General features: G+C 54.0%; 61 protein-coding genes and 1 riboswitch (2 of these 62 cut by a window edge). Of the genes, 44 read left to right on the top strand and 17 right to left on the bottom strand.

Annotated elements, in window-relative coordinates; genetic code table 11:
* The 11 genes from KXU80_RS06405 to rocF (KXU80_RS06355) all read left to right on the top strand — a co-directional run.
* Positions 1 to 687, top strand: partial view of an ABC transporter substrate-binding protein gene (locus tag KXU80_RS06405; protein WP_219837409.1) — the 3' portion only. 678 nt of this gene lie to the left of the window's left edge; the window shows 687 of its 1,365 coding nt (coding positions 679-1,365); its start codon lies beyond the left edge, outside the window; the stop codon is at positions 685 to 687.
* 81 nt (positions 688 to 768) lie between these two features.
* On the top strand, positions 769 to 1,659 hold the full coding sequence (locus tag KXU80_RS06400) for a carbohydrate ABC transporter permease (protein WP_219837408.1): 891 nt from the start codon (positions 769 to 771) through the stop codon (positions 1,657 to 1,659).
* A 14-nt stretch (positions 1,660 to 1,673) separates the two neighbouring features.
* Entirely contained in the window at positions 1,674 to 2,501 is an 828-nt protein-coding gene (locus tag KXU80_RS06395) for a carbohydrate ABC transporter permease (RefSeq protein WP_219837407.1), read from the top strand.
* Between the two features lie 69 nt (positions 2,502 to 2,570).
* Positions 2,571 to 3,491, top strand: coding sequence for an aldo/keto reductase (locus KXU80_RS06390; protein WP_219837406.1), 921 nt, complete (start codon positions 2,571 to 2,573; stop codon positions 3,489 to 3,491).
* Between the two features lie 370 nt (positions 3,492 to 3,861).
* On the top strand, positions 3,862 to 5,106 hold the full coding sequence (locus KXU80_RS06385; protein WP_258171292.1) for a D-alanyl-D-alanine carboxypeptidase family protein: 1,245 nt from the start codon (positions 3,862 to 3,864) through the stop codon (positions 5,104 to 5,106).
* A gap of 92 nt (positions 5,107 to 5,198) precedes the next feature.
* On the top strand, positions 5,199 to 5,486 hold the full coding sequence (locus KXU80_RS06380) for a HesB/YadR/YfhF family protein (protein ID WP_219837404.1): 288 nt from the start codon (positions 5,199 to 5,201) through the stop codon (positions 5,484 to 5,486).
* A gap of 18 nt (positions 5,487 to 5,504) precedes the next feature.
* Positions 5,505 to 6,020 carry a DUF6886 family protein gene (locus KXU80_RS06375; protein ID WP_258171291.1) on the top strand — a complete coding sequence of 172 codons (516 nt, stop codon included), beginning with the start codon at positions 5,505 to 5,507 and terminating at the stop codon, positions 6,018 to 6,020.
* Between the two features lie 77 nt (positions 6,021 to 6,097).
* Positions 6,098 to 6,973 (top strand): LysR family transcriptional regulator, encoded by an 876-nt coding sequence (locus KXU80_RS06370; protein ID WP_219837402.1) that lies wholly within the window; start codon positions 6,098 to 6,100, stop codon positions 6,971 to 6,973.
* A 233-nt stretch (positions 6,974 to 7,206) separates the two neighbouring features.
* Positions 7,207 to 8,118: an arginase gene (rocF, locus tag KXU80_RS06365; RefSeq protein ID WP_219837401.1), complete on the top strand. Its 912-nt coding sequence runs from the start codon at positions 7,207 to 7,209 to the stop codon at positions 8,116 to 8,118.
* 29 nt (positions 8,119 to 8,147) lie between these two features.
* A complete protein-coding gene (locus tag KXU80_RS06360; RefSeq protein ID WP_219837400.1) occupies positions 8,148 to 9,338 on the top strand; it encodes an ornithine--oxo-acid transaminase in 1,191 nt (396 codons plus the stop codon).
* Between the two features lie 27 nt (positions 9,339 to 9,365).
* Positions 9,366 to 10,271, top strand: coding sequence for an arginase (gene rocF / locus KXU80_RS06355; protein ID WP_258171290.1), 906 nt, complete (start codon positions 9,366 to 9,368; stop codon positions 10,269 to 10,271).
* A gap of 115 nt (positions 10,272 to 10,386) precedes the next feature.
* Here rocF (KXU80_RS06355) and KXU80_RS06350 read toward each other — a convergent pair whose 3' ends face one another.
* Positions 10,387 to 12,162: a sigma-54 interaction domain-containing protein gene (locus tag KXU80_RS06350; RefSeq protein ID WP_219837398.1), complete on the bottom strand. Its 1,776-nt coding sequence runs from the start codon at positions 12,160 to 12,162 to the stop codon at positions 10,387 to 10,389.
* A 212-nt stretch (positions 12,163 to 12,374) separates the two neighbouring features.
* On the opposite strand from KXU80_RS06350, the gene KXU80_RS06345 reads away from it, so the two are divergent.
* From KXU80_RS06345 to KXU80_RS06335, 3 genes are all read left to right on the top strand, one after another.
* On the top strand, positions 12,375 to 13,289 hold the full coding sequence (locus tag KXU80_RS06345) for a proline dehydrogenase family protein (RefSeq protein ID WP_308858202.1): 915 nt from the start codon (positions 12,375 to 12,377) through the stop codon (positions 13,287 to 13,289).
* Between the two features lie 31 nt (positions 13,290 to 13,320).
* Complete coding sequence (gene pruA / locus KXU80_RS06340) at positions 13,321 to 14,892, top strand: L-glutamate gamma-semialdehyde dehydrogenase (protein ID WP_219837397.1); 1,572 nt, start codon at positions 13,321 to 13,323, stop codon at positions 14,890 to 14,892.
* 157 nt (positions 14,893 to 15,049) lie between these two features.
* A complete protein-coding gene (locus KXU80_RS06335; protein WP_258171289.1) occupies positions 15,050 to 16,453 on the top strand; it encodes an NAD-dependent malic enzyme in 1,404 nt (467 codons plus the stop codon).
* Positions 16,454 to 16,624: 171 nt separating this feature from the next.
* Here the strand turns inward: KXU80_RS06335 and KXU80_RS06330 are convergent, their stop codons facing one another.
* Positions 16,625 to 16,771: a hypothetical protein gene (locus KXU80_RS06330; RefSeq protein ID WP_219837396.1), complete on the bottom strand. Its 147-nt coding sequence runs from the start codon at positions 16,769 to 16,771 to the stop codon at positions 16,625 to 16,627.
* A 236-nt stretch (positions 16,772 to 17,007) separates the two neighbouring features.
* Here KXU80_RS06330 and KXU80_RS06325 point away from each other — a divergent pair, with 236 nt between their 5' ends.
* The 9 genes from KXU80_RS06325 (at position 17,008) to KXU80_RS06285 (ending at position 26,961) form a co-directional block, all read left to right on the top strand.
* The gene (locus tag KXU80_RS06325) at positions 17,008 to 18,072 is read left to right on the top strand and encodes a Gfo/Idh/MocA family protein (protein WP_219837395.1); all 1,065 of its coding nucleotides are present in this window, start codon (positions 17,008 to 17,010) and stop codon (positions 18,070 to 18,072) included.
* Positions 18,073 to 18,104: 32 nt separating this feature from the next.
* A complete protein-coding gene (locus KXU80_RS06320) occupies positions 18,105 to 19,211 on the top strand; it encodes a Gfo/Idh/MocA family protein (protein WP_219837394.1) in 1,107 nt (368 codons plus the stop codon).
* A 91-nt stretch (positions 19,212 to 19,302) separates the two neighbouring features.
* Complete coding sequence (locus tag KXU80_RS06315; protein ID WP_219837393.1) at positions 19,303 to 20,106, top strand: sugar phosphate isomerase/epimerase family protein; 804 nt, start codon at positions 19,303 to 19,305, stop codon at positions 20,104 to 20,106.
* A 23-nt stretch (positions 20,107 to 20,129) separates the two neighbouring features.
* The gene (locus tag KXU80_RS06310; RefSeq protein WP_219837392.1) at positions 20,130 to 21,587 is read left to right on the top strand and encodes a sulfatase family protein; all 1,458 of its coding nucleotides are present in this window, start codon (positions 20,130 to 20,132) and stop codon (positions 21,585 to 21,587) included.
* On the top strand, positions 21,580 to 22,578 hold the full coding sequence (locus KXU80_RS06305; RefSeq protein WP_219837391.1) for a Gfo/Idh/MocA family protein: 999 nt from the start codon (positions 21,580 to 21,582) through the stop codon (positions 22,576 to 22,578). Before KXU80_RS06310 ends, KXU80_RS06305 begins: the two co-directional genes overlap by 8 nt.
* Before the next feature lie 32 nt (positions 22,579 to 22,610).
* Positions 22,611 to 23,171, top strand: a complete 561-nt coding sequence (cysC, locus tag KXU80_RS06300; RefSeq protein WP_219837390.1) for an adenylyl-sulfate kinase — start codon at positions 22,611 to 22,613, stop codon at positions 23,169 to 23,171.
* A 1-nt stretch (position 23,172) separates the two neighbouring features.
* Entirely contained in the window at positions 23,173 to 24,603 is a 1,431-nt protein-coding gene (locus KXU80_RS06295) for a sulfatase family protein (protein ID WP_219837389.1), read from the top strand.
* A gap of 47 nt (positions 24,604 to 24,650) precedes the next feature.
* Positions 24,651 to 25,535 carry an AraC family transcriptional regulator gene (locus KXU80_RS06290; protein ID WP_219837388.1) on the top strand — a complete coding sequence of 295 codons (885 nt, stop codon included), beginning with the start codon at positions 24,651 to 24,653 and terminating at the stop codon, positions 25,533 to 25,535.
* A 16-nt stretch (positions 25,536 to 25,551) separates the two neighbouring features.
* On the top strand, positions 25,552 to 26,961 hold the full coding sequence (locus tag KXU80_RS06285) for a sulfatase family protein (RefSeq protein WP_219837387.1): 1,410 nt from the start codon (positions 25,552 to 25,554) through the stop codon (positions 26,959 to 26,961).
* A gap of 225 nt (positions 26,962 to 27,186) precedes the next feature.
* Here the strand turns inward: KXU80_RS06285 and KXU80_RS06280 are convergent, their stop codons facing one another.
* Positions 27,187 to 28,218: an NADH:flavin oxidoreductase/NADH oxidase gene (locus KXU80_RS06280; protein WP_219837386.1), complete on the bottom strand. Its 1,032-nt coding sequence runs from the start codon at positions 28,216 to 28,218 to the stop codon at positions 27,187 to 27,189.
* A 227-nt stretch (positions 28,219 to 28,445) separates the two neighbouring features.
* Between KXU80_RS06280 and KXU80_RS06275 the strand changes: the two genes are divergently transcribed.
* The 3 genes from KXU80_RS06275 (at position 28,446) to KXU80_RS06265 (ending at position 29,294) form a co-directional block, all read left to right on the top strand.
* A complete protein-coding gene (locus tag KXU80_RS06275; protein WP_219837385.1) occupies positions 28,446 to 28,622 on the top strand; it encodes a hypothetical protein in 177 nt (58 codons plus the stop codon).
* A 68-nt stretch (positions 28,623 to 28,690) separates the two neighbouring features.
* Positions 28,691 to 28,966, top strand: a complete 276-nt coding sequence (locus KXU80_RS06270) for a YqkE family protein (protein WP_219837384.1) — start codon at positions 28,691 to 28,693, stop codon at positions 28,964 to 28,966.
* Positions 28,967 to 29,114: 148 nt separating this feature from the next.
* Positions 29,115 to 29,294, top strand: coding sequence for a hypothetical protein (locus KXU80_RS06265; protein ID WP_219837383.1), 180 nt, complete (start codon positions 29,115 to 29,117; stop codon positions 29,292 to 29,294).
* On the opposite strand, the gene KXU80_RS06260 is transcribed toward KXU80_RS06265, so the two are convergent.
* Positions 29,291 to 29,482, bottom strand: a complete 192-nt coding sequence (locus KXU80_RS06260) for a hypothetical protein (protein ID WP_219837382.1) — start codon at positions 29,480 to 29,482, stop codon at positions 29,291 to 29,293. The genes KXU80_RS06265 and KXU80_RS06260 overlap by 4 nt on opposite strands.
* A 535-nt stretch (positions 29,483 to 30,017) precedes the next feature.
* On the opposite strand from KXU80_RS06260, the gene abc-f reads away from it, so the two are divergent.
* The 4 genes from abc-f (at position 30,018) to KXU80_RS06240 (ending at position 34,225) form a co-directional block, all read left to right on the top strand.
* A complete protein-coding gene (abc-f, locus tag KXU80_RS06255) occupies positions 30,018 to 31,823 on the top strand; it encodes a ribosomal protection-like ABC-F family protein (protein WP_219837381.1) in 1,806 nt (601 codons plus the stop codon).
* Positions 31,824 to 32,078: 255 nt separating this feature from the next.
* A complete protein-coding gene (locus KXU80_RS06250) occupies positions 32,079 to 32,798 on the top strand; it encodes a hypothetical protein (protein ID WP_219837380.1) in 720 nt (239 codons plus the stop codon).
* Between the two features lie 43 nt (positions 32,799 to 32,841).
* Positions 32,842 to 34,029, top strand: a complete 1,188-nt coding sequence (locus KXU80_RS06245) for a chromate transporter (RefSeq protein ID WP_219837379.1) — start codon at positions 32,842 to 32,844, stop codon at positions 34,027 to 34,029.
* A 7-nt stretch (positions 34,030 to 34,036) separates the two neighbouring features.
* Positions 34,037 to 34,225, top strand: coding sequence for a GNAT family N-acetyltransferase (locus tag KXU80_RS06240; protein ID WP_219837378.1), 189 nt, complete (start codon positions 34,037 to 34,039; stop codon positions 34,223 to 34,225).
* Positions 34,226 to 34,315: 90 nt separating this feature from the next.
* On the opposite strand, the gene KXU80_RS06235 is transcribed toward KXU80_RS06240, so the two are convergent.
* Positions 34,316 to 35,149, bottom strand: a complete 834-nt coding sequence (locus KXU80_RS06235; protein ID WP_219837377.1) for a 3'-5' exonuclease — start codon at positions 35,147 to 35,149, stop codon at positions 34,316 to 34,318.
* Positions 35,150 to 35,362: 213 nt separating this feature from the next.
* On the opposite strand from KXU80_RS06235, the gene KXU80_RS06230 reads away from it, so the two are divergent.
* Complete coding sequence (locus KXU80_RS06230; RefSeq protein ID WP_258171418.1) at positions 35,363 to 36,238, top strand: permease; 876 nt, start codon at positions 35,363 to 35,365, stop codon at positions 36,236 to 36,238.
* On the top strand, positions 36,235 to 37,233 hold the full coding sequence (locus KXU80_RS06225; protein WP_219837375.1) for a TIGR03943 family putative permease subunit: 999 nt from the start codon (positions 36,235 to 36,237) through the stop codon (positions 37,231 to 37,233). The genes KXU80_RS06230 and KXU80_RS06225 overlap by 4 nt, the downstream gene beginning before the upstream one ends.
* Before the next feature lie 83 nt (positions 37,234 to 37,316).
* Here KXU80_RS06225 and KXU80_RS06220 read toward each other — a convergent pair whose 3' ends face one another.
* The 4 genes from KXU80_RS06220 to KXU80_RS06205 form a co-directional block, all read right to left on the bottom strand.
* A complete protein-coding gene (locus KXU80_RS06220; protein WP_219837374.1) occupies positions 37,317 to 37,643 on the bottom strand; it encodes a hypothetical protein in 327 nt (108 codons plus the stop codon).
* 101 nt (positions 37,644 to 37,744) lie between these two features.
* Entirely contained in the window at positions 37,745 to 38,245 is a 501-nt protein-coding gene (locus KXU80_RS06215; protein ID WP_219837373.1) for a C40 family peptidase, read from the bottom strand.
* 223 nt (positions 38,246 to 38,468) lie between these two features.
* A complete protein-coding gene (locus tag KXU80_RS06210; RefSeq protein ID WP_219838903.1) occupies positions 38,469 to 38,924 on the bottom strand; it encodes a cupin domain-containing protein in 456 nt (151 codons plus the stop codon).
* A gap of 164 nt (positions 38,925 to 39,088) precedes the next feature.
* Positions 39,089 to 39,646 carry a superoxide dismutase family protein gene (locus KXU80_RS06205; RefSeq protein ID WP_258171288.1) on the bottom strand — a complete coding sequence of 186 codons (558 nt, stop codon included), beginning with the start codon at positions 39,644 to 39,646 and terminating at the stop codon, positions 39,089 to 39,091.
* A 187-nt stretch (positions 39,647 to 39,833) separates the two neighbouring features.
* Here KXU80_RS06205 and KXU80_RS06200 point away from each other — a divergent pair, with 187 nt between their 5' ends.
* The 4 genes from KXU80_RS06200 to KXU80_RS06185 all read left to right on the top strand — a co-directional run bounded on the left by KXU80_RS06200 (position 39,834) and on the right by KXU80_RS06185 (position 43,398).
* Positions 39,834 to 40,241, top strand: coding sequence for a DUF2203 domain-containing protein (locus KXU80_RS06200; protein WP_258171417.1), 408 nt, complete (start codon positions 39,834 to 39,836; stop codon positions 40,239 to 40,241).
* Positions 40,242 to 40,432: 191 nt separating this feature from the next.
* The gene (locus tag KXU80_RS06195) at positions 40,433 to 41,572 is read left to right on the top strand and encodes a glucosaminidase domain-containing protein (protein ID WP_219837371.1); all 1,140 of its coding nucleotides are present in this window, start codon (positions 40,433 to 40,435) and stop codon (positions 41,570 to 41,572) included.
* Between the two features lie 70 nt (positions 41,573 to 41,642).
* A riboswitch (purine riboswitch) is annotated at positions 41,643 to 41,739 on the top strand.
* Positions 41,740 to 41,809: 70 nt separating this feature from the next.
* Positions 41,810 to 42,778, top strand: a complete 969-nt coding sequence (locus KXU80_RS06190; RefSeq protein WP_219837370.1) for an EamA family transporter — start codon at positions 41,810 to 41,812, stop codon at positions 42,776 to 42,778.
* A gap of 83 nt (positions 42,779 to 42,861) precedes the next feature.
* Positions 42,862 to 43,398, top strand: coding sequence for a DUF1697 domain-containing protein (locus tag KXU80_RS06185; RefSeq protein WP_219837369.1), 537 nt, complete (start codon positions 42,862 to 42,864; stop codon positions 43,396 to 43,398).
* 86 nt (positions 43,399 to 43,484) lie between these two features.
* On the opposite strand, the gene KXU80_RS06180 is transcribed toward KXU80_RS06185, so the two are convergent.
* Complete coding sequence (locus KXU80_RS06180; RefSeq protein WP_219837368.1) at positions 43,485 to 43,649, bottom strand: hypothetical protein; 165 nt, start codon at positions 43,647 to 43,649, stop codon at positions 43,485 to 43,487.
* Between the two features lie 158 nt (positions 43,650 to 43,807).
* On the opposite strand from KXU80_RS06180, the gene KXU80_RS06175 reads away from it, so the two are divergent.
* The gene (locus KXU80_RS06175; protein ID WP_219837367.1) at positions 43,808 to 44,050 is read left to right on the top strand and encodes a copper amine oxidase N-terminal domain-containing protein; all 243 of its coding nucleotides are present in this window, start codon (positions 43,808 to 43,810) and stop codon (positions 44,048 to 44,050) included.
* Positions 44,051 to 44,115: 65 nt separating this feature from the next.
* On the top strand, positions 44,116 to 45,210 hold the full coding sequence (locus KXU80_RS06170) for a carboxypeptidase-like regulatory domain-containing protein (protein WP_219837366.1): 1,095 nt from the start codon (positions 44,116 to 44,118) through the stop codon (positions 45,208 to 45,210).
* A 65-nt stretch (positions 45,211 to 45,275) separates the two neighbouring features.
* Here KXU80_RS06170 and KXU80_RS06165 read toward each other — a convergent pair whose 3' ends face one another.
* The 4 genes from KXU80_RS06165 to KXU80_RS06150 are packed head-to-tail and all read right to left on the bottom strand — an operon-like array spanning position 45,276 to position 47,773.
* The gene (locus KXU80_RS06165) at positions 45,276 to 45,680 is read right to left on the bottom strand and encodes a DUF350 domain-containing protein (protein WP_258171287.1); all 405 of its coding nucleotides are present in this window, start codon (positions 45,678 to 45,680) and stop codon (positions 45,276 to 45,278) included.
* Positions 45,681 to 45,683: 3 nt separating this feature from the next.
* Entirely contained in the window at positions 45,684 to 47,012 is a 1,329-nt protein-coding gene (locus KXU80_RS06160) for a glutathionylspermidine synthase family protein (RefSeq protein ID WP_258171286.1), read from the bottom strand.
* Positions 47,013 to 47,017: 5 nt separating this feature from the next.
* Positions 47,018 to 47,287: a hypothetical protein gene (locus KXU80_RS06155; RefSeq protein ID WP_219837365.1), complete on the bottom strand. Its 270-nt coding sequence runs from the start codon at positions 47,285 to 47,287 to the stop codon at positions 47,018 to 47,020.
* A gap of 6 nt (positions 47,288 to 47,293) precedes the next feature.
* Positions 47,294 to 47,773 (bottom strand): hypothetical protein, encoded by a 480-nt coding sequence (locus KXU80_RS06150; protein WP_219837364.1) that lies wholly within the window; start codon positions 47,771 to 47,773, stop codon positions 47,294 to 47,296.
* A 253-nt stretch (positions 47,774 to 48,026) separates the two neighbouring features.
* On the opposite strand from KXU80_RS06150, the gene KXU80_RS06145 reads away from it, so the two are divergent.
* Positions 48,027 to 48,728: an SDR family NAD(P)-dependent oxidoreductase gene (locus KXU80_RS06145; RefSeq protein ID WP_219837363.1), complete on the top strand. Its 702-nt coding sequence runs from the start codon at positions 48,027 to 48,029 to the stop codon at positions 48,726 to 48,728.
* 94 nt (positions 48,729 to 48,822) lie between these two features.
* Here the strand turns inward: KXU80_RS06145 and KXU80_RS06140 are convergent, their stop codons facing one another.
* The 3 genes from KXU80_RS06140 to KXU80_RS06130 all read right to left on the bottom strand — a co-directional run bounded on the left by KXU80_RS06140 (position 48,823) and on the right by KXU80_RS06130 (position 51,523).
* Entirely contained in the window at positions 48,823 to 50,289 is a 1,467-nt protein-coding gene (locus KXU80_RS06140) for a DHA2 family efflux MFS transporter permease subunit (RefSeq protein WP_219837362.1), read from the bottom strand.
* Positions 50,290 to 50,476: 187 nt separating this feature from the next.
* Entirely contained in the window at positions 50,477 to 51,109 is a 633-nt protein-coding gene (locus tag KXU80_RS06135) for a thymidine kinase (protein ID WP_219837361.1), read from the bottom strand.
* 132 nt (positions 51,110 to 51,241) lie between these two features.
* Complete coding sequence (locus tag KXU80_RS06130; RefSeq protein ID WP_219837360.1) at positions 51,242 to 51,523, bottom strand: hypothetical protein; 282 nt, start codon at positions 51,521 to 51,523, stop codon at positions 51,242 to 51,244.
* A gap of 165 nt (positions 51,524 to 51,688) precedes the next feature.
* Here KXU80_RS06130 and KXU80_RS06125 point away from each other — a divergent pair, with 165 nt between their 5' ends.
* The 5 genes from KXU80_RS06125 to KXU80_RS06105 all read left to right on the top strand — a co-directional run.
* Entirely contained in the window at positions 51,689 to 52,117 is a 429-nt protein-coding gene (locus tag KXU80_RS06125) for a PH domain-containing protein (RefSeq protein ID WP_219837359.1), read from the top strand.
* A gap of 25 nt (positions 52,118 to 52,142) precedes the next feature.
* Positions 52,143 to 53,246, top strand: a complete 1,104-nt coding sequence (locus KXU80_RS06120; protein WP_219837358.1) for a threonine aldolase family protein — start codon at positions 52,143 to 52,145, stop codon at positions 53,244 to 53,246.
* Positions 53,247 to 53,295: 49 nt separating this feature from the next.
* The gene (locus tag KXU80_RS06115; protein WP_374987756.1) at positions 53,296 to 53,430 is read left to right on the top strand and encodes a Ger(x)C family spore germination C-terminal domain-containing protein; all 135 of its coding nucleotides are present in this window, start codon (positions 53,296 to 53,298) and stop codon (positions 53,428 to 53,430) included.
* A gap of 182 nt (positions 53,431 to 53,612) precedes the next feature.
* The gene (locus KXU80_RS06110) at positions 53,613 to 55,169 is read left to right on the top strand and encodes an ABC-F family ATP-binding cassette domain-containing protein (RefSeq protein WP_219837357.1); all 1,557 of its coding nucleotides are present in this window, start codon (positions 53,613 to 53,615) and stop codon (positions 55,167 to 55,169) included.
* Positions 55,170 to 55,380: 211 nt separating this feature from the next.
* Positions 55,381 to 56,946, top strand: the 5' portion of a protein-coding gene (locus tag KXU80_RS06105; RefSeq protein ID WP_219837356.1) for a glycoside hydrolase family 95 protein. It continues 837 nt past the right edge of the window; 1,566 of the gene's 2,403 nt are visible here — the first part of the coding sequence; the start codon lies at positions 55,381 to 55,383; its stop codon lies off the right edge, out of view.

The raw sequence follows: 56,946 nt of genomic DNA, 5'->3' as shown, positions 1-56,946 counted from the left end.
AAGGAGAAATGGATCGGCAATTCCCTGCTGCAAGGCTTCATGACGCGCGAGGATCCGAAGGGCTATGGCGATCTTAACGGTGCTGCTGAAGCACCGGCTGCCCTGCAGCTGGCCGCGAAGCAGGTTTCCGAATTGCAAGCCGCGGGCTTGTTCGCGAAGAACGCGACGAATACGAACTACGATCAAGCTTCCTCCTTGTTCTACCAAGGCAAGGCTGCCATGTTCGTCAACGGTCAGTGGGAAATTTCAAGCTCCCAGAAGAATCTAGGCGATAACGTCGACTTCATGAATTTCCCGGCCAAAGACGAAGCGACGTACGAAAGCGCGAAGTTTGCGATGAACGGAGCTGGCAATCCCGGTGGATTCGCGGTTTCCGCTCGATCGGCAAACAAAGAAATAGCCGTTAAGGTCGCTGCATTCATGGCGCGCAAATACGCCGAGTACAAGTACACGCAAGTCGGTACGCCGATCGTTTCGATCAAGATCGATAAACCGATTACAGCCCAAGTACCAGCTATGCTTACGCGTCTTGGCCAAGAAATCATTCCTAATATCACGAGCTTCGCAACGGTGCTCAACAATACGAACGTGACCCTCGCAATCGACGATAATTCGCAGAATTTGCTCGTACCCGGCTTCTCGGCGGATCAGTTCGTCACCAATCTCAACAAGGCATTGAAAAAATAAAATGCACGTCCTTTTCAAACCTCGTGACTCACATCGACTTGTAAGTCGACGTGAGTCTTTTTTCAGAAAGGGAGCATGGAGATGAAACAATACTTAGGCAATAAATGGGCCATTCTATTATTTTTGGCGCCGGCTGTCGCTCTTTACAGCGTAATCGTGTTTTATCCGATCGTGCAGACGTTTTACCGCAGCTTCTTCGAGTGGGACGGACTAAGCGCCGCGACTTTCGTAGGGGTACAGAATTTTATCGATCTCGCGCAGGATTCGTTGTTGATGGTTTCGCTCCGCAACGGACTGTGGTTTGCCGTCGTGCTGGTCATCTTCCAGATCGGACTTGGTACGCTGCTGGCACTCGTATGCTCGGATGTGAAGGTAAGAGGCAGGAAAGTGCTTAAGACCGCTTATTTCATTCCTGTCGTCCTTTCGGTTACGGTTGTTTGTCAGCTCTGGCTTTCGATGTTCGACCCTGACAACGGACTGATCAATAAGCTGTTCGAGCTGATTGGCATGAATTACCGCCAGAACTGGCTGAATTCCCCAACTGTTTCGATTATTGCTATCGCCTTCGTTAATGCTTGGCAGTACATGGGGTTTCAGTTCGCGCTGCTCTACGCGGGCGTAAAGTCCGTTCCCGAGCATTATGTGGAAGCTGCCCGGATTGACGGCGCCGGCAAGTGGAAGTCGCATTGGTATATTACAATCCCGCTCATGAAGGAAACGTTCAAGTTTTGCTTCGTTATTGCCATAACCGCAGGAATCGGGGCTTATGCGCAAATGGCGATCATGACGAACGGCGGGCCGGGCACGACCAATTACACGCTGACGTTCATGATTATCCGCAGCGCCTTCTCGGCCAACGAATACGGCTATGCATGCGCGATCTCGGTCCTGCTGATCGCAATCAGCCTGCTAGTCACTTTGATCATCAACAAAGCGTTTAACAGCCGGGAAACCGGCTTGGAACAGGATTAAAGGAGAGTCATGGGATGAAAAAAACAATCGCAGTCGTCCTGCAGTCCTTTCTATGGATTTATTTCTTGATTTCCGTCTATCCGCTCTTGTGGATGGTCTTCTATTCGCTGAAGAACAATGACGAAATCTTCGTCACCAATCCCTTCGGCATTCCGACGCACTTCCGAATCGAGAATTACGTGAATGCCTGGAACAAGTTCAGCATGCCGATCTACATCGGGAACAGTGCGCTCCTAGCCACGCTGACGACGATCGGGGTTATCGTCATCTCCGTCATGTTCGCCTACGCGATCGCCCGGCTGCGGTGGAAATTCCGCGAAGCGGTGCGGATGTACATGATCGTCGGCATGTTCATTCCGATGCCCGTCATCATTATCCCGCTTGCCATCATCGTGAAGGATTTTCACCTGACGAACACATACGGCGCCTTGCTGCTTCCTTACGTGGCATTCGGCCTGCCATTTGCATCCATGGTGTTCTATGGCTTCCTTCGCGGCGTCCCGCAAGAAATGGAAGAATCGGCATGCATGGACGGCGCTTCGATTTACCGCGCGTTCTTCCGCATCATCGTGCCGATTCTGTCGCCGGCAATCGCGACGCTCGTCATTCTTCAGTTTCTGGGGACTTGGAATGAGTACTTCCTGGCATCGATTCTGATTACGGACGAACGCTTGATGACGCTGCCAATCGGGCTCATTTATTTTCAAGGCTTCCACGCGACCGACTGGGGCGGGATGGGTGCCGTGATGACCATCGCGAGCTTACCGATGGTCGTGCTGTATCTGATTTTCACGGATCAGGTGGAGCGCGCGCTGACAGTCAGCTCGGCCGTGAAGGCGTAGCCGCACATTGCAATGGCAGCGGAGGAAGATTATGATGGATGGGCAGGAAATCGAGAGGAGAGAGGTTCAATGAAATATCGCAGATTAGGTCGTACCGGACTCGAAGTTTCGGTCATTGGGATCGGCACATGGCAGTTCGGCGGCGAGTGGGGTCAGCAGTTCACACAGGATGAAGCGGATGCTATCTTAGATCGAGCGGCGGAGCTAGGCATCAATCTGATCGATACGGCGGAATGCTATGGCGATCACCTGTCAGAGTCGTTAATCGGCGATTATTTATCCCGCCGGAAGCGCGGGGATTGGATCGTGGCAACGAAATTCGGCCATCATTTTCATGAACGGTTTACGAGAACCGACGATTTCTCTCCGAACGACGTAGTGAAGCAGCTGGATGCATCGCTGCAGGCGCTGCGTACGGATTACATCGATCTCTATCAATTCCACTCCGGTCCAGATGCCGTGTTCGACAACGATGAGCTGTGGACGGTGCTGGACAAGCAGGTGCAGGCCGGCAAAATCAAGCATCTCGGCACTTCCATCGGAAGCAACAGCAACGTGCATCAAGTAGACGCGTCCACGAAAGTAGGCTCAAGCGTCATCCAAGTCGTATACAATCGATTGGATCAAGCGCCGGAGGACGGCGTATTTCCATCCTGCATCCGCCAGGATTTGGGCGTATTGGCGCGGGTTCCGCTCGCAAGCGGCTACTTAAGCGGCAAATACAAGCCGGATGCCGTGTTCGATGCAACGGATGTCCGCCATCGCCATGATCGCGAGAGCACCGTTCGTAAGCTTGAAGAGGTTCAGCGTATCGCGGCAGAGGAAGTACCGGCCAGCGTGGACATGGCTGCATGGGCACTAGCCTGGTGCTTAAAGCACGATGCCGTCACCGCGGTCATACCAGGCTGCAAGAGCCCTGAGCAAGTCAGCTCCAATGCCAGCGTCGTAGCGTTAATTGAAACAGCGCATCCACAGGACGTAAAGAAATAGAAGAATAACGTGATCGATTTAATGAATATCGTATATTGCAGCATGCACTCAACCGCCCTGTTACCGGGGCGGTTGTTTTGTCGTTGGATAAGGCGGAGAATCGTTCTTCTACCGTCCAACGCCAATCTCGATAACGAGCAGCTCTCATGTGCAATAATTAGGTAAAAATAGCCATAAATAGATTAAATGCTTAAAAATGCAAGGAGCAGACGGCGTAATTGGCATTCCCACAAAATAATAATTGAAGTCCAGGCATGCCGAGTGTTACGTTAATAGAAAGGGATCGTGAATCCTAGTTTACTATAAATATTTGTTTCTATGCTTGTTTCTATGTTTGTTTCTAATGCGCGCAGGAGGTCAACCCGGAGATATGGATGGAAATAAATGGCGTCATGTGCTAGTCTTGTTTCTTGCATTGATCGCGATCGGCTATGCGTTGCCCGTCTATGCAGAGACGGCTGAAGGAACGCAGCCTAACATAAATACGGAATCCGCCGTCTTGATTGACGCCCGCACGGGTACGGTGCTGTATGCCCGGAATGCGGAGAAAGAGCAGTTCCCGGCAAGTATTACGAAGATTGTAACGGGCATTGTCGCCCTCGAGACCGATAGCGAACTTAGCCGGCTCGTCACGGTCTCGAAAGAAGCTAGGAACGAAGATGGCACGCGCATCTACTTGGCGGAAGGCGAGCAGCAGACGATGGAGAATCTGCTCTACGGCATGCTGATGAATTCCGGCAATGACGCGGCAACGGCGATCGCGGAATCGATCGACGGCACCAAAGCGAAGTTCGCAGAACGGATGAATGCCTTTGTCCGCGACAAAGTCGGCGTGACGCATACGCATTTCGTGAATCCAAGCGGACTTCCAAGCCCCGATCAGGTGACGACGGCGCTCGATATGGCGCAAATCGCGCAATATGCAATGCGTAATGATACGTTCCGTACGATCGTGGGTACGAAGCGGAAACCATGGGTCGGCAAGGAATGGACCTCTACTCTGATTAACCATAACGAGATGCTCGGCAACTATGAGGGTACGACGGGGATCAAGAACGGATATACGGGGGATGCAGGCTTCACGCTTGTAACATCGGCCAAGCGAGACGGATTGGAATTAATCGGCGTGCTGCTGAAATCGCCGACGAAGGCTGTCCTCTATAAAGATATGACGAAGCTGCTGGATTTCGGCTTTCAGTATTTTGAGATGCAGCCGGTCATGGAGGCGAACCAATCCTATCCGTACGAGAACGGATCAACTGCGGCATTCACATCGACAGAGCCGCTATGGGCGGTGGTGCCCAAAGGCGAAACCCCTGTCGTTACCGTTTCGGACAACGGGGAATTCCATGTGCAGACATCGCTCGGTACCGAATTGGCCGGCACGCTTCAGCCGGTGATGCCGTCGATCACAGCTTTGTCGAAGCGCTATCCGGAGATCCACGCCGAGGCGATGGAGAGCGTCCAGCCACTGGCAAGAAACGGTACGTCCGTGCCTTCGAAGGACAAGAAGCTGGAAATTTTCTTCATTTGGATCGGACTGCTTGTCTATTTGTCCATCATCGCTTATCTGAGGCTAAAGCGCCAAAAGCTGGAGCGGGGCAGGAGTATGTAAAGGGTACGAAATTCATCGTACAAAGAGGTAATTCAGAGAGCACCGGCGTATATATATCATGTAACCGTATCCAAAACGAGGAGATGGAAGCGATGAAACTAACGGTAGAACAGACGGCTGCACGCTGGTATATCAGGGAAATGAATTTGTCGGATGGCGATCATTTACGCATTTTCGTAAGGTTAGGCGGCAGCGGCAGCGTTCAACCCGGCTTCTCGCTCGGCGTGATGAAGGATGTTCCGAGAAATCCGGGCCTTCAGGAGGTCGTCGAAGGCATCACGTTTTACATGGAAGCGGACAATCTGTGGTATCTGGAGGAGAAACAGCTTCTGATTCGTTTCAACGAGCTGGAGGACGACATTACCATGGATATCGAATGACGAAACGGAGCGATCTTGTTGAAACTGTTTCATTTTAGCGAGGATCCGAGCATTCGCGTATTTACGCCCAGGCAATTGCCTTATCGGCTGGATGAGCCTCCGATGGTATGGGCGATCGATGAACTTCATTCGTATCATTATTATTTCCCGAGGGACTGCCCTCGGGTTTGTTTTTGGTTCGATGAAGGCACGACGGATGCGGACAAAGCGTACTTCTTCGGTCAATCGCGGACTGCGCGGATCATTGCAATTGAGAGCGGCTGGCTAAGCCGGCTTCGCTCCGCCCGATTGTACCGTTATGTGTTCGATGCCGAGCAATTCAGGCTCTATAACGGCAATGCTGGTTATTACGTCTCCGAAAGCGAGGTTTCGCCAGAGGCTATTGAACCGGTCGAAGATTGCATGGGCCGTCTTGCCGAGGCGGGCATTGAGCTGCGAATAACGCCCTCGCTGATGCCCTTGAAGGAAGCGATTCCCGCATCCACCGTCCATTTTTCTATGATCCGCATGTCGAATGCCGCCAAGAACGGTTAAGCGGGCAGCCTGCTTGCCCGATTGCAGGTTCCCAACTATAATGAGTCCATGAAGCTTGGCAAGGAAGTGATGCACGTATGGATTTCAAGAAGTACAAGACGTTTCAAGTCGTTGCAGACACGCTCAACTTGACTCGCGCCGCGGATCAGCTCGGCTATACGCAGCCGACAATTACGCTTCAGCTGCAATCGCTTGAGAGTGAGCTTGGCGTGACCCTGCTTGGGCGAACCGGGAAGAAGACCTATTTGACGCCTGCCGGCAAGCTGGTGAAACAGTACGTGGACCAAACCTTCGCCTTGATGGAGGAGATGGAAGTCGAGCTGCGCAAGCTGGACAATCCGCACGGGCTGCTGACGGTGGCAGCGCCGGAATTTTATTGCACGCAGTACTTATCGTTAATCATTCATTCCTATATTTCGCAGAATCCGAACGTAAAGCTGCAGCTGTTCTCCTGCGACAGCAACGATGCGATGCGTAAGGTCGCCTCCAATGAAGCGGATTTGGCGATCATCGCCGGCCCCTGCGAATCGCCGCTCATGGAGACGATGCCGCTCGGCAGGGAAGATCTTGTTCTCGTCACCACGAAGGAGCTGCGAGAGAAGCACGATGTCCGTACGCTTCTCGAGACCTATCCGTTCATTACGTACAAATCAGGCTCCAACATACAGCGGCTGATGAACGAATGTCTGCATGAATACGGGATTCTGCCCGATAAATATATCGAATGCGTCTCGGATGAGACGATCAAACGGACGGTTCTCTACCACACCGGCATTGCGCTGCTTGGCTCCGCGCTTGTGGAAGACGAACTGCGCAAGGGGACGCTGGCCGAAATTCACCGCTTCCCCGGCAAGATTGAGACGAACATGGTTATCTTGAAGAAACGAATCGACGAGCAGAACATTCATTCCTTCGCGGAAATCGTCCAGCGCATTTGGAAGGAATGGAACTAGACATAGCCAGCAGCAAACAAAGCCTCCAGCAAACGCGGATCCCGCGTCACTGGAGGCTTTGTTTGCATATGCTGTAAGGGATAAGCCATATGGCCGCAGCATTCGGCATGGGCAGCTAAGGCCGTCCAGTACATTATTATTTTTAATCGTAATCATAGGATTTTTCAATTTTTTGATCAAAAAACGTCATGTTACAATGAATAGACCTGCATGGGTAGAGGGGAGTGCTTCAGATGAATGCGGTGAATAATAAGAACATCTCGATTATCGGCGTACCGCTGCATTATGGTGCCGATCGCGAGGGCGTGGACATGGGCCCCGGGGGGATTCGCGGCGCAAACCTTCATGAACGGCTGAGCGTGCTCGGCTATCAATTATCGGATTTAGGGGATCTATCGGTCAGCAGGTCGCTTCAGCCTGCCAAGCCGGGCGAGAAGCTGAAGTATCTGGACGAGATCGTGAAAGTCAATCGACAGCTCTGCGACACGGTCGCCGAAGAAATGAGCAAGGGACAATTCCCGCTGGTACTAGGCGGTGATCATAGCATTGCAATCGGAACAATCAAGGGTGTTCTTCAACATGTCAAGCGTCTAGGCGTTATCTGGTTCGATGCCCACACGGACGTGAACACGGAACAGACGACGGGCTCCGGCAATATCCACGGCATGTCGCTTGCCGCGCCGCTCGGCTTCGGACACCAAGACTTGACCTCGATCGGCGGCGCCGAAACGAAGCTTCTGCCGGAGAATGTCGTGATCATCGGCGCGCGTTCCATTGATCCAGGCGAGCGTGCTTTCCTGAAAGAGAAGGGCATCCGGGTGTTCACAATGCATGATATCGACCGGAACGGCATGAAGCAGGTCATGGAAGAGGCGATGGATATCGTCACGAACGGAACGGACGGCGTTCATCTCAGCCTCGATTTGGACGGCATGGACCCCGGCGATGCGCCAGGCGTAGGGACGCCGGTTTCGGGCGGGATGTCGTATCGGGAGTGCCATTTTGCCATGGAGCTGCTGTTCGAACGAGATATACTCGTATCCGCGGAAATCGTAGAATTGAATCCGGTGCTGGATCAGCATAACAAAACAGCCAACACGGCGGTGGAGCTTATCGGCTCCGTTTTCGGAGAACGAATACTATAGGCATATGCTATAGAGAGGAGCGTGTAAGCATGGACGGTACGACAAGCCGGATTATCGAGCAAACGGAGCGTTTCGGCGCGCATAATTATCATCCGCTGCCAATCGTCATCTCGAAAGCCGAAGGCGTATGGGTGGAAGATCCAGACCGCAACCGCTACATGGATATGCTCAGTGCGTATTCGGCGCTGAATCACGGCCATCGCCATCCCCGCATTATCGCCGCCTTGAAGGAACAGGCGGACAAGGTCACGCTAACCTCGCGAGCCTTTCATAATGATCAGCTGGGCATCTTCTACGAGAAGCTGTCGGCGGTGACCGGAAAAAGCATGATTCTGCCCATGAACACTGGTGCCGAGGCCGTGGAAACAGCACTTAAAGCCGTCCGCCGCTGGGCGTATAACGTGAAGAAGGTGCCAGTCGATCAAGCCGAAATCATCGTTTGCGAGGGCAACTTTCATGGCCGAACGATTACGGTGACTTCTTTCTCGTCATCAGAGGAATACAAAGCAGGATTCGGCCCGTTCACGCCAGGTTTCCGCATCATTCCATACGGCGATATCGATGCATTGCGGGCGGCGATCACACCGAACACGGCTGCTTTCCTAGTAGAGCCGATTCAAGGCGAAGCTGGGATCATCATCCCGCCGGAGGGCTTCCTGAAAGCGGCAAGCGAGCTGTGCAAGCAGGAAAACGTGCTGTTCGCGGCCGATGAGATTCAGACGGGCTTTGGCAGGACCGGCCGAATGTTCGCCTGCTATTGGGAAGGCGTAGTGCCGGATATGTATATCATGGGCAAAGCGCTGGGAGGCGGCGTGTTCCCAATCTCGGCGGTTGCCGCGAATGAATCGATTCTAGGCGTATTCGAGCCTGGTTCGCACGGCTCGACCTTCGGCGGAAATCCCCTCGGATGCGCGACGGCAATCGCGGCCCTTGACGTCTTGGCGGAGGAGGAGCTGGTCAGCCGTTCCAACGAGCTCGGGACCTATTTCCTGTCGCTTCTGCGCAGCTTGGACGATCCGGCCATTAAGGAAATTCGCGGCCGGGGGTTGTTCATCGGGCTGGAGCTTAACGGCAAGGCCCGTCCGTACTGCGAGAAGCTCAAGGAACTGGGCCTTCTGTGCAAGGAAACACATGAATCGACGATTCGTTTTGCACCGCCGCTTACGATAACGCGGGAACAGCTCGATTGGGCGTTCGCGCGGATCAAGCAGCTATTTTAAACCAAGAAGGAAGGATCGTGGATGCGCATGGCCAAATTAAGCCTGATTCAAGTCCCGTTCGGACTTGGCGCGAGCAGACCGGGGAACGAAGAGGGACCGGAGTCGATGATACAAGCCGGTCTTCTGCGTCAAATCCGCAAAACCGCATACGAGCTCACGCATGACGTCAAAGTGAAAGTCAAATTACAGCCCGGTCAGCCGGCATCCAAGGACGGTCATGTCAAGCATCTTCCTGAAGTGATGGAAATGTGCAAACAGGTGGCGGAGCATGTCTCACGCTCCGCTGCGGACGGAGAGATTCCGCTCGTGCTCGGCGGCGATCACAGCGTGACGATCGGCGCTCTGGCAGGAATGGCTTCGCAGAAACGCAGCATCGGCATTATTTATTTCGACGCACATGCCGGCATGAATACGGAAGCGAACAGCCCGACCGGCAGTCTCGGCGGCATGTCGCTCGCCGTTGCGCTCGGTCATGCAAAGCTGCGGCTGTCGGACCTCGCCCCAGCTGTTCAAGGCGGTGCCGTCAAGAAACAAAACGTCGTGCTGATCGGCGTTCGCGACGTGGAGCCGGATGAGCGAGAGCTGATTCTGGCGGAGGGTATCACGGTATTCACGATGCACGAAATCGACCGCATGGGAATCGAGCAGGTTGTCCGCAAGGCCGTCGAAATTGCAGGGGACGGCACGGACGGCATCCACGTCAGCTTCTCCGCGGATTGTCTGGACCCGCTCGAAGCGCCCGGCGTTGGCATGCAGGTGCCAGGCGGGCTTACATACCGCGAGGCGCATTTCGCCTGCGAATTGCTTGCGGAAGCAGGACGAATCATCTCCATTGACATGGTGGAAGTGAACGCCATGCTAGACGAGAGCAGAAGAACGGCCAGATTGGCGATCGGACTTATTGCATCGCTGCTCGGCAAACGCATTCTATAGACGGCAAACAGCCGCAGCGGAGTACGATCCTGACAGGATCGCGTCCGCTGCGGCTGTTTTATTTTGACCGGACCGAGCAAGAGCGTGAGTAAGGTTCATCGGAAATCGAGTACCGCTACGCCAGACCGTATTCTTTCATTTTGTTGTACAAGGTACCGCGGGATACACCGAGCAGCTTGGCTGCCGCACTCTTATTGCCAGCCGTCTTGGACAGTGCTTCATGGATAAGCGCTTGCTCCTCCGATTCGTTAACGCTAGCCTTCAGCGGTTTGTCCGCCGTAGCGCTGGCTGCTGGATTCCCCTCGGCGTCCCGGCCGTACGGCGCAAGGCTCTGCTGCTGCTCTTGGAGCACCGGGGGCAGCTGCTCCATCGTAATGAGATCGTCATCGCAAAGGATGACGCAGCGTTCCACCGTATTGCGCAGCTCGAGCAGGTTGCCCGGCCAGCCGTAATTGGTGAAGGCCAGCATAACCTCCGGCGCCAAGGACGGAAGCGGCTTCTGGTATTGCAGCGAGAACTGCTTCAAGTACATCTGAATCATCGCGGGAATATCCTCGCTTCGATCCCGCAGCGGCGGAAGCGCAATCGACACGACATTAAGCGCGTAGTACAAATCAGCCCGGAAGCTGCCTTCCTCGACCTTGGCGGCCAGATTCTCCGTCGAAGCGGCGATGATCCGCGTCTGCACCGCAATAGGCCTGCTGCCGCCTGTTCGCGTAATCGTCTGCTGCATCAAGTAATGGTACAGCTTGGCTTGAAGCTCCAGTGATAACCGGTCGATCTCGTTCAGGAAGAGCGTGCCGTCCTTAGCCTGCTCCAGCTTGCCCGCCTCTCCGCCATGACTGCCGGAGAAGGTGCCGCCTTGGAAGCCGAACAGCTCCGCTTCCAGCAGTCCCATCGGTACGATACCGCAATTCACGGAGAGGAACACTTCGTCCGATCGTGAACTCGCATGGTGAATGATTTGCGCGAGCTGCTCCTTGCCGGAGCCGCCTTCACCGACCAGAAGAACGGGCGTATCCGTCACGGCTACTTTCCTGGCCCATTGAATGACTTTGGCAATTGCCGGACCTTTGCCCTTGATGAGCGAGAACAACTCCTTATTCTCGGTTTTTGTCTGATGCGAGAAGGTATGCGCGGACGTAAGCTGCTCATTCAGGCGAACGAGCTGCGTAATATCCTGCTCCGCCGCTATGCCTCCGATGATGGCGCCATGCACATCGCGGATAGGCGAAGCATTAATAAGTACATGTGTATCTTCGCGCGGGCGATGGTAGGTGTTGCGAATCATACGACCTTCATCCAGAATCTTGAGCACCATAAGGGTCTCCGTTTCAAAATGCTCGCCGATCCGACGGCCCAATATATCGCGCTTCGGCAAATCGTAAATTTCCTCCGCTATTGGATTCCAGCAAATAACCTCGCCATCGCGGTCGACGACCGTCACCGCATCCGTAACCGTCTCCGACAATGTTGCAAAATAAGTCTGCCACCGCTGCCGCTCAGTTTCGGCATGCAGAAGCAGCTCCGACAGCTGAATAAAACCAATCATCAGGCCGTCTTCGTCTGCAAAGATTAGTGGACGATTGGTCGATAAGAGACGCGAGAACATCATATCTTCGAGAAGCTCGGCTTCTTGCTTCAAGATAAACGACACGAACGGGGAATCCCCTAACTGCGTCGCAGCGGATGCCGCCTTATGCGCGGCAAAGCAGCTTCGAATAAAGGCAGCCTCGCCCGGAAGAACCAGAATCGCTTGGTTTCCCGGCTGGCCGGTTGTTATCATGGCAGCCTGGCCTTGTTCTAACACGTCGACAAGCTGCTGTATCGTCGCATCCGGTTGAAGCAAAGTAAAGCAGGTGTTCAACGGGAGCTGTTCAAGTTTAAACATAGTTATCCTCACAATAGGTCGTAGTATGAAATAAATGTAACATGCGGCGGAAGGGGATTCAACAAATTGTCCAAGAGTGTTTATATTGGATTGTACAAATTTGTGTTTAATTAAATAATTTGAACAACTATATGTTCAAATTGTTGAATAAGTCGTATAATGAGATCGAGATCATTGTATATTATTGTACAAAATCATTGGAGGCATGCAGCATGGATATGCTCCTCAAGAACATGTTTCAAGCGCTCGGTAAGAGCCGCTCCGCGAATCGGCTGGCCAAGAAATACGGGCTTCGATTCGGCGCGGCGCGCTTCGTCGCAGGCGAGACGATCAAGCAGTCCATCGATGCCGTGCGCAGGCTGAACGAAGACGGACGAATGGCGACGCTCGATCACCTGGGGGAATTCGTGTTCAGCAGCGAGGAAGCGGAAGAGTCGGCGAATATGTGCATGCAGACGCTGGACGCGATCGCCGAGTCGGGCGTGACGTCGAATCTGTCGCTGAAGATGACGTCGCTCGGTCTCGATATTAACAGGGAGCTCTGCGTGAACAACATGAAGCGGATTCTGAGCCGGGCACGCAGCCATAACAATTTTGTCCGGATCGATATGGAGGATTACGCGCATTGCCAGGTTTCGCTCGATATTTATCGGGAGCTGCGCGAGCAGTACGACAACGTCGGCATCGTCATTCAAGCCTACCTATATCGTACGGTGCAGGACGTGACGGACTTGAACGGGCTGAAGGCTAATCTGAGGCTCGTCAAAGGCGCGTACAAAGAATCCGCAGATGTCGCATTCCCGGAGAAGAAGGATGTCGACGAGAATTTGAAGCGCATTATTCGCCTGCATCTGATGAATGGCAATTATGCGGCGGTCGCGAGCCATGACGAGGCGATCATCAACTTTACGAAGGACTTTGTCCGTGAACAAGGCATTTCCAAGGATGCCTTTGAATTTCAGATGCTCTACGGAATTTGTGAAGATCTTCAGAAGCAGCTCGTTCAGGAAGGGTACCGCGTCCGCGTCTACGTGCCGTACGGCGTCGATTGGTTCGGCTATTTCATGCGACGGCTCGCGGAACGGCCCGCTAACGTATGGTTCGTGCTCAAGAACATGTTGAAATAAACGAAACCCGACTTGGGAGAGGAGCTTGACGATGACAACATCATTTACCGAAGTGAAGCCTTACGCTAACGAGCCTTTCACGAACTTTGGACTTAAAGCGAATATCGAGGCAATGGAAGCGGCGATTGTCAAAGTAAGATCGGAGCTGGGCGGCAGCTATCCCTTGACGATCGGGGGGCGCAAGATCGAGACGGAAGCCAAAATTACCTCAATCAACCCAGGCAGCATCGATGAGGTAATCGGCTATGTCAGCAAAGCTGATCAGCAGTTGGCGGAAGAAGCCATGCAGGCCGCGCTGAAGACGTTCGAGACTTGGAAAAGAGTCCCTGTCCGTGAGCGTGCGGAATATCTGTTCAAGGCCGCTAAGCTGATGCGCGAGCGCAAGCATGAATTCTCCGCGCTGATGCTGCTTGAATCCGGCAAGAACTACGTCGAAGCCGACGTGGATACGGCGGAAGCGATCGATTTCATGGAATTCTACGCGCGGGAAATCATCCGCCTGAGCGAGATCAACGAAACACAGCCGCTGGCGAGGATTCCTGGGGAAGACAATGCGATTTCTTATATTCCGCTTGGCGTCGGTGTCATCATTCCGCCGTGGAACTTCCCGCTTGCGATCTGCGTCGGCATGACAACAGCCGCGATCGTCTCCGGCAATACGGTGCTGCTGAAGCCGGCATCGACGACGCCCGTGATCGCGCATCGATTCTTCTCGCTGATGGAAGAGGTTGGGCTGCCTGCCGGCGTCATCAATTTCATTCCGGGAAGCGGCGCAGAGGTCGGCGATTATTTGACGACGCATCCGAAAACGCGGTTTATCAGCTTCACGGGCTCCAAGGAGGTCGGCCTGCGGATCAATAAGCTGGCGGCCGATACCGCCCCGGGTCAAATCTGGATCAAGCGCGTTATCGCGGAGATGGGCGGGAAGGACGGCATCGTCGTAGACGAAACGGCGGATCTCGAAGCCGCTGCCGCGGCGATCGTGGCATCGGCCTTCGGCTTCCAAGGCCAGAAATGCTCCGCCGGCTCGCGCGCGATCATCGTGGAATCCGTCTACGACCAGGTCGCGGAGCGCGTCGTTGAACTGACGAAGCAGCTTCATTCCGGCCTGCCGGAACTCAATTTCCCTGCAGGTCCTGTCATTGATCAGACCTCGTACGACCGCATTCTCGACTATATCGAGGTCGGCAAGCAGGAAGGTACGCTGCTAGCAGGCGGCACCAAAGCGGAAGGCAACGGCTACTATATTGCTCCGACGGTCTTCGGCGATGTAAGCGGCAAAGCCCGCATCATGCAGGAGGAAATCTTCGGGCCGGTACTGGCGCTCGCCAAAGCGAAAGACTGGCAGGAAGCGATCGCGATGTTCAACGATACGGAATTCGGCTTGACGGGCTCGTATTTCTCAAGCGACGAAGACAGGATCGCCGAAGCGCTCGAAACCGTACATTGCGGCAATCTCTACATTAACCGCAAATGCACCGGCGCGCTCGTCGGCGTACACCCGTTCGGCGGCTTCAATATGTCGGGCACCGATTCCAAGGCGGGCGGCTACGATTACCTGCTGCTGTTCACGCAAGCGAAGCTCACCTCGCGGAAGCGGTAGAATGCAGCTAGGAGCAAGCCGGTGGCAAGGAGCTGCTCGCGGTAAACCGCCGAGCGGCTCCGCCCTCCAAGGCCGCATAGCAGCCGAGAAATCGCGCATGCTAATGTGAGACGATGGCAGTGCTGGAATGAATTGATTAGGAGGGGCAGAGTTTATAATGGCGCAAACCACCATGATCTTCCGCTTGGAGCTGGATCATAAGAAAGTGAGCTTCGGCGATGTAGCGGCAGCGATCAGCAAAGCGGGAGGAGACGTGACGTCGATCGACGTAATCCGTCCGGGTCACGATACCTCGACGCGGGATGTTACCGTCGATCTGCTGGACAAGAACGAAGCAAGCGTCACGGATGCGCTTCGAAGCTTGGACGGCATTAAAGTCATTAACGTCTCCGACCGCACGTTTCTCGTCCATCTCGGCGGCAAAATCACCATTCAGCCGACCTTGCCGATCAAGAACCGCGACGATTTATCAAAGGTGTACACGCCCGGCGTAGCCAAAGTGTGCAGGGCGATCGCCGATGATGTCAACAAAGCGTATTCGCTGACGATCAAACGCAACACGGTCGCCGTCGTTACGGACGGCACTGCCGTTCTCGGACTTGGCGATATCGGTCCGCACGCAGCGGCTCCGGTCATGGAAGGGAAGGCGATGCTGTTCAAGCAGCTCGCGGGAGTCGATGCTTTTCCGATCTGCCTGGATACGAAGGATACGGATGAGATTGTCCGGACGATCAAAGCGATCAGTCCGATCTTCGGCGGCATCAACTTGGAGGATATCGGTTCGCCGCGCTGCTTCGAAATTGAGAACCGGCTGGCGGCGGAGCTTGATATTCCGATTTTTCACGATGACCAGCATGGCACGGCCGTTGTGACGATCGCGGGCTTAATTAATGCGCTTAAAGTGGTGGGCAAACGGATGGAGAACATCCGCGTCGTCGTGAACGGCATCGGCGCTGCCGGAGTCTCCATCTGCAAAATGCTCCTCGGCGCCGGCGTGAAACGACTCGTTCCCATCGACCGGGACGGCGCGATCGTGCGCGGCGAAACCTACGACTATCCGATGTGGCAATGGCTTGCCGATCAGCCGCAGGTGGAAGCTAATCGGGGAACGCTGAAGGAATTGATCGCAGGCGCAGACGTGTTCATCGGCGTATCGCGGGCGCGCGTGCTGAACGAAGAAGATGTGAAGCAGATGGCACCGGGCTCGATCGTCTTCGCGATGGCCAACCCCGAGCCCGAAATCTCGCCGGAAGAGGCGCTGCCGCATGTTGCGGTATTCGCAACCGGCCGCAGCGATTACCCGAACCAGATCAACAACGTGCTCGTATTCCCGGGAATCTTCCGCGGCGCGCTGGACTGCCGGGCAAGACATATTAATGAGCCGATGAAGCTGGCTGCCGCGCGGGCTATCGCCTCGGTCGTCACCTCGGATGAACTGCACGAGCATTACATTATTCCGAGCATATTCAACGACAAGGTCGTCTCGCTCGTTCGCAAGGCCGTTATCGAAGCCGCCATTCTGACGAACACGGCACGCCGTACGCCGCCTGATTTCAGATAGGAAGCAAAGGAATTGGATACCTGCGCACGCTGTGCATACGAGCGGCTATGGTTGAAACAATATACAAGCGCAAACGATCGGCGAAGCCGATGCTCTTGCTCATCATTAGGAAAGGCCGTCACCGCTGTGCGAGAACAGCGGTGACGGCCTATTTGCATGTCGGCTTGTCCGTTAGCCCGTGGACGGGCTGTTCGGAACATGGCCTTTCTGATTGCGGTTGCGGTCCGTCGAGCCTGCAATGTCATTCTCCGCTTGGCTGTCTTTGTCCTGCATGGCTTTCATTTTCTGAGGCATCGTTTGTTTATCGCGGCGCGCCATCGTCATTCCTCCTGATACTCGAATCGGTTGCCGAGAGGTCCGTAAGTCGTCGGCTCTTCTAGATTGCCCCAAAACAGGAAGACGAACTCCGCTGGATGCAAATCTCACAAAACGGTCCCAATCGAAGAGATTATTGTCCCGATACGCCATGAAACAATCATCCCGGCGGGCTATGATGGGGGTAGCAAATGTTTCACGCGCAAGTGCAAGATCATTACGAATAGGTGGAGGACGTTATGAAAGCAACCATCGGCGTCGGCATCTTAGGCTTCGCACATGGACATGTAAACGCTTACTGTGAGGCGTGGAGCAGGACGGATATGGGGGTGAGCGTCGTTGCGGGCTGGGATCACGATATTGCGCGGCTGGAAGCAGCCCGGTCTGCTCATGGGCTAGAAGGCTACAGGGAGGCGGCTGAGCTGCTGGCTCGGCCCGATGTCCATGCCGTCGTGATCGCATCGGAGACATCGAGGCATGCCGAATTGGTGGAACTCGCCGCTTCTGCGGGCAAAGGGATTATTTTGCAGAAGCCGATTGCGCTCACGCTTGCCGAAGCGGACGCAATCGTCGCTTCCGTCGATCGGCACGGCGTTCCGTTTACGCTGGCCTGGCAGATGCGGGTCGATCCGCAAAATATCCAGATGAAGCAATGGCTGCAAAGCGGAGAGCTCGGTCAAATTTTCATGGTTCGTCGTCGTCATGGACTAGGCGCTGCGCTGCAAGCTGATTTTGCCAATACGTGGCATGTCGATCCCGCCTGCAACCGCGATATCTGGGCAGACGACGCATCGCATCCGGCGGATTTCATCCAATGGCTGCTGGGTGAGCCGGACAGCGTAACGGCGGAGCTGGCTACACTCTATAATCCGCGGATACCGAACGACAACGGCATTGCCGTCTACCGGTATGCCGAAGGGCCGATCGCCGAAATCTGCTGTTCATTCACCTGCCATGCGTCCCAGAATACGACCGAAATCATCGGCGAGCAGGGCACCATCGTGCAAAACTACGGCGATGCCCCCAGCTGCAATGCACCAAGGCCGGACGGCTCGGCAGGCTTGCGCAGATTTGATGCTGCTGCGAAAGCTTGGATCGACAGCGATATCGCATCGCCGTCCACGCATTATGAACGGATCCGAGGACTGGCAGAACCGCTCGCGGCATTTCTGCGAGGTGAGCGTGAGCCGATCGCTACGGCCGAGGAAGGCCGGACTTCGCTGCGCATGGTGCTGGCCACGTACGTTTCGTCGGCGGAAGGCCGACGCGTATCGGTTAACGACCCTGCCGTGGACGAGGTTTGAACAGAACGAATCGAACGAAGGGAGAGATTATTGTGCCGGTAAAAATCGGATTGGTCGGATTGAATGGAATCGGAAACCTGCATGCAGCTTGCTATCAGGAGGAGGAGCTTGCGGATCTGGTCGCGGTATGCGACGTCGTGAAGGAGCGGGCGGATGCCGCTGCGGAGAAATACGGGGTGAAGGCCTACTACAGCGTCAAGGACATGCTGGAGAGCGAACCGGACATCGAAGTGGTGGACATTACGACAGGCGGCATCGACAACGGAAGCTGGCATTTTGAACCGGCGATGGAAGCTGTCGGCTTCGGCAAGCATGTCCTTGTGGAGAAGCCGCTCTGCCACGATATCCGCGAAGCGCGCGAGCTTGTTGCATTCGCGGAGAAGCAGAAGGTGTATCTGGGCTGCAACCTGAACCACTATTTCACGGAGCCGGCGGCGAAAGCCAAGCAATATGTCGATAACGGCGATATCGGCGAGCTCGTCTACTGCATGGCCAAAATGGGCTTCAACGGCGGCGAAGCCAATTACGGCTTGGCGGGCAGCCCGAAAGTGAAGGGTCATCCTTATTTCCATATGAAAGCGTTCCTGACGCATCCGTTCAGCGTCATCCGCCACTTCTGCGGCGACATTACGCATATCCAAACGTTCTCCGACAAGCCCGGCTTCCGCCGCAATGCCGGTGATGTCATGGCTTCCATTAACAGCATCCATATGCGCTTCGCGAACGGCGGCGTCGGCTATCTGCTGAGCCAGCGGGGCGATACGGTGTACGGGCTCGGCGGCTGGTGGAGCCTCGAGATGGCGGGTTCAAAGGGTACATTCTGCATCGAGAACTGCGTCGAGAAAGTATCCTACTGGCGCGCGGAGAAGGGCATTCCGGCAATCAGCCGGCAGCCGGAGCCGGAAGTAACCGATTACGGCACGACGAACTTCGACCGCACGTTCAACAACCGTCTGCGCGCGTTCCTCGAGGACGTATCCGCGCGCGTACCGTTCGAGGAGCTGCGCGCCAACGGCCGCGACGCTCTGGCCGTTCTGGAGTATACGTTCGCGGTCATCGAATCGTATGAACGCGGCGGGGAGCTCGTTCGTCCGAATCCGCTGCCTCCGCTTCACGGCGATCCGCAGTTCATGCGATAGAAGCAGCAAAGCGGTGCCGCTTTCGGCATGATCGAGGCGTCCCGCTGGCTGGGAAGGGTACGAATATCTAATAACGGGAGGCTATTCATTCATGATATCCATTGGCGTCAATTCGGTCTTGTTCAAGAACTATGATTTCGCCCAAGCTGCTCGCCTGATCGCGGCCTGCGGCTATGACGGCGTTGAAATATCCGCGATTCAAGGCATGTGCGAGCACTTGGACCTCAGCCGCTGGGAATCGCAGAAGGATGAACTGCAGGCGATCGTGCGGGAGCACGGCTTGAAGTTTCTGTCCATGGAAGTCGCCTCGCTTAGCGAGGAACGCTTGATTCCGGCCTTTCGGGCGGCCGCTGCAATCGGTATTCCTATCGTAAACGTCGGGCCAGGCGGCAAATCCGGCGTTGATGAAGATCTTGACGCCTCCATCGAGAGCCTGGCGCGCATGTCTGAGCTGGCGGCAAGCCATGGCGTGACGCTGTGCGTGAAGGCGCATGTCGGCAGCGCCATCTACAACACGCCGACGACGCTTGCGGCGATGGAGCGAATCGGCTCCCCGGCGTTTGGCATCGACATGGATCCGAGCCATATTCACCGCTCCGGCGAGAACGCCGAAGAAGCGCTGCCGGCCGTCCTCAGCCGCGTGAAGCATATTCATATCCGCGACTGCAAAGGACGCGCGCAAGGCCCGGGTCCCATTCAGCTGCAGGCCTGCGGCCGAGGCGATATCGACCTGTTCGGCTACTGCACGGCCATGGTCGAAGGCGGCTATAACGGCCCCGTCGTACTTGAAGTGATCGGCGTGACGCCGGAGCATGCCGTCGAGGACGTGACGGCCGTTGCCGCCGAATCGTACGGCTATCTGAACGCCTGCCTCAAAAAACTAGGAGCGCGCTAACCGCCGCGAAGGAGGAACCGACCATGTCCGCCAAGAAACCGAACCTGATTCTGTTTGGCATTGACAGCCTGCGCCGCGACCATATGAGCGGCTACGGCTACAGCAAGATGACGACGCCGTTTATCGATAAACTCGCTTCCGAAGGCGTGCTGTTCGAGCAGCACTTCAGCCCCAGCATTCCGACGACGCCGGCTTATGCATCCATGCTTACCGGCATGGACGTGTTCGGCACGGATGTGGTCGCGCTGCGCCATCAAGGCCCGCTCGGCGCACATGTGAAGACGCTTGCCGAGGTGCTGGAAGAGAACGGCTATAACACGACCTGCGTGGGCTTTACGGGCAATCCCTCAGCCCGCGGCTTCCAAACCTACTTGAACTACGAATCGTGGCAGCCGGACCAAGAGAGCGGGAAGGCGCCGAAGGCGGAGAACCTGAACCGCGTCGCGATTCCTGAGCTGGAGCGGCTTGCGGCGGAGGATAAGCCGTTCTTCTTGTTTCTGCGTCATATGGATCCGCATTCCCCTTACCTGCCGCCGGAGCCGTTCGAGCGGATTTTCTACGGCAAGGACGAGAAGGACCCGGCGAACACGTCGATGGAGCCGGTCTACGGCTTCAAGCCGTTCGCTGATTACTTGAAATCGTGGATTCCCGAAGGCGTGACGGATCATGAATACGTATCCGCGCAGTATGACGGTTCGATCGCTTACATGGACGTATGCATGCAGTCGTTGTTCACGAAGCTGGCCGATATGGGCATTGAAGAGGAGACGCTGATCGTCATTACGTCCGATCATGGCGAGACGCTCTATGAGCATGACTGCTTCTTCGACCACCATGGTCTCTATGACTGCACCTTGGTCGTGCCGCTGATCTTGAAATTTCCGGGCCGCGTTCCAGCTGGCAAACGGATCGAGAACGTCAGCGTCATCTCCGACATTATGCCGACCGTGCTGGATCTGCTCGATATCGAAACAGGCATCGCGTATGACGGACGGAACTTGACGGCGCTCATACATGGAGATGCCAAGCCGGACAGCAGCTTAAGCGAGCTGTATATTACGGAATGTACCTGGATGCGCAAGCACGGCTGGCGGACGCCGGAGTGGAAGCTGATCTGCGCGCTGGAGCCGGATTTCCACGGCAAGCCGGAGATCGAGCTGTACAATCTCATCCGGGATCCGGGCGAGAACGTCAACGTCGCCGAGCAGGAGCCGGAGGTCGTCGCATTCCTCCAGCAGCGTATGCTTGCCTATATCGCCGAGCGCGAGAGCGAAGTGGACCGCACGAATCCGATCTACACGAACACGAATTGGCATGGGCAGAACAGGCAGTTTACCTCGTCCGAGGATGCTTACGAATCGCTTTATATCGGCTCTATCATCAATGCGCGTTCGCTTCAAGCCAAGGACAAGGCGAAGGAAGCGCAGATAGATGATGAAATAAATATAGAAAAAGAAAAAGAGACGGCAAACAATGATTAGAGTCGCGGTTGTCGGCGTTAACCATATCGGCAAAATCCACTGCCAAGCCTATAAGCGTCATCCGGCCGCTGAGCTTGCCGCCGTATGTGATCTCATGGCAGAGCGAGCGGAAGCAGCCGGTTTGCTGCACGGCGTCCCCGCTTATACGGACCTGCGTGAGCTGCTTGCAGCCGAGTCCATCGATGCCGTCGTTATCGCGACGGCCGGCGTCGAGAAGGGCAGTCATCACTTCGAGCCTGCCATGATCGCGATGGAAGCCGGCAAAGCCGTGTTCGTGGAGAAGCCGATTTCCAACAGCATCGAAGAAGCGCGGCATATGGTTGCTTACGCGAAGTCGAAGGATGTCGTGCTCGCCTGCAATTTGAACCACCGGTTCACGCCTGCGGCGCGCAAAGCGCGGGAGCTTGTCGATGCCGGCAGGCTCGGCTCGCTCCTCTTCCTCAACATGCGGCTGACGATCCGGAATCCGCAGGAGGATACGGAATGGCTGCATATGCGTGCGCTGCATCCGCACTCTATCGATGTCATGCGTTATTTTGCCGGGGATATCAGACGCGTGCAGTCGTTCATGACGAAGGCGCCGGGCCGTCAGTCCTGGTCGACGGTTTCGGTGAATATGGAGTTCGCCTCGGGCGCGGTCGGCCATCTGACCGGCAGTTACGACATGTCCATGCGGCATCCCATCGAATATTGCGAGGTTGCCGGGCATGAAGGCAGGCTCGTCGTGGATAACGTTTACGAGAGCATGACCTATTATCCACATCATTCCGATGAATTGACCGTGGTTCGCAATCCGCTATTCGGCGGCATGAAGGGCTTCGACGATACGTTCGAGCAGCGGATCGATTGTTTCATCGAAGAGCTCAGGGCGGGCGTGAAGCCCGCACATATTACCGCTTCTGGCGCAGACGCGCTTGCAGCCCAGGAAGTCATCGAGGCAGCCATACAGTCACAGCAGCACGGAGGCACTCCGGTTACAGTCCCTTCATAGGGATGCTGCAGGAGATACGGAGGAGAAACGACATGAACAACAGCTATGGCTCGGTCATTTGGTTCACGGGCTTGTCCGGCGCCGGGAAGACAACGACGGCGAGGGCCGCCGAGCAGAAGCTTCGCGAACGCGGCCGGCAGGTGGAGCTGCTGGACGGCGACGAGCTTAGAGCCATTCTAAGCAAGGGTCTGGGCTTCAGCATGGAGGACCGTTTCGAGAACGTGAGGCGGATCGCCTACGTGGCCAATCTGCTCTCGCGCAATGGAATTGACGTGCTGGTGTCGGCGATCAGCCCCTACCGCGCGATGAGGGCGTATGCGAAAGAGCAGATACCGGGCTATATCGAGGTATACGTGAAATGCCCGCTTCATGTTTGCGAAATGCGGGATGTAAAAGGGCTTTATGCTAAGGCTCGTTCCGGCGAAATCGCCCATTTCACGGGAATATCGGATCCTTACGAGGAGCCGGAGCAGCCTTCCGTAACACTGTGTACATCCAGCGCTTCGCTCGACGAGAACGTGGCGGCCCTCATGGCCTACCTGGACCAGAAGGGGGTTCGTCCGCACGGACGGCCCGGGAAGGACGTGGTCTAGGTTGAAAATCATCCTCGTCTCGCTTGACACCCTTCGGGCTTCCAGGCTGAGCAGCTACGGCTACGGCAAACGCACCAGCCCGCACATGGACGAAATCGCGCGTTCCGGCGTGCTCTTCGAGCGCGCCTATGCGGCGGATATTCCGACTGAGGTCGCGCATACGGGCGTCTTTACGGGCCGAATCGGCCTGTCCACGGGTGTCATCTCGCATGGCTCTGACCTGACGGAGCTGCCCAAATCGGTGGAATGGCTGCCGCATCTGCTGCGCTGCGCCGGCTTCACGACCGGCGCGGTCGATAATCTCTATCAGCTGAAGGAATGGTTCGCTCGCGGCTACAATTACTACATCAACAGCGTCGGCGGCAATCGCTGGATCGACGGACGTAAAGTCAACGACCTCGCCATGCCGTGGATCGAGCAGCATAAGGACGAATCGTTCTTCCTGTTCCTGCATTATTGGGACGCGCATACGCCGTATTTGCCGCCGGAAGCGTACATCCCAGAATTTTACGATTCGGCGAAGGACCCGTTCGATCCGGCAAATGCCAGTATGGAGCCCGCTTACAATCACTCGGCGTATCCGTTCTTCAAGCATCATCATTATGACTTGGTGGGCAAAGTGACGGACACGGATTATTACGACGCGCTGTATGACGCGGAGATTCGTTATTTGGACGACTGCTTGAAGGAACTGGACGATCATTTAGCGAAGCTAGGTATCCAAGAGGAAACGATGCTGGTTCTGTTCGGCGATCACGGCGAAAGCTTAACGGAGCATGACATCTATTGGGACCACTGCGGCTTATATGAGCCGACCGTCCATGTGCCGATTATTATGCGCTGGCCGGGAAGGATTCCCGCCGGGCGCAGGGTGCCGGGACTCGTGCAGCAGGCCGATCTGCTGCCAACGCTGCTGGAGGCCGTGCGGCGGGAGGCTCCGATGGGCATCGCAGGCGGACAACTGGCAGAGCCGCAGGGCCTTGACGGCCGAAGCCTGTGGCCAGTCATTGAAGGGGACGACAATGGGACGCACGATATGATTTACTTGAGCGAATGCGCTTGGCAGGCCGCCCGCGGTATACGCAGCGACCGTTACAAATTCATTCGAACTTACGATTCCGGTCCGTTTACGAGGCCGCCGCGGGAGCTGTATGATTTGTGGAACGACCCGGCGGAGACGGATAATTTGGCCGAGAGGGAGCCCGCGCTCGCGGATGCAATGGAGCGGCAGCTGAACGATTACGTGTCGGCAAAGCTCGTAGACCGGCCCGATCCCATGCAGGAACAGCTGGAGCTGCGCGGGTTGCCGTTCCGCAGACGGATCGAGCAAATTTTATCCGCTGTCGGTCTGACATGGGAAGGGTGGAGGCGTAACCCGGACCGGAACGTATTCGATCAGGCAACTGCGAAGGAACAGCATGGCGTGAAGTAAGACCAGCTGCATGCGGTATGGAGAGAATGGCACAGGGGTGGTCGTCCATGAAAGAAGATATTTTGAGCAGTAACCGGTTTATGAAGGTCGAATTCCCGTTCTGGATTACGCGGACCGTGCAGGGCGACGTCAGCGAGCATGGCCATGAATTCGTCGAGCTCGTCTATGTCGTACGCGGCAGGGGTCTGCATCTCTTCCGGGGTTCCCGTTACGAAGTGCAGGCGGGCGATGTGTTCATCATTAACCCCGGGGAAACGCATGCTTACGAAGCGCTGAGGGGCGAGCAGATGGAAATCGTCAACTGCTTGTTCATGCCTTCCTTCATTCCCGACGCGCTGCTAACGGAGCTTGAAATTACGAATTCCATGGATTATTTCTACGTCCATCCCTTCCTGACGCATGAGATCCGTTTCAACCATCACCTCAATTTGCATGGCCAGGATGCGGCGCAGGTGCTTGCGCTTCTGGAGAATATGATTCGCGAGATCAATGCCCGCTCTATCGGCCATACGACGCTGATCCGGCTGCAGCTGATCGAGCTGCTCGTTCTGCTCTCCCGCTTCTACACGCTGATGCAGCAGCATCGGTCGCATCCTTCGCCCAGGCAGCTGGATCGGGAAATGACCGCCAAACGGATCTACGGGTACTTGGAGCGGAATTACGAGAAGAAGATTACGCTGCAATCATTGTCGATGCTGTTTAATGCCAGCATGCGGCAGCTGAACCGGCTTATGCGGGAGGAATACAGTTGCAGCGTCTTCGACGCGCTGCATCAGGTCAGGATCGAGCGCGCCAAGCATTTGCTGCTGGAAACGGACGAGAAGGTCATCGTCGTGGCGACGATGGTCGGTTATGAGGATCAATCCTTCTTCAATCGGCTATTCGTCCGCCATGTCGGCTGCTCGCCGAGCCGGTTCCGATCAACAGGGTGAAGGGAGAAGAGCGGTATTGACCGAACGAAAGCCTAATATTCTGCTCATTACAGCAGATCAGCTTCGCTACGATTGCATTGGCAGCAGCGGCGTATACCCGGTGCAGACGCCCCATCTCGACCGGCTCGCAGCCGAGAGCATCGTATTCGCTGAGGCGTATTCCCACATCCCAGTATGCAGTCCGGCTCGGCAGTCGATGCTGCATGGACGACGTCCAGAGTCGTTCGGGGCGCTGTGGAACTACAATGCGTTCCTTCCGGTAGGGTACTTGCAGCCGGAGCAGTATACATGGACAGCGCAGCTTGCCGAGAATGGCTATACATCCGCCTTCCTTGGAAAATGGGGCGTGAATCCCGTACATGATCCAACGTCGTTCGGCTATGCTTACTATATCAGTGAAAGCGACTATGAAGCCTTCCGGAAGAGCCGCTATCCGAATGTGACCTATATGAACGGCTATTTCGGCGAACGAAGTCCGGTACCGCTCGAGGATGCACAGACGCACTGGTTCGCGGAGCGGGCGATCGAAACGATGCATGCACTGAATGAAGGCGGCGAACCGTGGCATATGGCGCTGCATTTTTCCGATCCGCACCTGCCTTGCCGGCCTTCCGGCAGGTTTGCCGATTTGTATGCCCCGGGAGACATTCCGGAATGGGCCGGCTTCCGCGAAAGCTTCGCGAATAAGCCGCATATTCAGCGGCAGCAGCTGCTCAGCTGGGGCATCGAGCATTACGAATGGGCGGATTGGGCGCCGGTCGCTGCCCGATATTATGGAATGATCAGCCAGCTGGACGAGGCCGTCGGCAGCGTGCTTGACGCGCTCCGGCAGCTGAAATCGGCAGCGCATACGGTCGTTATATTCACGGCCGATCACGGCGATATGTGCGGCTCCCACCGAATGATGGATAAGCATTACGTTCTGTACGACGATGTCGTGCATGTGCCGTTCATGATTCGACAGCCCGGCGGCAGGGGAACGGGGGCTGCATCGTCCCGATTCGTATATAATTTGCTGGACTTGGGCCCTACCCTATTGGAACTGGCGGGGCTGCCCAGTGATGCTAGCCGATTCCATGGATCCTCGCTCGTGCCGCTGCTTGAGAATGCTGAACCCTTGGAGTGGAGAGATTCCGTCGTTGCCACCTATAACGGCCAGCAGTTCGGCTTGTTTACGCAGCGCATGCTGCGGACCGATGCTTGGAAATACGTTTGGAATTTGACCGATCTGGATGAGCTGTACGATCTACGGCAAGATCCGGCTGAGCTTGTGAATTTGATCGGGAATGGCGCGCATACCGAGCTGCTGGCCGATCTGCGGAAACGATTGTACGATCAGCTTCGGGCGGATGGAGATCCGGCAGTCGATAACGAATGGACAAGACGCCAATTGCTGGGCGGCGCGATAGCTGATCGGCGCGCGTGACGACTCGGCGAAGCGTGAAGTATGGACCCCCCCTAGCATGGACATCGGAAAAAATGATTCCAATGTCCATGCTAAGGGGTGTTTTTTATGGAGATTCGGCCGCAGCGAAAGCTGAAAGAAGCTGCCTCCGGCACTCCGCCAGAAACAGCTTCTTATCGTAGGGGGGCATTTGATTGTCTACTTATACGGGACCTAATCAGTGGGAAACGGCTTGAAACACTCTAATTATAAATAGCCGCGCTTATATTGTACAGGAATGCTGAGCGGCTCATGCCGAAGCGTAACGGCTGCATGGGCAGCCCAATATGGATCGCGCAGCAACCCTCGGGCAATTGCGATGAAATCTGCATCCTCACTGCCGATGACTGATTCTGCAAGTGCCGGATCATCCAGCATACCCACTGCAATGACGGGTAAATGTACCGCCTCGCGGATTTTGCGCGCGAACGGTACTTGATAGCCCGGGTAGTTGCCCGGCTTTCTTTCTCCAGCTGGCCCTTCACCGCCTGAACTGACATGGAACGCATCCACGCCTGCAGCTTGATAAGCTTTGGACAGTTCGATGGCATGGTCAATATCGTATCCGCCATCGGCATACTCAACAGCGGAGATGCGGAAGATTAGCGGCATGTCTGCAGGCATTTCTTTTTTGACCGCTTGAATGACTTCTACGCCAAAACGGGCAAGATCCTGACCATATACATCATCTCGTTTATTGGTAAGCGGGGATTGGAATTGATGGATCAAATATCCATGGGCACCATGAAGCTCGATTGTATCTACGCCAGCTGTTACGGCACGACGGGCTGCATCGGCGAATTGTTGGATGACGTTTTGCACCTCGCCGGTCGTCAGCGCGCGCGGCATTTTGTAATTGGCTCCCGGAAATTTGATCTCGGACGGGGCAACGGGGATAGCCGCGTCTTCCGCTTTACGTCCCGCATGCGCAATTTGAATCCCGATTTTACCGTTATGTGCGTGCACGCCGTCAATAATTTTGGCAAATGCAGGAATTTGCTCATCCGACCATAAACCTAGGTCGAAATCCGTAATTCGGCCGTCGGGATCAATATCGGTCATTTCCATGATGATGAGTCCAGTTCCGCCTACTGCGCGGCTGAGGTAGTGAATGTAATGCCATTCATTCGGTATGCCATCCTTAGCCGTAACGGAATACTGGCACATTGGCGCCATGACGATGCGATTATTAAGGTGCAAACCTTTCAGGTCGTACGAAGAAAATAGCTTTTGACGCATTTTTAACCTCCGAATATCGTTTAAACGACTGGTTCCTTGCCATTATGACGGGTTTGTTTTTCATGTACGCCTATATTATTAATGGTAATGAAGATTAATTCAAGCACCTACTTTTAAGTAAGGTAGCTACTAAAATTATATTAACTTACTTTTTAATTGTGTTCAACCATTCAAGAAAAATCGATAGCAATGACAGAATACGCCAACCCATGGAGGCTGCTCCACATGTGTCGGCAGAAAAGTTCTGTCCGAGCGGCTGCACCTGCAAGGCCCAGTATTCGGCTAAGCTGGATCTCGATAATCTTGGCTATTTGCTCGTCGCCTTGTTCATGCTTGCCTGGTTGGTATCGCTGACAGTCTGGAAGACGATGAAGCTGGAGAAACGTTCTGACTTCGCGGGGTAGCCGCCATATCCGGGTGGCATGCATCGCCGTGTCTTGCTATAATGGATGCAGAAAATCGAGGTGATCGCATGGCGAAGAAAGATAAACACCGCACAGCGGCTGCCCAGCAGCCCGTAGCGTCGAAAGAAGAGAAGCCCGCAACCTTGAAGGACCTGCTTCGTCCGGATATTCTGGATAAGCTCAAGGCAACGGCCCAAGATTTGAAATCCGCGGAAGAGAAGCGCAAGGAAGACCTTCGCAAGCAGGAGGAAGCGGCCCGCGCGGCAGAACAGAAACGGCTCGACAACGATTTCGAATATTTGCTGAACAACAGCAAAATCGACCATCGTTCCAAGAACGGCTGAATCATGCAGATTTGCCCGAAGCTCCTATTCGCACCTAGCGAATAGGAGCTTTTTGGCATTATTATCCAAATGGAATTATAGATTCACCTCCACCTGTCCATGCGAAATGCAGTTATGCCGAATTGACTGCTAGAAAAGGAGGTGATCAATGATAGAAGCTAGATTTATAGATTCCAAAACATCTCAAAATGCCAGCTATGCCAACTCCATCGCGATTCCGATTTTGGTCGTTAATACACCTAACCTGATCGCGCAGCAGACGTTGGATCTTTCCAGTGCAACAGCCGACCTGACTCGCGTTGAATTTACGGGTGTTGCAGCGGTTTAGCTTCCGCTTTTGCCGCTTGCGACCAGTATTTTGATTTTTGTGACGCGCGGACTAATGTCCGGTGATTTGAACGTTTTCTCCGCATCGCAGAATTTGGACCTCGGCATTGTAGGACCACAGCTGATCTCGTTCTCCGGATCGGATTTCAATGCACCGAATAACGCGAGCGTGGCGTATTCCGTCTTCATCCAAGCCTCTGCGCTCGGAACGACCCGCGTTGGCCCTGAGAGCTTCAATTTCACTGCAGTATCGGACTAATTCACCTTCCTTTAGAAGCGATCTTAAAGCAGGGGCTTGCATGTACAGGCTTGCCTCGTGGTATAATAAGGCATCTTGCACGTTACTGGAGGTATCCATTTAGATATCATGTGGACTTAATTCCCTGTCGATCATGATTTTCGAATAATGACGATCAGAGATGCTTTGCTTTTACGCAAAGCGGAATTGGCCCCGTATGTCTAATGGAGATGACTGCAACTGTTCCATGCCCAAATTCGGGTTTGTAACGACGATAACCTGCACCGTCTTAACAGGCGGCTGTTGTTTGCGTGCAGACAGCTCTATTCAACGTGGATCCATTTTCGCAACGTCGTAAACCGCAGGCACATGTCTGCGGTTTTTTTGTCATTCCGATGCGCCCTTGCGCTTTGCGCTTCTCTGCATCGTCATTCGAACATCATCACCCCGGTCAGTTGTTGAATTTAACGATGGAGTGTGATGGTCTTGACAACCTTATTAACGATTCGAAATTTAAGAAAGAGCTTTGGCGACACCGAGGTGCTGAAGCAGGTAAGCGCGGATATTGGAGCAAGGGAACGAATCGGACTCGTCGGCATGAACGGTGCCGGCAAAAGCACGCTAGCGAATTTGATATTCGGTTCGCTCCTGCCGGATGCAGGGCAGCTGATCCGTCATATGGAAGGAATGCGCATCGGCTATTTGCTCCAATCGACTTCCTATACGGTCCATACCTTCAGCAGCATGCTCGAAGGAGAATCAGGCAGGCCCGACAATGGAGACTTTCTTGAAGTTACCAGCCATCTCGGCTTGCGAAGGGTGAAGGAATGGGATGACAGCCGGCTGTCCGGATTAAGCGGCGGAGAGAAAACGAAGCTTGCGCTGGCACATATTTGGACGTCTGAGCCCAACATTCTGCTGCTCGACGAACCGACCAACCATCTTGATTTTCAGGGCGTCGACTGGCTGGTCGATGAACTGAAGTCGTTCGGCGGCACGACAATTCTAATCTCGCATGACCGCTATTTCCTGGATGAGACCGTAGACCGCATCATTGAATTGCAGGACGGCGTCTCCACGGCTTTCCCCGGTAACTATGCGTTCTACCGGGCAGAGAAGGAGCGCCGCTATTTGAGCCAGCAGCACCAATACGAGGAACAGCAGAAATATGAGCAGAAGATCGAGGCGGAGATCGCACGCTTGAAGAATTGGTCGGAGAAGGCGCATCGTGAAGCAGGCAAGAAAGGGAAGATGGCCGAAATGCGCGCGGGCGTCAAGGAATTTTATCGCAGCAAGGCCAAGAGCATGGACAAACAAATCAAGTCCCGCATTCATCGTTTAGAGAAGATTGAGATTGAAGGCGTAGAGAAGCCCAAGGAAGAATCGAAGATATCCTTCGGGTGGGAAAACGCGGGCAAACGCGGGAGGCGCATTGTGGAGGCATCCCGCATCAGTAAGTCGTTCGGCGATCGGCAGCTTATCGCTGACAGCTCATTCTACCTGCGTCGAGGCGAGAAGGTGGGACTTATCGGCCCGAACGGCTCCGGCAAAACAACGCTGATCGGCATGCTGCTGGCCCAGCAGGACGTGGATAGCGGGCAGCTATGGATGAGTCCGACCGTCAAGGCGGCATATCTCACGCAGGATGTTTCCGATTTGGATGAAGGATTAACGGTACTGGAGCTGCTGCAAGAGGCGCACGAGATCCGCAGCGATATCGGCAAAGCCCGAACGATGCTCGCCCATATGGGCTTTCACGCAGCTATGCTGATGAAGCCGGTTCGTCAGCTTAGCCTGGGCGAACGAACGCGGATCAAGCTGGCGCAGCTGATGATGCGGGAGCAGGACTTGCTTATCCTCGATGAGCCGACCAACCATCTGGATTTGGCCAGCCGGGAGCAGCTGGAGCAAACGCTGCAAGCATACAACGGCACGCTCATCATTGTTTCGCATGACCGTTATTTAATCGATAGCATTTGCACGAAGCTGCTTGTTATCGAGGAAGGAAGTATCCGGCGGTTGGAAAGCGGATATAAGGATTATCGAGAACGGGCAAGGGGGGAAGCGGCGAATAGTGCTGGAAAGACGCGTCAGATGGACGATGCGTCAGAGAAGCGCCGCAACCTGCTGGAGCAGCAGCAGCGGGAAGAAGAGCTGCTGATTGTGATGAATCAGATGACGTATTTACTTGGCGAGCTCAGCAAGCTGAAGCCGACGGATAACCAGTATGCGGAGCTCGACGAGGCATTCAAGCAGCAGGCTGCCAGGAAGAAACAGCTTCTGCAGCCTTAATTCAAATGGTGAATCAAGTGGATGAAGCGCTGCAACCCTGCTTTGTGCTGTGACGCAGACGGATGACGTAAAGAGGCTCCGAGTCGTTCGCCGTAATTCTCGTTATGAGCAAAATACAGAAACGCCATAAATAGTTTCGGAATATACTGAAGTAACCGTTTGCGCGGTGAATGGCACCGCATTCACCGCTGCATACTAATGGCTAGCAAGCCGGAAAGGAATCGTCCGGCGGTACAACAGGGTGGTGACTACAGGATGCAATTAGATGTTACCTTGGATTGGGATATTTACTTATTGGCCGGCGTGGGCTCGAAAAGAACGATTTTTGCGGAGTGCATGAAAGAATTGAATCGACGTTATTCTGAATCAGGCAAAATGATCCGTATCCGGGAATTGTTCCCCTACGGCGATCACACGCAAAATTTCTACCGTCAGCTCCTGCGCGTGCGAAAGGATCTATCCCGATTCCGCAGAGCGGTGCAGTCCGGCGCGAAGTCGGTCGCGGAGCAGGTTCGTCAGCTGTCGGCAGGCAGGCCCGTCCTGTTTATCGGCCACAGCGGAGGAGGCGTTGCGGCCTACCGAGCGGCTGTTATGCTTAGCAGAGAGGGCGTCATTCCGGACTGGCGCGTCGTACAAGTGGGTTCGCCGAAAATGCCGATTCATAAGGACGATGCGGATAAGGTGCACTATATGGTGGCAGTGACCGAGAATGGCGAATGCGCTGATTTTATTACGCGGCTGGGGAGCTGGGGCGGCTTCAGTCAAAGCAGGTATGGCATCCCCTACTGGAATCGTGTAAAATATGCTCCGAACCATATCCTTCCGATTTTGACGCTTGGCGGACATCAGCATTATTTTCGCAAGGAACAGCCTTACGTCCATCCTGAGCGAGGACCCAATCTGGTGCTCATCATCGACAAGATCTGGGATCATGTCGTCCGTGAACTAAGCTTCTCGGCAAGAGGCATGATGTAGCGATAGGTATACGTCGCAATAATCCAAGGAGCATCTGCTAGTCATGAATCAGTTGACCGCCCGTTTATATGCTTGTTTGGAAATCGGCATGGTTTCCGCGTATTTGGGACTCACTTCGTTTGGGGGACCCGCGGCGCATTTGGGTTATTTCCATAACGAATATGTGGTGAAAAGAAAATGGATTTCGGAGCAGAGCTATGGCGATCTCGTGGCATTATGCCAATTCCTCCCTGGTCCGGCAAGCAGTCAGGCGGGTATGGGAATCGGCATGATGCGCGCCGGGATTCCCGGTGCCATCGCGGCATGGCTTGGCTTCACGCTGCCTTCTGCCATTCTATTAATCTTATTCGCTCTCTTGATGCATGGCAGAGATATGGGTGATTCGGCCTGGATCCATGGTTTGAAGCTCACGGCCGTTGCGATCGTAGCGCAGGCGGTCCTAATGATGGGGCAGAAGCTCGCCCATACGAAGACGCTTGCGACGATAGCAGTTCTAACGGCTGGTACGGCTCTGCTCTGGCAGAGTCCGGTTAGCCAGATCGTGTTGATCGCTGTCTCTGGCTTAGCCGGCTGGCTGCGCTATCGAGACCAGCCTGCAGCCGCTGAGCCATCGCCTGGCATCAAGCTGAATCGGAAGGCTGGCGTGCTTCTGATATCTCTGTTCGTGCTGCTGCTGATCGTGCTGCCGCTGCTGCGCGGCGTGGTGGATGCCCATCTCTTCGATCTGTTCGACAGCTTCTACCGGACAGGCTCGCTCGTCTTCGGCGGAGGTCATGTCGTGCTGCCGCTGCTGCAGCATGAAGTCGTTCAGTCCAATTGGGTCAGCCAAACGGACTTTTTGGCTGGATATGGAGCAGCACAGGCTGTTCCCGGCCCGCTGTTTACATTTGCCTCTTATCTCGGCATGATCTCAGAGGGACTACCAGGTGCGATAACGGCGACTGCTGCCATCTTCCTCCCGGCCTTCCTGCTTATTGCAGGTGCGCTGCCGTTCTGGAACGAGCTTCGCGGAAGAGCCGGCATCCAGGGCATTATGAAAGGCGTCAATGCTGCCGTCGTTGGTCTGCTTCTGGCCGCGCTCTATAACCCGATCTGGGTCAGCGCCGTACATGCGCCGAAGGATTTTGCGCTGGCGGCGGTCTTGTTTATCATGCTGGTCGTGTGGAAGGTTCCGCCGTGGGCGGCTGCCGGTGCCGGAGCGCTTGGCGGCATGCTGCTGCTATGGATTTAGGAGGGGGGTGGATTCACATCGCAGAGCAGGAGCCGGCCAACTGCTTCTAGATGCGGTGAAGAAGTTTGGTCAGCTTACTAGCGCCAAGGGCATTGCGCTTTCCACGGCGAGGGACAATCTTCAGGCGCAGCGGCTGTACGAACGGAATGGGTACTGCTTGGATGAGGAGTTTCAATCCTATTTTCTGAAGCTATAGTCCGATAGAAGCAGGACCGCAGCCAATTGGCTGCGGTCCTGTTTAATTGCAGTATTTACATGATGCAGGGGATAAGTGTTCGTCCGATTATTAAGCAGAAGGCTCGGTTGGAGACGGCTCTGCATCGGACGGCTTTGCTGCAGGCGGTTCGGCGGCAGGGCGGACCTTGCGCTGCGGTTTGGCCATTTCAGCCACAAATACTTCCTCGAGCTCAGCCATTTTGCGCGGGTCGTCGGTGGCGATTTTGCCTGTCAGCACATGCTCTACGATCAGCGGCCATGTCGCCTTCACCTTCTGGGCGGCTAGGATGCGAATCGCATTCTTGACCAGCTTGCGCTCCTTGGAATTGGAATAGACATCCTTGAATTGCTGGATGCGTTCGAAGTCCAAGCTGCCGAATACGGCGCGAAAGATGTCTGATGTCATTCGTGCGTCTTCCAGTGCCCGGTGAGCTTGATTATCCTCTCCTCCAAGCCCGAGCTCCGTAAGCGCAGTCTCGACGCTAACGTCATTCGTCACGCCCTTGTACCGGATATAGCCTTTCAGCAAATCATAATATTGGATTGCGAGCCAATAGGCATCGTCCATGCCATGCATCCGCGTGTCGAACACGATCCGTTTCATGTCCTCGCCGCCCCAAGTGACGACCAGGAGCTCCTCATGCGGCCCCAGCCAGTCCATAAATGCGCGGATCACCTTCGGGAATCCATCCGCGGCATCGATGCCCTCTTGGGGAATGCCGGTTTTCTTCTGAATGAAATCATTCAGCTTCGCAAAATAAACCGGCTTGACGAGCGCCGTAAATTGGTTGACAGGCTTCAGTGACGCATCCAGTCTAACGGCTCCGATTTCAATGACTTCCATCGGCAAATCGCTGGCGAATTTCCGACCGTTAAATTCGATATCTAATATAATATAGTCCAATTGAGAAACCTCCACTGCTGATGTATCGCACTCCATTCTAACAGATTACCTCGCATGCTGTCTCGCCGCAAAATCTTTTTGCCATTTCTCGCATACGGCAGATTGGATTTCGGCAGCCGATTCATAGATAATAGGGAAGAAGGTTTGCGATTTCCCTTATGATGGAGGTAACCTGTGGTCACATTTCTTCAACTGAATACGATCTTCCTAAGCATGATCATGGAAGCGATTCCGTTCATTTTGCTCGGCGTTATTATTTCCGGACTTATTCAAACCTTCTTGTCGGAACGCTGGATTGCACGCGTGCTGCCCGGCAACCGGTATATGGCCTCACTGCTTGGCTGCGGCGTCGGCTTGTTCTTTCCCGCGTGCGAATGCGGCATTGTGCCGATCACGAGACGGCTGCTGCGCAAAGGGGTACCGCTTCACGCCGGCATTGCGTTCATGCTGACGGGCCCGATCATTAACCCCGTAGTGCTGTTCGCCACGTATATCGCCTTCGGCAACGATTGGCGGATGGTGGCCATTCGCGGCGGTTCTGCGATTATTGTCGCCTACGCGACCGCAATCGTCCTATCGTACCTCTATCCGAGGCTGCCGATGCGTCTGAGGGAGGATGCGGCGGCAGAGACAGCGGCCGGTGCGGAATTCGCTGCTGCTGCGCCTGCGCAGGCTTCGATTGGACGCAGGCTTTACGACGTCATGCTTCATGCGGTCGACGAATTTTTCTCCGTCGGCAAATATTTGGTGCTGGGGGCATTCATTGCGGCCTCCATGCAGACATTTATTCCGACTTCGTCGCTGATGGAGCTCGGAAGCAATCCCGTCTCTGCTTCGCTTGTGATGATCGGTCTTGCTTTTATCATGTCCCTCTGCTCGGAAGCAGATGCCTTTATCGCTTCTTCTTTCCGCAGTACGTTCTCCGTAGGGGCACTTTCGGCCTTTCTCGTCTTCGGTCCAATGGTTGATATCAAGAATACGCTTATGCTGCTCGGCGTGTTCCGCGGACGCTTCGTCCTCGTACTGATTGGACTTGTGGCTGTCAGTACGCTCGGCGTATCCTTGATCGTGGGGAGGCTCTTTGGATGATTCGACTTTATCTGCTGGCGGGGTTCGCGTGCCTGTTCCTCATGATGAACATGAATGGTAATTTGAACAAGTATATCAACACAAAATACGCGTATTTGTCTCAAAGTGCTATTGTGCTGCTTGGCGTGCTGTTCGTGTTCGAATTCGTTCGGCTGTACGTGAAGGAGCAGGAGGCCAATAAGCGGAAAGCGGCCGCATTGGCAGCCGCAGGAGAACAGGCGGCCCTTCATGGGCATCATGAATCGGATGGGCGGCATGGGCGACATGATGTAGAAGCTCACGATCACAATCTCGGCCATAATCACCATCATGGTCACGATCACCATCACCACCACGATCACAGCCACAACCACGATCACCTCGGGCACTCGCACGAGCAGCCGATCAGATGGAAGCGGTATGTCGGATACGCCATTCTTATTTTCCCGCTTGTGACCGGCTTCTTCCTGCCCGTGCAGACGCTTGATTCCAGCTTCGTGAAGGCCAAAGGGTTCTCGTTCCCGGATTTCAACGTATCGCCGGACAATCCCGGGTTCCACCAGTTTCTGAAGCCGGATACGAGTGTATTCTACGGGAAACAGGGCTACGCCAAGGTGTCCAAGACGGAGCTTAACGAATTTCTGGCTATGAAGGACGTGAATTTGACCGACGTTAATTACTTAAGAGGCCTGGAATCGCTCTATAACTTCCCCGATGCTTTCATCGGACGAACGGTCAGCTTCGACGGCTTCATCTATAAAGGGGAGCAGGTGGAGGGCAATCATTATTTTGTGTTCCGCTTCGGATTTATCCACTGCGTCGCGGACTCCGGCGTTTTCGGGATGCTGGTCGATTTCTCGAAGGCGACGCCGCTTCAGGACGATCAATGGGTGCATGTGTCCGGCAAGCTGAACTGGGAATTCTATCAGCCGTTCAAACAGAATCTGCCGGTCCTTGAAGTTCAATCGTGGGCAGCTATCGCGAAGCCCAAGGATCCTTATGTATACCGGGCATAATCTGGGCAGCAAGAAAGACGCTGAGTTTCTCCTTCGAGGAGTCTCAGCGTCTTTTTGTATTCAGGCGCGAGAGCTGCCCTGCGTTATTCATCATCGGATTCGATCCATACCGCTGCTTCATTGGAGAAGGCCGAATTCGAACTCGTCTGTTGATCAACGCCGTACGTATAGACGGCACGTATACGGAAGCGAATCCGGTTCTGCAGCGGGTGGTCCGACACGCGCAGCCGGTAAGTCACCTCGACCGTTTCACTGGGCCGCAGCAGGCCGAGGTATAATCCTTCGCCGGGGCGATAAGTCACGGGTCTTCCGTTGATACGGATGCTCTGGATATCAAGTGTCGTCTCGTCTTGAACCAGGCCGAAGAGCGTGACATATGCCGGAGCATTGCCGATATTGGTAACGCGCACGATGACGTCGAATGATTCGCCAGCGACGGCAAGCTGAGGTATATACGCTTGCCCATCCCATCAAAAAAGCACAGCGCCCGTTAGGACGCTGTGCGGATGTTTTATCGAATGACTCGGCGGGCGGTTTTGTAGGTGTGATCCCAGATGCTGCCTTTGAAGGTGGAGATCGTAACGCCTACGCCTACGCGGTACGTATGCAGCAGCTTCCCGTTGCCGATATATAAGCTGACGTGGTTAATGACGCCGTCACGGTTCGTGTCGGAGAAGATGAGATCGCCGGGCTTCAAATTTTTTCTGGATACGTACACGCCGGCTTTGGACTGCTCTTTGGATGAGCGGGGAATTTTGATTCCGTGTTTCTTGAATATGTACTGCGTAAAGGATGAGCAGTCGAAGACGCTCGTGATTCCGGATTTTGCGCCGAATTTGTACGGCGTGCCCAGATAGTGCTTGCCAGTTGCTGCTACTTTATTCGCAATCGTAGTCGTGGAAGCGGCATGTGTCGTGTGCGGCGTAATCGTAGCTGCACCAGTTAACGCGATAGATAAGCTGAGCGTAAGTCCGATTAATTTCTTCTTGAGGTTTACAGTGTTGAGAGTCATGATGAGTTCCTCCTAGTGTGTATGAGTCTGATACAGGCTGGGGTCGTTCTCGTCTGGAACAACTATAGCACATCAAACTCTACCACTAATTACTAATGTGGAAGGAAACCCTTTCGTTTCAAGCCTCCATTAGCATTTCTTAGAAATAGATGAGGATTATCTCATTTTTGGCCCCTTGACAGAAAATAAAACCAGCATCCGAGTATGGAAGCTGGTTTATAGGTTATTTACCGTCTATCAGCTTGAAATCATCGTAATGAAAGCCGGGTGCAACGACGCAGGATACAAGCACGGGCTCGTCGCCGAGCGGCTTCGCCTTTTGCCAAACATTCGCCTGAACGAGAGCCTGCGGATGCTGGCCGTTCGCGACATCGGGACCGATTATAATCTCCTTGGAGACCTTCGGCCGGTCCTCGGTTCCGCCTAATGTGAGCAGCAGCGGACTTCCGGAATGCCACAGCCAAAGCTCGTCAGAGAGAACGGTATGCCACGCTGATTGTTCATGCGGATGAAGGACGAAATAAATCGACGTTGCGGCGAATCGCGCACCGGAGTAGGCTTCGTCTAAGACATGATGAGGAATTTCGAAGGAGGCTTTCCACAGCTCCTTGTACCATCCGCCTTCGGGATGCGGGCTGAGATCCAATTGCTTTACAAGAGGGGATAATGGCTTGGTCATACTCATCAGCAGGCTTGTCTCCTTTAATCTCTCTATCACGTTTACTCTCTCAATCAACTCTCCTATCAATGTAGCGGATCTTGTCGATTTTGTAAATGAAAGCGGCCATGGCAGGTCATGCTTCTGCCATGGCCGAACAGGTAATGCATACATGTACGACAGACTTATTGAATGACCCCGCATGCGATTCGGTCGCCAGAATTGCCGGATGGGTCGGTGACATAATCATCAGCCTTGTCATGGATCACGAGCGCCACGCCGCCGGTCTTAAGAAGCGAGTTCGGCTTGCCCGGCATCAGCGTGACGACGCGCGTTTCGAAATCAGCCTTTACGCTGCCGCCTGCATCGACTTTCAGATTGGGAAGATCGCCTGCATGGAAGCCCTTGGGATTGTTGAAGCCATGCTGCTTGACCGCAGGATTGAAGTGAGCGCCGGCTGTTTTGAAGTCCGGGGCGTCACATTTGCCGGTTTCGTGAAAATGGATGCCGTGCTCGCCGGGCGTCAGCTTGCTCGCTTCCACGTGCAAGACGACTGCATCCTGCTTCTGCGTGAGCGTGGCTGAGCCGATCGTTTCGCCTTTCGTGTTCATGAGCTTGACATTCACCACCGGTTCATTTGCGTGATGGTCCTTGGCCAAAGCCAATGCGGGACTTTGCAGGGAAAGGCCGAGCAGCAGCGTGCAAATTGCTGTTCCTTTCATCCATACCTGTGCTGATTTCATATTCGTTGTACCTCCTTCAAGTATGCGGCGGAATCCGCGCTCCTGATTATCATTGCCTGCCGGCTCTCGAAGCAAACCTGTGCAGCGGTCGATTCGCTGACTTTAATGTAGGAGATAAATCGAAAATAGCATTTTGCATTGAATTGTCGTACACTTCGTAATAAGGAGTGATGCATTCGTGGAACAGATGAAATTTACACTCGAGGAAGCCAATGCAATGCTTCCTCAGCTGCAGGAAGATTTGATCAAGCTGCAGTTGTTGACCCAGCAATTCGAGATGAAATATGAGATGCTGTACCAGCTGAAGGATAAGCAGCGCGTCGGTACGTTGAATCATGGCAGCGCGCCGGATCCGTTCTTCGAATTGGAAAGCCAACTGGAATTCATGCGAATGGAAGTAGAGCTTGGCATTCGGAATTTCGAACGCAAGGGCGTCTTGCTGAAGATGATCAACCCTGGATTGATCGATTTTCCATCGGTTTTCAATAATGAAGAAATTTTAATCTGCTGGAAACAGGGCGAAGAGCGCGCCACCCATTACCACGGGTATGAGGATGGATTTAAAGGCCGCAAACGCTTTCCTGGCGTGGATTAGCGCATAGCATACCGACTTTTGGAGAGAAGCCTGAGCAATCAGGCTTCTTTTCTTTTTCGCCACAGGAGGAATGTCCATCGACAAAACTACATAAGTTTCTTACAGAAGGTTTGACATGCTTTTCAATAGTTTGCCTTTACAATCTAACCTATATCGGAAAGGCCCTTAAAATCCAAGGAAGAGGTGTAACTATGCTTAGGAGCATCCAATGGAATGTAATGGCTTATATGATTAGCGCGGCGCTGCTTGCGTCATTGTTCTTATCGTTTAACCTAACGTCGACAATGTGGAACAAAGGAACGGCTGAACAGAGCTTCCCGCAGTGGTACGGAAATAGGCAAACGATGCCCGTCGCATCCCAGTCCGTGACTTCCATCCCATCCGATCCGTCTCTGCTTTCCGTCCCCAAAACAAACCTCCAGCCTGCGGCTGTTTCTCCTCGAATTTCACCGGCAGCGCAAGCATCTGCCCAAGCAAAAACGATCGTCCCGCCAATAACGAAACCCCTTCATACATATAAAGTAACCTCGTTCTACCTCAACGTCCGCGAGATGCCAAGCGCCGATTCCAAGATCCTTCGCGAAGTCAAGCAAGGCACGCTACTGGAAGTATTGACCGCCACCGAAAGCGGCTGGCTGTCGCTTAAGGAAGGCGGCTTCGTGCACGGCCGATATGCGGTTCCCGTCGCAGAAGCTGCTGCTCCAATGAACAAGTCGCTCGCAAGCACCCAAACAATCGTGCCCATAGGCGCAACGCTTCCGCTGACGACACCGGCATCGTCGGCTCCAGCTGCCAATAAGACTTCAATTACGGCACTTCCATCTAAGGCCATGGAGCAGGAACAATCACCTCCGGTCACTGATGGGATTGCCGCAACCGAAGCTGGCGGCAATCCGGTCAAGCCCTCCTCTAAGGTCATGTCCGATTCCGGACTTACGAAGGCGCATATTGCGCTTATCTTGAAAGGCACGAAGCTGGAAGGCCAGGGACTGGAGGAAGCGGTGCTCGGGATCGAAGAGAAATACGGGATCAACGCTTTCTTCACGATCGCGGTCATGAAGCTGGAGAGCGGCAACGGCAAGAGCAAGCTGGCCAGGACCAAAAACAATCTATTTGGCCTGAATGCGACAGGAAATGGGAACGTTAAGGCGTACGCCTTCGCCACGAAAGGAGATTGCGTACGAAAATTCGGCCAGCTCATCAGCGATAATTACGTAGAGCGGGGCTTTACGACGATCGAGAAGGTCGGGGGCAAATATTGTCCGGCGAACGGGCGATGGGCAGGACATGTCCGAAGTATTATGCGAAGCGATTTCAGTAAGCTCATTTAATGAAATGCGGCTAACAACCGGTTGACAGGAGCTAACTTGTCATGTAAGATTCCTTGAGTAACACATGCAATCCCAACATGCAAGAACCATTCGTATAGCCTCACAACAGGGTGAGGGTCTCTACAGGAAGCCGCAACTTCCTAACTACGAATATGGAATGATCTTCGGATGATTCTATATTCGCAGTTAGGAAGTTTTTTGTGTTTCAGGGTCAATGTGAAGGGGGACAATATAGAAATGAAATACATGCTTGCAGTATTGATGGGGGCGGTAAGCTACGGCATCCTATCGACAATTGTTGTGAAGGCTTACGGCGAAGGCTACGGACTCGGAGAGGTGGTCGGCACCCAGCTGCTCGTTGGGTTCGTGCTTTCATGGCTGCTTGCGGGGGTTACGCGCGGGCGCGAAATCAGAAGATCGCGGGCAGTTAAGGAGCAAGCCACGAAGGGAAGCGCAGCTTCTGCCGCTGGGGTAGGATTGACTTGGAAGCATCGGCTGCTGCTGATGTCAGCCGGCGTGCCTACCGCTTTGACCGGATTGTTGTATTATCATTCCTTACGCTATATACCGAATTCGTTAGCCATCATTTTGCTTTTCCAATTTACATGGATGGGCGTTCTGGTTCAGGCAGTTATGAAGCGCCAACGCCCGAGCGGCATCATGCTGCTAACGCTTGTCGTACTATTCGGCGGGACGCTGCTCGCTGCAGGCATTCTCGATCAAGGGGTCTCGAAATTCAATGTCATAGGCATGGTGCTTGGTTTATTGGCTGCTATGAGCTATACGTTATTCGTGCTGTTCAGCGGTAAACTCGTGCCTGCAGCGGCACCAGCATATCGCAGTGCCTGGATGATTACGGGCGGGCTCATACTCGTCTTTATTTTATTTCCGCCCGTGTTCCTGTTTAACGGTGTCATTTGGGGCCATTTGCTCGTTTACGGCTTCCTTCTTGGTCTGTTCGGGGCTTTCATTCCGCCGGTGCTTTTCGCAGCGGGCGTTCCGCATATCGGAGAAGGCATGGCTGCGATTCTTGGAGCGTCTGAGCTGCCGGTTGCCGTTATGCTCTCGGCTGTCGTTCTCCATGAGCAAGTCACTTTGTTACAATGGGCAGGCGTCGTACTCGTGCTGCTCGGTGTTTCCTTGCCTGAGCTCGTAAAGAGGCTTTCGCGTTCAACCGCGGGATGGCATGCGCACAAAGCAAAATAACATGGCTTCCATTGAATTCCAGAAGCTCCGGAGGTATAGTAAAAGCTAACGGTGTTTGGGATAGAAAAGGGGAGGCTGGCAACGTGACGGTGTATATCGCGCTGATCCGGGGCATTAACGTCGGAGGCAAGAACAAGATTGCCATGGCGGAACTGAGGCAAGAGCTGGAAGCGGTAGGGCTAAACCGTGTCCAAACGTACATTCAAAGCGGCAATGTCGTTTTTGAATCGGAACATTCGGCATCCGCGCTACGCGAGAGCATAGAACAAGCGATTACACGCATTTCCGGCATTACCGCTCAGGTGATGCTGCGAACGTCGGTACAGTGGGAAGCAATTATCGACTGCTGTCCCTATCCATTGGAAGCGGCGCAGGAAGGCAAGAGCGTCCATCTATCTGTGCTGCACGAACCGCTGACAGACAAGCAGATCGAGAAGCTGAACGCCGGCGTATCGGAGCTCAACCGTTATCAGACGCAAGAACTGGAGATTTACTGCCATTATGGCCAAAGCATCATGGATTCCAAGCTGGCCGGCAATTTTGCCAAGCTCAGGGACGGCGTCACGACCCGCAATTGGAATACCGTGTTGAAGCTGCAAGAGATGATTCAAGCGATGTGAATAGGAAAGGGCTGCCCGGCGCGTCAAGCAAAGTTGACGCGTGGACAGCCCTTTTTTTGGATACCCCGCTTACGAATGCGTTACTCTTAGTGCTCGGCTTCGCTCATTGTACTGCATGAGGAATCCTGCTTAAAGGCATCAGCTGCTTCTTCTGCAGAGAATTCGGTGTCGTCTTGGCCAGGTACTGGCAGTTTGTTCAGCTCTGAGGACTGCACGTCGGCTTTGGAAACTTCGTTTTGTTGGTTTTTCATGAGAATTCCTCCAGTTGGATGGTGATGGCAACAGAAATTAGAGTACCCATTGGTGGAGGGCAATTATACACGTTCATTAGAACCGAATGATAGAACGAATAGGTAATATAGGCTATAATCGTTAATTATGTGAAACGATGGGGAGGACGCTGGGCGAAATGAAGAAGACAATCACGCTGCTATTACCTTTGCTCGTACTGCTGCTCTCTGTGCCGATTGCCGGCGCGCAGCCTGCGGACAAAACAATTACGGTCAGTCTTAACGGCCAGCCGATCACGATGCCGGCAGCGCCTTATATTGCGAATGGCGTCACGATGGTGCCATTTCCGACCGATTTTCGAAGCTTTACACCTCGCTGTAAGCTGGGACAAGGTGTCCCAAACGGTGAAGGGTTCCAATAACTGGATATCAATGGAACTGTGGACGGGCAGCGAGCCCAGATGGCCAAAGCTGGGTTTACGGAGATATGAATATCAATCTCAGAGGAAATGGCAGCGGCCAGGCAAATATGTATTACCAAGCGGACTTGACTTACGGGGACGGTTTACAAGATGGCGAAACCTATACGGTAACCGTGGACTTGGACGACAAGCTGAAGCATTTATATGATGCGCCGGACAGCTATACCTTCGTATATCATCAAGGCGATAAAGTCCTTCACATCTTCACCCTAAAGAATCTCCCTCCGGCGCAGGTCAACGGGAAAGTCGTCGACGAGAACGGCCGCCCGCTTGCGAATGTAAACGTTGAGCTAAGCATGGATGGTAATATTGGCATTCCGAATTTGTATTCCACTGCGAATGACGGCAGCTTCCAGTTCCGCGGCCTTCGATCCGGTAAGAACTATGCTATAATCCCGAGGCCCATGTTACACAGGACGCCAACAAGTGAAGATTTTATTCAGGTTCCACAGCAGTCATTCGTATATAATGGTACGCCAGTCGACTTAGGTGCCATCAAGCTTCCTCACGTTCAGCTTACTGGCAGATTGAAAGACAGTGAAGGCAATGATCTTCATGCCATGGCAATGCTGAAGGATGCAGCCGGCAACATCATCGGCAGTTCGTTCCCTTATGAGAACGGTTATTTCGGAGTTGGCGGCATGGAGGAAGGCAAGAGCTATACGTTAACCGTATTAATGGTCCAACTTCCCAGTTTCTTGAAAGTGACCGTGGAGCGAACAACGATCGAGCTTCCTAAACCGCAAACGTTCGTTTACACGAAAGGGATGTCGGAGTTATCCTTTGTCCAAAGGATGGGCAGCAGCTATTTGACAGGCGTTATCACGACGAAGGATTATAAAACCGAGGAAAATGCGAGTGTCATCGTTGATTTCTTGAATGACGACGGTTCCGTATCACGTACCGTCACAGTTTATACCGGCATAAAGGGCACCTCGAACGCGATAATAACCCCATCCGGTCAGTTTAAAATCGATGTCAGCAACGGTATGAAAGGCCGTATCCACGCTGTAAGCGCAGACGGCAAACGTAAATCCAAGACTTATGATTTTACGGTCACGAATTACAGTGTCGATATTCCTAGACTTATCGTCGAATAATAGCCGAATAACGAATGGAACCCCTGGCAGCTCACGCATGGCGCGAGCCGCCAGGGGTTCTTCGCTTACATCAAGAAAGTGCCGATGACGATCGACGAGCCTAGAATGACAGCCCGTAATAACTGTGCGACGGCTTTATTTCCTTTGGCGATTTCTTCGCCCACATTCAATTTAGGTGTTAGGAAGTCAAAGAGGACGTAGACGAGACAAAGCAGCACGATGCCGATTCCGGACCAGACGAGCATCGCTTCCCAGTCGTGGGAGCTGTAAGAGACCATGGCGACGATGATGCCGAGGCCGAGCAGCTTACTGCCCATGTAAATGCCGGCGGCTTCATTACCACGCCGGATTTCTTCCCAGTCATTGAAGCTGGTCAGCTTGCTGAAGATGAATGCGCCGACGAGCATAGCTGCAATCAAAATAATAATTCCAATCCCCACATTACCAATATCCGTTCCAAAATGATTCACTGCTTACTCCTCCTTCGTGTGGATGGCTGCCGGGCAAAAATATGCCAGGTCGCCCGTGATTTTGCCGCCGATTCGTGGCAATAGACCGGCAAATGTGCCGCCGATGACGTAAGCCCCAGTTAGAAGCCGGCCTGAATAGGGGCCTTCCTCTGTCTCGACGACGACTTCTTCCATTGGAAACAGCTGCTGATAAATTTTTGGTTGGTTGTCGTAGTAGCTTTGGACGGCTTCCCGTTCGGCCTCGTCGTATCCCCGTTCCATCTCGTCCACGGCTCCTTGAGAATCATATAGCGCAGTGCCTTTGCCTTCGCGGCCCCAGTAGCCTTTGGCTGCATAAGGGACGCCGTATTGTATGAATGGCGACGGTTCATAATAGGTCGGTAGAAAATACGATTCAAGGGTCCGCACATCATCATCATCAAAGAGCTTGAAACCGCAAAATGCTTCTGTTTCGTCACGGCGTTCGTAGAGCGACCAGATAAGCGCCATGAAGCCTTTGCTCTGCGTAATGCTGCTTTGTACAGGATTAATCATGCCAATTCGGCCTTGAACGACGAGGTCCAGCAGATGCTCACCTACAGGCTCAGCCCCGTCTTCATTGGTGTCGTGAACCAAATATTCAAGCGGATAGAGCCGGTAAAGAATGGAGATGCGCTGGCTGCCGGCGAACAGACCAACGTTCGGGATGATCTCCAGCTCCTCAAGCGGAACATAAAGCACGTCATACCCTAATGCCTTAACGGCTTCCATGATATATTCCGTGTTGGTGCGGTCTTCCGTATGCCAGCCATAACTGGAGAATGCAATCGTACCGCTAATGCCCGATTCGGCATAGTGCGTGATCAGTCCAGTGAATGCGCGTTGAATCGTGTCTCGCATTGCCGTAGATGCCGAGCGGTAAGAGGAATACGTATCGATGATTGCATTGCCCGCATAAGCCGTTTCCGGGATGCCGCTAGGCGTGTCTGAGTTGTTCTCGATGCATTTCATGCCCTGCGGTCCGATAATCCAGTCCTGGCGGGAGATGCCGTGGGCAGGCACCTCGATTCTGGCAGCCGTCAGCAGGGCGGGATGCAGACCCAATTGGCCGGTCAGGAAGAAATCCGGGAGATAGCGCTGCGCAAATCGCAGTACTTTCATGTAGATGCGATCCACGCGTTCAGCCGCTTCTTGCAATGCATCGACCTCAGCCTGCTCGTAAAGCGTCAGCGCCGGAAGGCAGTACTGTTTGCCGTTCATTCGGTGATAGGGCAGGCTGGCTTCGATTTCGCCCGTGAAGCATTCCGCATGAGAGACTTCGAGGGATAGGATTCGGTTCATATCACGGCTCATATCGGTCAGCCTCCGCTGCTGTGGCCGCTGCTGCCGAAACCAAAGAAAGACGAGCCTCCGGATGTAGAGCTATGTACGTCTCCCTGGGTGGAGCTGCCGCTTCTCGTGCCGTGGAAGCTGCCTGAGCTTCCTCCGGAGCTGCTGCAGTTCTCGTAATCAGGATCGCACCCGTCGTCGTAGGTGCTGCAGCCAGACAAGGCGACGGGAACAGACAGCAGGAGTGCGAATGTAAGCATTTTGCGGGATTTGTGCGTGAGTCGATCTTCAGCGATCATCTAACCCTAGACCTCCTTTAAGAAAAAAATAACTTTGTTGCGGTCATCGTCATACGCCGTGTACAGTGATTCGTACGTAGTACCTTGTTGGACGAAGTAATGGTCAAGCAGCAGCTGCGCGATTTCAAGCGGGCGGTAGAGCCGATAAAGCGGCTCGCCGTGCTCGAATCTGCCGCTATGCCAGAAGAGAAACTCGGCTTCCAGCCGAGCAGCGCGATCGCAGCGCTCGAACAGGACATCCTGCACATGTGCGCCGTACAGCTCAAGGTCGCTGCTCCGAAACAAGGCGGCATAGACGAAATGGCGCTGTTCGTCTTCGGATTCATGAGAGGTGTGGTGATAGAGCGAATTGCGGATGACCGTACCGTTCACCAGCTTGCGGACAAATAAATCTTCGGCGAACATGGACGATGCGTGCAGCGTCCGTACGACTCGGCGGGACGGTTCATCCCATTCTTGATAGGTCAGGTTAACCATTGTGGACATCTTGCTTGCTCCTTTGCAGGTGAAGTAAAGAAATGAAGCAGAAGGATAAGTTTACTATAATGCAGTACATACGAGAACCAATCCCATTGGTGGCATTTTTTAACAAAGCTTTAATTACCGTCCATGATTGATTAACGAAACCGCAAACGGGGTAATGATAATTCCGCTTACGGATAGGTAACGTTTGGAATAGGGCGGGCAAATAGGGATATAATGAAGTCTGGACCATTTTCAGGAGAGGGGCACAGTGTACATGAGAATTGTCATAACCGGCGCCAGCCGGGGACTAGGCTATGAGATAGCGGTCGCCGCCGCCCGGCGCGGTCATCATGTTATCGCCGGTGTTCGCGATCGGGTAGCCTCAGAAGCCAGATACATGCGTGTAGAGCCGGCCATTCGCGAGCATATTGAAATCATGGAGCTGGATGTTGCCAGCGACGCTTCGATCGAACGGCTGCTGAGCGAGCTGAAAAGCAAGGACGGCGGCGTCGATGCGCTTGTCAACAATGCTGCGATTCTGCTCGGTCGCGAGCACAGCATCGAATCGCTCTCCTTTCAAGATTTGGTGGAATCGTTCGAGACGAATCTATTCGGCCCGATCAAAATGATTCAGGCTATGCTGCCGCTCCTTCGCAGTGCCACCTTGCCTACAATTATGAATATTTCGTCCGAGGCCGGCGCATACGCCACGGCTTATGCGGGAGACTATCCCTACGGTCTGTCGAAATCGGCGTTGACGTATATGTCCGAGAAGCTGCGTAAGGAGCTAGAGCCGCAAGGATTCCAAGTGCTGGCCATCCATCCCGGCTGGATGAAGACCGATATGGGCGGCGATCAAGCGCCGGGTGATCCGGTTCAAACAGCGGCACAGCTGCTCGGCCTTCTAGAGCGGGTTCGGCCGCTCAAGGTGAAGCATGGTTTTATCGATGCGGCGGGGCGCGAGCTGCCGTTCTGATCGCAAAATTGTCGTCGCTGGAATTTAAAATTCTCATACAAACAGCCACCTCAAACATGTGAGGTGGCTGTTCGTTTATCGATCATTGCAAGCATTAGCCCAAGTCTACCGCGTGTACGACCGGTGCTGCCGAGCTGTCTTTCTTCGGACGCTTCAACGTTGCCGCGAACAGCAGGCCGACCAAAGCAAGGCCAACCAGCACCAGATACGAATCATGGAACGCATGCGACATCGCGCCTGGTATTTGTTTCTCGCCGTTCGCCACATAATGCGCCGTGCGGTTAGCGATGATGGTTGTCAGACCGGCGACCGAGAAGGAAGTAACCACTTGTTGAGCCGCGCTCGTAAGCGAAGTTACCCGGCTGACCAGGTTGGCCGGCGCGGACTGGATCAGATGCGTATTCAGCGCCAGGAACGATAACCCCATGCCCATGCCGAGCATGATACGAGGGATGAGGAACGAGCTGGCGCTGTCGGACGGATCGATTCTGGAAATCAGAAAAGCGCCGATCCCGACGATCGTCAAGCCGATGAGCACGAGCGGACGCGCCCCAATACGGTCATACAGGCGGCCTCCGAAGGGCATGAACACGCCGGCTGCGATGGCTTGCGGCAGCGTCCATAAGCCAGCCTTGAAGGCAGACATGCCCATCAGCTGCTGCATGAAGAACGGCACCGAGAAAATAATGCCGAACATGACGAATTGCAGCACCCATTGCACGAGAATTCCGCGCGTGAAGAGCGGGGATTTGAATACGCGAAGCTCGAGCAGCGGCTCGCTCTTCCGTGAAAGCTCCACGATGATAAAGGCTGCTAGCGATACGACGCCGATGATCAAGCCGATGATCGTCTTGCTGGAGGACCAGCCGTGCGCGCCTTCGCTCAGGCCGTAAGAGAGACCGGAGAAAGCGAGCGGACCAAGGATTATACCCCACATATCGAGTGAAGCGGAGGCTTTCTTCGGCAGCCTTGGCAGCTGCCATACGCACAGGATAACGCCGACGATGCCGACCGGCACGTTAATGAGGAAGATCCATTCCCATTTGACGTAATCTACGAGGTAACCTGCAAGGATGGGACCGAGCGCAGGAGCAAGCAGTATCGGCAGGCCCATCAGACCCATGATGGATCCGGCCTTCTCTGGCGGGCTCAGCTTGTAAGTCATGGCGAACGATATCGGACTTACCATACCGCCGCCGAGTCCTTGCAGAACCCGGTAGAAAATCAGCTGATCTGCCGTTGTAGCGAAGGCACACAAGACGGAGCCGATCGTAAACAGCACAAGCGAAATGATAAAGATCTGCTTGGAACCATATCGATCCGTTATCCAGCCGGCAAGGGGGATAACAGCCGCTTGAGCAAGCGCGTAACCGGTGATCGTCCATTGAACGGTTTCCAGGCTGCTGTGAAAATCCTTGACGAGCACAGGTATGGCCACGTTAACGGCCGTACTGTCCAGAATTACCATGAAAATGCCGACGATGATGGCAAGCAGAGGGCCGACTAATTGACGCATGGACGTAAAAGGAATTGCAGGTGAGTTCGAGCCTTGAGCGGACATGACAGCCTCCTTGTGAACGATTTAGTTCCACTTTACGTTTTCGAGCATTGGAAGTCAAAAGAAAATTGTATGTCTTTTCCAGTATTCACGAAGTACAAGCTTCCACATTTGGAAATAGGCGAGTTTCGGCGCCAGGCATCAAAAAAGAGGCGGTAATCCGCCTCTTTTTTGATGCTATTTGCTGTACTTACTCCACATGTTCCGCGGCTTGCCCTTGCACCAAGGACGTGTCGACATCCCGAAAGGCTTGATTGTAGCAGCGCCGGCATACGGGTTTATAATCTTCGTTGCCGCCGACTTGAATTTGTTCGCCGGAATTGACCGGCTTTCCTTCGCGGAAGCGGATAACCATCGTAGCTTTGCGGTCGCAGTACCAGCAGATCGTTTTGATTTCTTCGATCTTGTCCGCTTGCACAAGCAGGTTGTAGCTGCCCTCGAAGAGCTGGTTTTGAAAATCGTTCTTGAGACCAAACGCCATGACCGGGATGTTAAGCTCGTCCACGACGCGCGTTAAATCAAGAATGTGCGTTTTGTTCAGAAACTGAGCTTCGTCGATCAAGACACAGTAGATCTGCTTGGGACCCGAGGAAGTCAGATGGGATTTGACACTATCGAATAAATTCGTATCGGTCTCGACCGGTATGGCGGCACGTTCGAAGCCTACACGGGAACCAACGAGCTGGGAGCCGCCTCTTGCGCTGAACGAGGGCGAATATATAAGTACGCGCTTGCCTTGTTCCTCGTAGTTATGGGCAACCTTAATAATTTCAAATGATTTACCGCTGTTCATCGTACCGTATTTAAAATAGAGCTGTGCCATGTACCGATTCTCCCTCTAAGCAAGATGTCTTACTTTTTTTATCATATTTCATGCAGGCTGACAAGGTGCCGCTATACCGCAATAGGAACACGCAAAAAACTGCCGGGAACACCGGCAGCCGCGAAGAATCGATTACAGTTTACTACCCATCAAGTATTTAAGAACAACACCTAATGCGCCGACGTAATAAGCCGTATTCATAACCCAGCCGGTACCGTCGAAGGCCGTCATGTTGGAGAGCATGAATAGCGGGAATACGAATAAGAGCAGATCTTTCAAATAAGCGGTAATCAGGTCGCTCGAGAACATGCCGGCTTTAAGGGCTTTGTACAGTCCTAACAGGAAGTTTAGGCCCATGGCAGCCAGGACAACCCACATGGAATACAGCATCCAATCTGTGAGTGCAAATGTCATTTGGAATCACCTCCCCGCGGGAAGAGTAATTGCATACGTTATCATATGTTGGATAAACGCAGGTTGTACTGGGACAACGCTGATTTTGTCGAGGGAGGATATTCCGGTATCGCGAAGAATAGGTATAACAGGCGAAAAGTAGGAAAAACATAGGAGGAATGCGCAGTGGCGGGTTTACTTGGCGGTTTGTTTAACAACTATTCAGAGGTTTCGGTAGAGGAATTAACGAAGCAATACGGTATTTATTTGATGCCTCAGGAATCGATCCATACGGGCTTTAAGCTGATTCGGGATACGTTTATATTGACGGATGAGCGGTTGATTTTCTTCGACCATCAAGGCGTGACGGGGAAGAAAACGCGAGTCGCTTCCATTCATTTGGATTCGATTATCGAGGTTACGATGGAAACGGGCGGTACGGGTTTCGAAGACAGCGAGCTGACGATCCATTACATCACATCGCCTTATTACAAAACCAATAACGTACAAGTGGGCTCCTACAAATTCGAATTCGGCAAGAAATTCAATCTGCAGCCGATTTACGTCAACTTTGTAACCTTGGCCCATCAGAATCATAAACGTTTAAACGGATAAAGCAAGCCGAGAAGGAGTATCAGGCATGACGAAAGGCAGCACCCTGCAAGAAGCGTTCAATCGAACGTCTTATCCGCTCGGCGGGCACGGCAAACGCAATGTTGCGGTGTTAATGGAAGCGTTCCGGAGCTTGAGCGAAGAAACAGACAGCGACATCTATGGTTCTGGCGCGATTATTGAAGATTTTCAGGCAGAAGTGGCGCAATATTTAGGGAAAGAAGCCGCTGTATTCTTCCCCAGCGGGACGATGGCGCAGCAGATCGCATTGCGGATCTGGAGCGATCAGCGCGGGCTGCAGACGGTTGCCTATCATCCGCTTTGCCATTTGGAAATCCATGAGCAGGACGGCTTGAAGGAGCTGCACCGGCTGAAGCCGATTCTGCTGGCGGACAGGACGAGAACCATTCGGCTGGCCGACGTGGAGGAGCTGGGGGAGGATATTGCTTGTCTGCTGCTTGAGCTCCCGCAGCGGGAAATCGGGGGGCAGCTGCCCCCATTCAGCGAGCTGGAAGCGATCGCGGCTTACTGCCGTTCCAAGGGGATCAAGCTTCATCTCGACGGTGCGCGGTTGTTCGAGATCCTGCCGTACTACGGGAAAACAGCGGCTGAAGTATGCGCGTTGTTCGACAGCGTTTACGTCTCGTTCTACAAGGGTATCGGCGGCATCGCAGGCGCCATTCTCGCGGGCGAACAACCGTTCACGGAAGCTTCGAAGATATGGAAGAGGCGCCATGGCGGCGACCTGATCAGTCTCTATCCGTACATTATCCCGGCGAAGCACTATATGAAGGAACGGCTGCCGTTTATGCGCCAATACTATGAGGATGCAGTCGAATTGGCGAGCTTCTTCAACGGGTGTCACGCAATATCGACAAAGCCGCAGATTCCGGTTTCGAATATGTTTCATGTCCATATAGCACGGTCGAAACAAATGCTGGAGCCGATATTCGTGGCTGCATGCGAAGCCACCGGCGTTGGATTGACGAACAATATCAATGCCGTCGATGAGCAAAACAGTTATTTCGAGATCAGCGTAGGCGACCGTTACCGCAGGGTTCCGAGAGAGAAGCTCGAGGAAGCATTCCGCTATATCGGCCAGGCCCTTCGCAATGCAGAGATTAACGAATAGCTGCAAATCAGGATGAAGTCCGTAGGAAGGTGCTGCGGGCTTTTTTCTGGTGGATCCAATCGGCGTTGGCCTGTATGCGCGCGCCTATCAATACAAGGCGTGGAAGAAGGTGCAGGAGAACTGGGGCGACGCCTTCTCGAAGGCGGATGTCAGCGTTAATATCGATATGGGCGAGATGAAATAATTCGAAGTTTTCTTCAGAGATTCGAGAGCCGTGATCCAAGGCGGCGATACGTCGACAGGCAGCCGGGTAGATGTCTGTTCGCGCGCGGCCATTCGTTTTATATTCCGCACTTTTGCATTGAGTTGTACAAGCCGTAACGCTATAATATAACGAGAAAAAGTCTAACAGAAAAGGTGTCATTCATGAGCATATTAAACGTAGAACGACTAAGCCACGGGTTCGGCGACCGTGCGATTTTCAACGACGTGTCCTTCCGCCTGCTGAAGGGCGAGCATATCGGATTAATCGGAGCAAACGGCGAGGGTAAATCCACCTTCATGAACATCATCACGGGCAAGCTTCAGCCGGATGATGGCAAGGTGGAATGGTCGAAGCGCATGCGCGTCGGTTATCTGGATCAGCATGCGGTGCTGAGCCGAGGCATGACGATTCGCGACGTATTGAAGGGCGCCTTCCAATATCTGTTCGATATGGAACAGGAAATGAACGATATGTACGGCCGTATGGGCGAGGTTACGCCGGAAGAGTTGGAGCAAATGCTTGAGGATGTCGGCACCATTCAAGATACGCTGACGAATCAGGATTTCTACATGATCGACGCCAAGATCGAAGAAACCGCTCGCGGCTTGGGCTTGACGGAAATCGGCCTTGACAAGGACGTATCGGATCTCAGCGGCGGTCAACGTACGAAGGTACTGCTTGCGAAGCTTCTACTCGAGAAGCCCGACATTCTGCTCCTCGACGAGCCGACCAACTATCTCGACGAAACGCATATCACGTGGTTGACGCGCTACTTGCAGGAATACGAGAATGCGTTTATTCTCATCTCCCATGACATTCCATTCCTCAACAGCGTCATCAACCTGATCTATCATATGGAAAATCAAGAATTGAACCGCTATGTCGGCGACTATGAGCATTTCCAACAGGTGTACGAGATGAAGAAGCAGCAGCTGGAATCGGCATTCAAACGCCAGCAACAGGAGATCGCGGACCTGAAGGACTTCGTAGCGCGGAACAAAGCAAGCGTCGCTACGAGAAACATGGCGATGTCGCGGCAGAAGAAGCTCGACAAGATGGACGTGATCGAGCTGGCAAAAGAGAAGCCGAAACCGCAGTTCAGCTTCAAGGAAGGCCGAACATCCGGCAAGCTGATCTTCGAAACGAACCAGCTGGTGATCGGTTACGACGAGCCGCTGTCGAGACCGCTTGATCTCCGCATGGAACGGGGGCAGAAAATCGCGCTCGTAGGTGCTAACGGCATCGGGAAGACGACGCTCCTGCGCAGCATCCTCGGCGAGATTAAGGCAATCTCCGGAACGGTCCAACGCGGCGAGCATCAGCAGGTTGGCTATTTCGAGCAGGAAGTGAAGGACGCCAACTACAACACGTGTATCGAGGAAGTGTGGAAGGAATTCCCATCCTTCACGCAATTCGAGGTTCGTGCGGCGCTGGCTAGATGCGGCCTGACGACGAAGCATATCGAGAGCAAGATCGCCGTATTAAGCGGCGGAGAGAAGGCGAAAGTGCGGCTGTGCAAGTTGATCAACCGCGAGTCGAACCTGCTCGTATTCGATGAGCCGACCAACCACTTGGACGTCGATGCGAAGGAGGAATTAAAGCGAGCGCTGCAAGCCTACAAGGGCAGCATTCTGCTCATTTCCCATGAACCTGAATTTTATCGGGACGTAGTCACCGAGACGTGGAACTGCGAGTCTTGGACGACGAAAGTATTCTAAAGCCAGCCAAAATTGCGAAGCCGGCAAGCAGCAACGGGATGACCCGGATGCGCTTGCCGGCTTTTTTCTCGTGTCCTGTGACCGAAGCGTGACAGAAAGATGTCTGATATCCGATATTCCGCCATCTTGAGTCAATCCATGCTTGACGATTTCCCAAGCGGCACGATACATTGTCATTAGACTTGAGTAGAGAATAAGGAGGATGACAGACATGAAGCTTCAATACGGCACACCCGCGCAAGTGTGGACGGAAGCGCTGCCAATAGGCAACGGCCGCCTCGGCGCCATGATCTTCGGCGGCGTGGAATCCGAAGAAATTCAATTGAACGAAGATACGCTCTGGTCCGGACAGCCGCGCGACGGCAGCAATCCGGGCGCCAAGGAAGTGCTTCCCGAGGTCCGCAAGCTTATTCAGGAGAAGCGGTTCGTCGAAGCCGACCTGCTGTGCAAGCAGATGATGGGGCCTTACACGCAATCGTATTTGCCGCTCGGCCATCTTCGATTGACGTTCGAGCACGGCGACATCGCGCGGAATTATGCGCGTACGCTGGATTTGTCGCAAGCGCTTTCGACGGTCACGTACCAGATCGGGAATGTCACGTATTCCCGCGAAATGTTTGCCTCGCATCCTGACGGCGTCATCGTCATGCGCCTGCGGGCGAGCGAGCAAGGGAAGCTCAGCTTCCACGCGAAGCTCGACAGTCCGCTCCGCTATCGGACATCCAATGCCGACGGACGCTATATTCTCCACGGCGTAGCGCCGGAGAAGCTGGCTCCCAGCTACTTTACGGTGGACGAGCCGATCGTTTACGGCGATCCGTACACGTCGGAGGCGATATCGTTCGAAGGCTGTCTGAAGGTGAAGGTCGACGACGGAGACGGCTTCACCTGGATTGACGCAGACGGGCTGCATGTTATCGGCGCGTCGGGCGCAACGCTCTATTGGAGCGCGGCGACGAGCTTTAACGGGTTTGACCGCATGCCGCGCAGCGAGGGTAAGGATGCTGGCGCGATCGCATTGGCAGTACTTGAAGGCGCTTTCCCGCTGTCCTATGAACAATTGAAAGAACGGCATATTGTCGATTATAAATCCCTGTTCGACCGTGTTGCTTTGAAGCTCGGACCGGCATCTGCGCCGGAGGATATGGCTACGGATGCGCGGATTGCGCAATTTGGCGCTTCGGATCCCGGTCTCGTCGAGCTGGTCTTCCATTTCGGTCGTTACCTGATGATTGCCGGTTCGCGCCCGGGAACACAGCCGACCAATCTGCAGGGCATATGGAACAAAGACACCCGTCCGCCGTGGAGCAGCAATTATACGATCAACATCAATACGCAGATGAACTATTGGCCGGTGGAAACGACCAACCTGGCGGAATGCCATACACCGCTCCTGACGTTCATCGAGCAGCTCGCGGTGACGGGTAAGCGGACCGCTTCGGTCAATTACGGCACTCGCGGCTGGACCGCGCATCACAACGCTGACTTGTGGGCGCACACGGAGCCTGTCGGCGAATTCGGCAACGGCGATGCCATCTGGGTCAACTGGCCGATGGGCGGCGTCTGGCTGTGCCAGCATTTGTGGGAGCATTACGCATTTGGACGCGACAAGCAGTACCTGAAAGAGAACGCGTATCCGGTTATGAAGGAAGCAGCCTTGTTCTGCTTGGATTGGCTGGTCGACAATGGCGAAGGCAAGCTGGTCACGATGCCTTCAACGTCGCCGGAGCATAAATTCCGCACCGAGGAGGGACTCGCGGGCGTCACCAGCGCAGCG

It is taken from the genome of Paenibacillus sp. R14(2021), from assembly GCF_019431355.1.
Classification (GTDB): Bacteria; Bacillota; Bacilli; order Paenibacillales; family Paenibacillaceae; genus Paenibacillus_Z.
This window is presented reverse-complemented; position numbering and strand designations above follow the sequence as displayed.

Coding starts and splice junctions, on each gene's coding strand:
- KXU80_RS06215 (WP_219837373.1), bottom strand. CDS start 38,245: ATGACTCTCAACACTGTAAACCTCAAGAAGAAATTAATCGGACTTACG.
- KXU80_RS06315 (WP_219837393.1), top strand. CDS start 19,303: ATGATATCCATTGGCGTCAATTCGGTCTTGTTCAAGAACTATGATTTC.
- KXU80_RS06130 (WP_219837360.1), bottom strand. CDS start 51,523: ATGACATTTGCACTCACAGATTGGATGCTGTATTCCATGTGGGTTGTC.
- KXU80_RS06245 (WP_219837379.1), top strand. CDS start 32,842: ATGAATCAGTTGACCGCCCGTTTATATGCTTGTTTGGAAATCGGCATG.
- KXU80_RS06250 (WP_219837380.1), top strand. CDS start 32,079: ATGCAATTAGATGTTACCTTGGATTGGGATATTTACTTATTGGCCGGC.
- KXU80_RS06330 (WP_219837396.1), bottom strand. CDS start 16,771: ATGGCGCGCCGCGATAAACAAACGATGCCTCAGAAAATGAAAGCCATG.
- KXU80_RS06360 (WP_219837400.1), top strand. CDS start 8,148: ATGGACGGTACGACAAGCCGGATTATCGAGCAAACGGAGCGTTTCGGC.
- KXU80_RS06155 (WP_219837365.1), bottom strand. CDS start 47,287: ATGATCGCTGAAGATCGACTCACGCACAAATCCCGCAAAATGCTTACA.
- cysC (WP_219837390.1), top strand. CDS start 22,611: ATGAACAACAGCTATGGCTCGGTCATTTGGTTCACGGGCTTGTCCGGC.
- KXU80_RS06370 (WP_219837402.1), top strand. CDS start 6,098: ATGGATTTCAAGAAGTACAAGACGTTTCAAGTCGTTGCAGACACGCTC.
- KXU80_RS06230 (WP_258171418.1), top strand. CDS start 35,363: ATGATCATGGAAGCGATTCCGTTCATTTTGCTCGGCGTTATTATTTCC.
- KXU80_RS06210 (WP_219838903.1), bottom strand. CDS start 38,924: ATGACCAAGCCATTATCCCCTCTTGTAAAGCAATTGGATCTCAGCCCG.
- KXU80_RS06350 (WP_219837398.1), bottom strand. CDS start 12,162: ATGTTTAAACTTGAACAGCTCCCGTTGAACACCTGCTTTACTTTGCTT.
- KXU80_RS06345 (WP_308858202.1), top strand. CDS start 12,375: ATGGATATGCTCCTCAAGAACATGTTTCAAGCGCTCGGTAAGAGCCGC.
- pruA (WP_219837397.1), top strand. CDS start 13,321: ATGACAACATCATTTACCGAAGTGAAGCCTTACGCTAACGAGCCTTTC.
- KXU80_RS06305 (WP_219837391.1), top strand. CDS start 21,580: ATGATTAGAGTCGCGGTTGTCGGCGTTAACCATATCGGCAAAATCCAC.
- KXU80_RS06175 (WP_219837367.1), top strand. CDS start 43,808: ATGAAGAAGACAATCACGCTGCTATTACCTTTGCTCGTACTGCTGCTC.
- KXU80_RS06290 (WP_219837388.1), top strand. CDS start 24,651: ATGAAAGAAGATATTTTGAGCAGTAACCGGTTTATGAAGGTCGAATTC.
- KXU80_RS06190 (WP_219837370.1), top strand. CDS start 41,810: ATGAAATACATGCTTGCAGTATTGATGGGGGCGGTAAGCTACGGCATC.
- KXU80_RS06380 (WP_219837404.1), top strand. CDS start 5,199: ATGAAACTAACGGTAGAACAGACGGCTGCACGCTGGTATATCAGGGAA.
- KXU80_RS06205 (WP_258171288.1), bottom strand. CDS start 39,646: ATGAAATCAGCACAGGTATGGATGAAAGGAACAGCAATTTGCACGCTG.
- KXU80_RS06145 (WP_219837363.1), top strand. CDS start 48,027: ATGAGAATTGTCATAACCGGCGCCAGCCGGGGACTAGGCTATGAGATA.
- KXU80_RS06260 (WP_219837382.1), bottom strand. CDS start 29,482: ATGAAGACGGAATACGCCACGCTCGCGTTATTCGGTGCATTGAAATCC.
- KXU80_RS06225 (WP_219837375.1), top strand. CDS start 36,235: ATGATTCGACTTTATCTGCTGGCGGGGTTCGCGTGCCTGTTCCTCATG.
- KXU80_RS06385 (WP_258171292.1), top strand. CDS start 3,862: ATGGATGGAAATAAATGGCGTCATGTGCTAGTCTTGTTTCTTGCATTG.
- rocF (WP_258171290.1), top strand. CDS start 9,366: ATGGCCAAATTAAGCCTGATTCAAGTCCCGTTCGGACTTGGCGCGAGC.
- KXU80_RS06335 (WP_258171289.1), top strand. CDS start 15,050: ATGGCGCAAACCACCATGATCTTCCGCTTGGAGCTGGATCATAAGAAA.
- KXU80_RS06170 (WP_219837366.1), top strand. CDS start 44,116: ATGAATATCAATCTCAGAGGAAATGGCAGCGGCCAGGCAAATATGTAT.
- KXU80_RS06400 (WP_219837408.1), top strand. CDS start 769: ATGAAACAATACTTAGGCAATAAATGGGCCATTCTATTATTTTTGGCG.
- KXU80_RS06265 (WP_219837383.1), top strand. CDS start 29,115: ATGATAGAAGCTAGATTTATAGATTCCAAAACATCTCAAAATGCCAGC.
- rocF (WP_219837401.1), top strand. CDS start 7,207: ATGAATGCGGTGAATAATAAGAACATCTCGATTATCGGCGTACCGCTG.
- KXU80_RS06280 (WP_219837386.1), bottom strand. CDS start 28,218: ATGCGTCAAAAGCTATTTTCTTCGTACGACCTGAAAGGTTTGCACCTT.
- KXU80_RS06325 (WP_219837395.1), top strand. CDS start 17,008: ATGAAAGCAACCATCGGCGTCGGCATCTTAGGCTTCGCACATGGACAT.
- KXU80_RS06110 (WP_219837357.1), top strand. CDS start 53,613: ATGAGCATATTAAACGTAGAACGACTAAGCCACGGGTTCGGCGACCGT.
- KXU80_RS06180 (WP_219837368.1), bottom strand. CDS start 43,649: ATGAAAAACCAACAAAACGAAGTTTCCAAAGCCGACGTGCAGTCCTCA.
- KXU80_RS06140 (WP_219837362.1), bottom strand. CDS start 50,289: ATGTCCGCTCAAGGCTCGAACTCACCTGCAATTCCTTTTACGTCCATG.
- KXU80_RS06270 (WP_219837384.1), top strand. CDS start 28,691: ATGGCGAAGAAAGATAAACACCGCACAGCGGCTGCCCAGCAGCCCGTA.
- KXU80_RS06390 (WP_219837406.1), top strand. CDS start 2,571: ATGAAATATCGCAGATTAGGTCGTACCGGACTCGAAGTTTCGGTCATT.
- KXU80_RS06150 (WP_219837364.1), bottom strand. CDS start 47,773: ATGTCCACAATGGTTAACCTGACCTATCAAGAATGGGATGAACCGTCC.
- KXU80_RS06160 (WP_258171286.1), bottom strand. CDS start 47,012: ATGAGCCGTGATATGAACCGAATCCTATCCCTCGAAGTCTCTCATGCG.
- KXU80_RS06395 (WP_219837407.1), top strand. CDS start 1,674: ATGAAAAAAACAATCGCAGTCGTCCTGCAGTCCTTTCTATGGATTTAT.
- KXU80_RS06135 (WP_219837361.1), bottom strand. CDS start 51,109: ATGGCACAGCTCTATTTTAAATACGGTACGATGAACAGCGGTAAATCA.
- KXU80_RS06195 (WP_219837371.1), top strand. CDS start 40,433: ATGCTTAGGAGCATCCAATGGAATGTAATGGCTTATATGATTAGCGCG.
- KXU80_RS06120 (WP_219837358.1), top strand. CDS start 52,143: ATGACGAAAGGCAGCACCCTGCAAGAAGCGTTCAATCGAACGTCTTAT.
- KXU80_RS06200 (WP_258171417.1), top strand. CDS start 39,834: ATGAAATTTACACTCGAGGAAGCCAATGCAATGCTTCCTCAGCTGCAG.
- KXU80_RS06310 (WP_219837392.1), top strand. CDS start 20,130: ATGTCCGCCAAGAAACCGAACCTGATTCTGTTTGGCATTGACAGCCTG.